This is a genomic window from Microbulbifer sp. VAAF005, assembly GCF_030012985.1.
GTDB lineage: Bacteria > Pseudomonadota > Gammaproteobacteria > Pseudomonadales > Cellvibrionaceae > Microbulbifer.
In genome coordinates, this window is record NZ_CP120233.1 from 173,015 (window position 1) to 230,685 (window position 57,671).

48 protein-coding genes (1 of these 48 cut by a window edge) are annotated in these 57,671 nt (G+C 46.7%); 34 read left to right on the top strand and 14 right to left on the bottom strand.

Translation table 11 applies throughout. From position 1 onward, the window contains the following. Positions 1–218: 218 nt before the first annotated feature. From P0078_RS00790 to P0078_RS00805, 3 genes are all read left to right on the top strand, one after another. Positions 219–1,139, top strand: a complete 921-nt coding sequence (locus P0078_RS00790) for a DUF4238 domain-containing protein (protein WP_282932580.1) — start codon at positions 219–221, stop codon at positions 1,137–1,139. A 573-nt stretch (positions 1,140–1,712) separates the two neighbouring features. After that, a protein-coding gene (locus tag P0078_RS00800) for an IS3 family transposase (protein ID WP_282932581.1) occupies positions 1,713–2,875 on the top strand; the annotation gives its coding sequence in 2 pieces (ribosomal slippage) (positions 1,713–1,968 and positions 1,968–2,875; 1,164 coding nt in all). Continuing rightward, positions 2,872–3,294, top strand: coding sequence for a gamma-glutamylcyclotransferase (locus tag P0078_RS00805; protein ID WP_282932582.1), 423 nt, complete (start codon positions 2,872–2,874; stop codon positions 3,292–3,294). Before P0078_RS00800 ends, P0078_RS00805 begins: the two co-directional genes overlap by 4 nt. Positions 3,295–3,471: 177 nt before the next feature. Here P0078_RS00805 and csrA (P0078_RS00810) read toward each other — a convergent pair whose 3' ends face one another. Continuing rightward, entirely contained in the window at positions 3,472–3,648 is a 177-nt protein-coding gene (csrA, locus tag P0078_RS00810) for a carbon storage regulator CsrA (RefSeq protein ID WP_282932583.1), read from the bottom strand. A gap of 384 nt (positions 3,649–4,032) precedes the next feature. On the opposite strand from csrA (P0078_RS00810), the gene P0078_RS00815 reads away from it, so the two are divergent. Next, positions 4,033–4,410: a Tse2 family ADP-ribosyltransferase toxin gene (locus P0078_RS00815; protein ID WP_282932584.1), complete on the top strand. Its 378-nt coding sequence runs from the start codon at positions 4,033–4,035 to the stop codon at positions 4,408–4,410. After that, positions 4,407–4,649, top strand: a complete 243-nt coding sequence (locus P0078_RS00820; RefSeq protein ID WP_282932585.1) for a hypothetical protein — start codon at positions 4,407–4,409, stop codon at positions 4,647–4,649. Before P0078_RS00815 ends, P0078_RS00820 begins: the two co-directional genes overlap by 4 nt. A gap of 165 nt (positions 4,650–4,814) precedes the next feature. Here the strand turns inward: P0078_RS00820 and csrA (P0078_RS00825) are convergent, their stop codons facing one another. Further along, positions 4,815–5,003, bottom strand: a complete 189-nt coding sequence (gene csrA, locus P0078_RS00825; protein ID WP_282932586.1) for a carbon storage regulator CsrA — start codon at positions 5,001–5,003, stop codon at positions 4,815–4,817. A 254-nt stretch (positions 5,004–5,257) separates the two neighbouring features. On the opposite strand from csrA (P0078_RS00825), the gene P0078_RS00830 reads away from it, so the two are divergent. Genes P0078_RS00830 through P0078_RS00845 form a run of 4 tightly spaced genes read left to right on the top strand, consistent with a single transcriptional unit; the run spans position 5,258 to position 7,531 of the window. After that, positions 5,258–5,788: a hypothetical protein gene (locus P0078_RS00830; protein WP_282932587.1), complete on the top strand. Its 531-nt coding sequence runs from the start codon at positions 5,258–5,260 to the stop codon at positions 5,786–5,788. Next, a complete protein-coding gene (locus P0078_RS00835; protein WP_282932588.1) occupies positions 5,746–6,687 on the top strand; it encodes an IS1595 family transposase in 942 nt (313 codons plus the stop codon). The genes P0078_RS00830 and P0078_RS00835 overlap by 43 nt, the downstream gene beginning before the upstream one ends. Before the next feature lie 21 nt (positions 6,688–6,708). Next, positions 6,709–6,972, top strand: a complete 264-nt coding sequence (locus tag P0078_RS00840) for a hypothetical protein (protein WP_282932589.1) — start codon at positions 6,709–6,711, stop codon at positions 6,970–6,972. After that, entirely contained in the window at positions 6,962–7,531 is a 570-nt protein-coding gene (locus P0078_RS00845; protein ID WP_282932590.1) for a hypothetical protein, read from the top strand. The genes P0078_RS00840 and P0078_RS00845 overlap by 11 nt, the downstream gene beginning before the upstream one ends. 198 nt (positions 7,532–7,729) lie before the next feature. Here the strand turns inward: P0078_RS00845 and csrA (P0078_RS00850) are convergent, their stop codons facing one another. Continuing rightward, positions 7,730–7,891 (bottom strand): carbon storage regulator CsrA, encoded by a 162-nt coding sequence (gene csrA / locus P0078_RS00850; RefSeq protein ID WP_282932591.1) that lies wholly within the window; start codon positions 7,889–7,891, stop codon positions 7,730–7,732. A gap of 768 nt (positions 7,892–8,659) precedes the next feature. On the opposite strand from csrA (P0078_RS00850), the gene P0078_RS00855 reads away from it, so the two are divergent. From P0078_RS00855 to P0078_RS00865, 3 genes are read left to right on the top strand one after another with little or no spacing between them, the layout of a single operon-like run. After that, a complete protein-coding gene (locus tag P0078_RS00855; protein WP_282932592.1) occupies positions 8,660–9,862 on the top strand; it encodes an ABC-three component system protein in 1,203 nt (400 codons plus the stop codon). After that, the gene (locus P0078_RS00860) at positions 9,859–10,302 is read left to right on the top strand and encodes a three component ABC system middle component (protein ID WP_282932593.1); all 444 of its coding nucleotides are present in this window, start codon (positions 9,859–9,861) and stop codon (positions 10,300–10,302) included. Before P0078_RS00855 ends, P0078_RS00860 begins: the two co-directional genes overlap by 4 nt. After that, positions 10,299–12,119: a DUF3732 domain-containing protein gene (locus P0078_RS00865; RefSeq protein WP_282932594.1), complete on the top strand. Its 1,821-nt coding sequence runs from the start codon at positions 10,299–10,301 to the stop codon at positions 12,117–12,119. Before P0078_RS00860 ends, P0078_RS00865 begins: the two co-directional genes overlap by 4 nt. 337 nt (positions 12,120–12,456) lie before the next feature. Here P0078_RS00865 and P0078_RS00870 read toward each other — a convergent pair whose 3' ends face one another. From P0078_RS00870 to murI, 3 genes are all read right to left on the bottom strand, one after another. Further along, entirely contained in the window at positions 12,457–15,888 is a 3,432-nt protein-coding gene (locus P0078_RS00870; protein WP_282932595.1) for a UvrD-helicase domain-containing protein, read from the bottom strand. Next, positions 15,885–18,584: a PD-(D/E)XK nuclease family protein gene (locus P0078_RS00875; protein WP_282932596.1), complete on the bottom strand. Its 2,700-nt coding sequence runs from the start codon at positions 18,582–18,584 to the stop codon at positions 15,885–15,887. The genes P0078_RS00870 and P0078_RS00875 overlap by 4 nt, the downstream gene beginning before the upstream one ends. 98 nt (positions 18,585–18,682) lie before the next feature. Then, entirely contained in the window at positions 18,683–19,516 is an 834-nt protein-coding gene (gene murI, locus P0078_RS00880) for a glutamate racemase (RefSeq protein ID WP_282932597.1), read from the bottom strand. Between the two features lie 155 nt (positions 19,517–19,671). On the opposite strand from murI, the gene P0078_RS00885 reads away from it, so the two are divergent. The 7 genes from P0078_RS00885 (at position 19,672) to P0078_RS00915 (ending at position 24,814) form a co-directional block, all read left to right on the top strand. Next, the gene (locus P0078_RS00885) at positions 19,672–21,150 is read left to right on the top strand and encodes a DNA recombination protein RmuC (RefSeq protein ID WP_282932598.1); all 1,479 of its coding nucleotides are present in this window, start codon (positions 19,672–19,674) and stop codon (positions 21,148–21,150) included. Positions 21,151–21,156: 6 nt separating this feature from the next. Then, a complete protein-coding gene (locus P0078_RS00890; protein WP_282932599.1) occupies positions 21,157–22,086 on the top strand; it encodes an AEC family transporter in 930 nt (309 codons plus the stop codon). Further along, a complete protein-coding gene (locus P0078_RS00895) occupies positions 22,086–22,550 on the top strand; it encodes a DUF2489 domain-containing protein (protein WP_282932600.1) in 465 nt (154 codons plus the stop codon). Before P0078_RS00890 ends, P0078_RS00895 begins: the two co-directional genes overlap by 1 nt. 232 nt (positions 22,551–22,782) lie before the next feature. Continuing rightward, positions 22,783–22,980, top strand: coding sequence for a hypothetical protein (locus P0078_RS00900; RefSeq protein WP_282932601.1), 198 nt, complete (start codon positions 22,783–22,785; stop codon positions 22,978–22,980). A gap of 389 nt (positions 22,981–23,369) precedes the next feature. Continuing rightward, positions 23,370–23,819 carry a hypothetical protein gene (locus P0078_RS00905; protein ID WP_282932602.1) on the top strand — a complete coding sequence of 150 codons (450 nt, stop codon included), beginning with the start codon at positions 23,370–23,372 and terminating at the stop codon, positions 23,817–23,819. A 111-nt stretch (positions 23,820–23,930) separates the two neighbouring features. Further along, entirely contained in the window at positions 23,931–24,425 is a 495-nt protein-coding gene (locus P0078_RS00910) for a hypothetical protein (RefSeq protein WP_282932603.1), read from the top strand. Between the two features lie 68 nt (positions 24,426–24,493). Then, a complete protein-coding gene (locus P0078_RS00915) occupies positions 24,494–24,814 on the top strand; it encodes a hypothetical protein (protein WP_282932604.1) in 321 nt (106 codons plus the stop codon). Positions 24,815–25,120: 306 nt separating this feature from the next. Here the strand turns inward: P0078_RS00915 and P0078_RS00920 are convergent, their stop codons facing one another. After that, entirely contained in the window at positions 25,121–25,528 is a 408-nt protein-coding gene (locus P0078_RS00920; RefSeq protein ID WP_282932605.1) for a hypothetical protein, read from the bottom strand. A gap of 771 nt (positions 25,529–26,299) precedes the next feature. Here P0078_RS00920 and P0078_RS00925 point away from each other — a divergent pair. Beyond that, on the top strand, positions 26,300–27,103 hold the full coding sequence (locus P0078_RS00925; protein ID WP_282932606.1) for an amidohydrolase family protein: 804 nt from the start codon (positions 26,300–26,302) through the stop codon (positions 27,101–27,103). A gap of 68 nt (positions 27,104–27,171) precedes the next feature. On the opposite strand, the gene P0078_RS00930 is transcribed toward P0078_RS00925, so the two are convergent. From P0078_RS00930 to phhA, 3 genes are all read right to left on the bottom strand, one after another. Further along, the gene (locus P0078_RS00930; RefSeq protein ID WP_282932607.1) at positions 27,172–28,341 is read right to left on the bottom strand and encodes a cation:proton antiporter domain-containing protein; all 1,170 of its coding nucleotides are present in this window, start codon (positions 28,339–28,341) and stop codon (positions 27,172–27,174) included. A gap of 96 nt (positions 28,342–28,437) precedes the next feature. Beyond that, positions 28,438–28,908 (bottom strand): Lrp/AsnC family transcriptional regulator, encoded by a 471-nt coding sequence (locus P0078_RS00935; RefSeq protein WP_108733441.1) that lies wholly within the window; start codon positions 28,906–28,908, stop codon positions 28,438–28,440. Positions 28,909–29,125: 217 nt separating this feature from the next. Further along, positions 29,126–29,983, bottom strand: coding sequence for a phenylalanine 4-monooxygenase (gene phhA / locus P0078_RS00940; RefSeq protein WP_282932608.1), 858 nt, complete (start codon positions 29,981–29,983; stop codon positions 29,126–29,128). Between the two features lie 196 nt (positions 29,984–30,179). On the opposite strand from phhA, the gene P0078_RS00945 reads away from it, so the two are divergent. Next, entirely contained in the window at positions 30,180–31,607 is a 1,428-nt protein-coding gene (locus P0078_RS00945) for a TyrR/PhhR family helix-turn-helix DNA-binding protein (protein WP_282932609.1), read from the top strand. A 5-nt stretch (positions 31,608–31,612) separates the two neighbouring features. Here the strand turns inward: P0078_RS00945 and P0078_RS00950 are convergent, their stop codons facing one another. After that, positions 31,613–31,930, bottom strand: coding sequence for an Mpo1-like protein (locus P0078_RS00950; protein WP_282932610.1), 318 nt, complete (start codon positions 31,928–31,930; stop codon positions 31,613–31,615). Positions 31,931–32,206: 276 nt separating this feature from the next. On the opposite strand from P0078_RS00950, the gene P0078_RS00955 reads away from it, so the two are divergent. The 11 genes from P0078_RS00955 (at position 32,207) to P0078_RS01005 (ending at position 52,634) form a co-directional block, all read left to right on the top strand. Then, entirely contained in the window at positions 32,207–33,430 is a 1,224-nt protein-coding gene (locus P0078_RS00955) for a CaiB/BaiF CoA transferase family protein (protein WP_282932611.1), read from the top strand. A 65-nt stretch (positions 33,431–33,495) separates the two neighbouring features. Beyond that, a complete protein-coding gene (locus P0078_RS00960; RefSeq protein WP_282932612.1) occupies positions 33,496–33,861 on the top strand; it encodes a VOC family protein in 366 nt (121 codons plus the stop codon). Positions 33,862–34,302: 441 nt separating this feature from the next. Next, on the top strand, positions 34,303–41,571 hold the full coding sequence (locus tag P0078_RS00965; RefSeq protein WP_282932613.1) for an FG-GAP-like repeat-containing protein: 7,269 nt from the start codon (positions 34,303–34,305) through the stop codon (positions 41,569–41,571). Between the two features lie 126 nt (positions 41,572–41,697). Continuing rightward, on the top strand, positions 41,698–42,180 hold the full coding sequence (locus P0078_RS00970) for a hypothetical protein (RefSeq protein WP_282932614.1): 483 nt from the start codon (positions 41,698–41,700) through the stop codon (positions 42,178–42,180). A 1,520-nt stretch (positions 42,181–43,700) separates the two neighbouring features. Beyond that, positions 43,701–44,588, top strand: a complete 888-nt coding sequence (locus tag P0078_RS00975) for an AraC family transcriptional regulator (RefSeq protein WP_282932615.1) — start codon at positions 43,701–43,703, stop codon at positions 44,586–44,588. A gap of 659 nt (positions 44,589–45,247) precedes the next feature. Further along, a complete protein-coding gene (locus P0078_RS00980) occupies positions 45,248–45,631 on the top strand; it encodes a hypothetical protein (RefSeq protein WP_282932616.1) in 384 nt (127 codons plus the stop codon). A 387-nt stretch (positions 45,632–46,018) separates the two neighbouring features. Further along, positions 46,019–46,711 carry a TetR/AcrR family transcriptional regulator gene (locus P0078_RS00985; protein WP_282932617.1) on the top strand — a complete coding sequence of 231 codons (693 nt, stop codon included), beginning with the start codon at positions 46,019–46,021 and terminating at the stop codon, positions 46,709–46,711. Continuing rightward, the gene (locus tag P0078_RS00990; RefSeq protein WP_282932618.1) at positions 46,701–48,062 is read left to right on the top strand and encodes an efflux RND transporter periplasmic adaptor subunit; all 1,362 of its coding nucleotides are present in this window, start codon (positions 46,701–46,703) and stop codon (positions 48,060–48,062) included. The genes P0078_RS00985 and P0078_RS00990 overlap by 11 nt, the downstream gene beginning before the upstream one ends. Next, entirely contained in the window at positions 48,059–51,184 is a 3,126-nt protein-coding gene (locus P0078_RS00995; protein ID WP_282932619.1) for an efflux RND transporter permease subunit, read from the top strand. Before P0078_RS00990 ends, P0078_RS00995 begins: the two co-directional genes overlap by 4 nt. A 378-nt stretch (positions 51,185–51,562) precedes the next feature. Continuing rightward, on the top strand, positions 51,563–51,958 hold the full coding sequence (locus tag P0078_RS01000) for a DUF3224 domain-containing protein (protein ID WP_282932620.1): 396 nt from the start codon (positions 51,563–51,565) through the stop codon (positions 51,956–51,958). A gap of 190 nt (positions 51,959–52,148) precedes the next feature. Next, complete coding sequence (locus P0078_RS01005) at positions 52,149–52,634, top strand: GNAT family N-acetyltransferase (protein ID WP_282932621.1); 486 nt, start codon at positions 52,149–52,151, stop codon at positions 52,632–52,634. 126 nt (positions 52,635–52,760) lie between these two features. Here the strand turns inward: P0078_RS01005 and P0078_RS01010 are convergent, their stop codons facing one another. Continuing rightward, positions 52,761–53,030: a DUF1330 domain-containing protein gene (locus P0078_RS01010; RefSeq protein ID WP_282932622.1), complete on the bottom strand. Its 270-nt coding sequence runs from the start codon at positions 53,028–53,030 to the stop codon at positions 52,761–52,763. Positions 53,031–53,409: 379 nt separating this feature from the next. Here P0078_RS01010 and P0078_RS01015 point away from each other — a divergent pair, with 379 nt between their 5' ends. Continuing rightward, positions 53,410–54,093: a hypothetical protein gene (locus P0078_RS01015; protein ID WP_282932623.1), complete on the top strand. Its 684-nt coding sequence runs from the start codon at positions 53,410–53,412 to the stop codon at positions 54,091–54,093. A gap of 78 nt (positions 54,094–54,171) precedes the next feature. On the opposite strand, the gene P0078_RS01020 is transcribed toward P0078_RS01015, so the two are convergent. Continuing rightward, entirely contained in the window at positions 54,172–54,549 is a 378-nt protein-coding gene (locus tag P0078_RS01020; protein ID WP_282932624.1) for a hypothetical protein, read from the bottom strand. Positions 54,550–55,235: 686 nt separating this feature from the next. Between P0078_RS01020 and P0078_RS01025 the strand changes: the two genes are divergently transcribed. After that, on the top strand, positions 55,236–57,197 hold the full coding sequence (locus P0078_RS01025) for a GMC family oxidoreductase (protein ID WP_282932625.1): 1,962 nt from the start codon (positions 55,236–55,238) through the stop codon (positions 57,195–57,197). 46 nt (positions 57,198–57,243) lie between these two features. On the opposite strand, the gene asnS is transcribed toward P0078_RS01025, so the two are convergent. Beyond that, positions 57,244–57,671: the final stretch of an asparagine--tRNA ligase gene (gene asnS, locus P0078_RS01030; protein ID WP_282932626.1), read on the bottom strand. The gene runs 979 nt beyond the window's last position; 428 of the gene's 1,407 nt are visible here — the last part of the coding sequence; its start codon lies beyond the right edge, outside the window — the gene reads right to left on this strand; the stop codon is at positions 57,244–57,246.

Sequence of the window (57,671 nt, forward strand, 5' to 3'; positions counted from 1 at the left end):
AAGAAATAGCTTGAAAAAGACAGCACCTTGGGTTTACGGGAAAGCCTAATAGATCATAGTGAGGAGGAATAGTAGGTTAAAAAATAACTATATTCCTTCGGGAGTGTGTAGAATTGCTTTACACTCAGTTCCGGGTCATAATATTGACTACCTTCGGGTAGCCTACATCGTGTTCCGGCTATAGCTTATCAGGGTGTTTTGTAAGATAAAAGGATTTTATGACTAAATCTCTACCTAAAAATCACCATTTTGTACCCCAACATTTCCTGAAAGCATGGCAGTCTTCGGAGGGAAGAATATGTAGGTATCGATTCATTTCTAACGTGGGGAAATTTGAATCAAAAGAAGTCGGAATAAGGAAAACAGCTTCAATAAATAATTTATACAAAGTTCAATTTCCTGATGGCTCATTCGAGATTGAATCATCCGTGGTTTCACGAGAAATTGATGATGCTGGTCATAAAATTATAGAAAAGGCAAGATCTACCAGCTTATCCACATGGTCAGACAGTGAAAAGAGATCTCTAGCTAATTATTTAACTTGTCTAGAAGCACGACATCCCGAAGTTATTGAAGCAATGAACATTGGGCCTGAGCTTGAAGCCCTAAGAAAAAAATTAAAAAAAGACTGTTTCTCATCAGTAAAATCTATAGATGAAGTTTTTGATTATTTTCAAAGCTCACCCTCTATCGGAGTTATTGCCTTTGCCTGGTTTCTTCAAAATGAGAAGAGTGCATTAATTGCGAAGCCATTTTCCGATGGTCTACTGTCAGCAAATGTTCGTGAATATAATTTTAATGAAGATGTTTTGATTTGCTCAAGTTACCCAGTGTCAAGGTGGGGAGATTACCTAGATGAACTATTTTTTGCGATAGCAATAAGCCCAACTAAAGCCATTGTATACTCAACTAGTCCAGATATTGATGTGATAGGAGTATTTCCTGAGAAGATTAGATCAGATTTGATTAATCTTTATTCGTTATCTAAAGCAGATACTGCCTATTTTAAGGATAACTCAAAGTCCGAATTCATTGAGCGGCATATAGGTTGGGCGACCAAGCTGAAAAGTGTGAAGGCTCAGAAGGAATATATTGGTTGCTTTTTAAAATGTGAATTACTTAAAGCTGGTGCTAAATAATAGTTACATTCAGGTGGCGGCTGAGCAAGGTATTAGTGCAGTTATCAAAGACATTTTTACCGCTGTCTAAATAGGTTGGCTACGCAGCGTGCGTATATAGATCTCTTCTCCATGAACTTGGAGGGGGGATAGATACCTATTTTTACTTGATTCCCCTTCACTTCCAGCATTGTAATTGCGGCATTGATACCAATTCTTAGGTTTTTACCATAGGACCCACATGTTTATTTCTTGCTGATACTCAAGCCTTGGGTGGAGATCCTTGGTGAGTGACGTTTGTTGGGAGAATGGAGTGTAAAGCGGTATGGCTCAAAGCTGTTGACTTATTACGTCGTTGGGCTGACATGCTTTGGAGTTATAGAAAAGCGTGCTATATAAATGCAACGTTTAAATTCAATGATAACTGTATGGAGTCAGAATGAGGTACTTTGCTTATGGGTCAAATATGTCCCTTCCAAGACTGAAAGAAAGGGTTCCGAGTGCTGTGCGAATAGGAACGTTTACTTGTAGTGGTCTACTAAACCCGGACACCAATTTAGGTGGTAAAGTTGCCATCGAAAATAGAGGTGTTCAATGAGTAGACAACGTCGATCCTTTTCTCCTGAATTTAAATTAGATGCTGCCCGTTTGGTAGTAGATCAGAGCTATTCAATTGCTGAAGCAGCCCGGTCGCTGGATGTTGGCACAACGGCTATCCGCCGTTGGGTGAAGCAACTAGAGGCAGAGCGGGGTGGAGAGACGCCTGCAACTAAAGCGCTTACCACTGAGCAGCAAAAAATTCAGGAGCTTGAAGCCCGTATCAATCGCCTGGAAAGGGAGAAAGAGATACTAAAAAAGGCTACCGCTCTCTTGATGTCCGACGAGATGAATCGTACGCGCTGATAGACCTGTTGAGTGAGCAGGAGCCCGTGGAACTGGTCTGCAAAGCGTTAGAAATACCTCGATCATGCTACTACGAATACAGGAAAAAGAAGAACTCTGTTGATGTACCCAGAATGAAGCTCCGCTCCAAAGTCATTGAAGTCTTCGAGCGCAGCCGTAGCTCTGCAGGAAGTCGTACAGTCGTAGGTTTACTTTATGAACAAGGGATATCAATCGGACGCTTTAAAGTCCGAAGACTAATGTGTGAGGCCGGCTTAGTGTGTAAACAACCTGGTCCTCATAAGCGTAAGAAAGCAATAGTCGAGCACGTAGATATACCGAATGAACTTGATCGCCAGTTTAATGTTGAGAAGCCCAATCAAGTTTGGTGTGGTGACATTACCTATATCTGGGCTGGTTCAAGCTGGTGTTACCTGGCTACCGTTATAGATTTACACGCTCGCCGTATCGTTGGGTGGGCCCTCTCAGGGAAACCAGATGCCACACTAGCGATAAAGGCACTGGAAATGGCCTGGGAGCAGCGAGGAAAGCCTAATGGGGTTATGTTCCACTCAGACCAAGGCAGTCAGTATACCAGCCATCAGTTCCGCCAACGGCTATGGCGCTACCGAATGACCCAGAGCATGAGTCGACGTGGAAATTGCTGGGATAATGCACCAATGGAAAGACTGTTTCGGGGTCTGAAAAGTGAATGGATACCCTCTCTCGGTTACACCTCTATTACAGAAGCAAGCCGAGATATCAGCCATTACTTGATGACTTACTACAACTGGGAGCGTCCCCACCAACACAATGACGGATTGCCGCCTGCAAAAGCGGAAGAAAAACTTAACTTACTGTCCGGAAATAGTTGACCACTACAACTCTTACTGAACATTCTCTTCGTTTTCACAAAGTCAGCAAAAAAGACGGTTCCGGCAAGTGTGATGCACTGTTTACCCAAGACCCCAAAGATTATGTGATTGGTGCATTGTTCGAGATATCAGATAAAGAAAAAGGTGCTCTAGATAAGGTAGAGGGTTTAGGTTACGGCTATAAAGAAAAAAGGGTTCGGGTAACTGATACCATGGGAAATTCCCTCGAAGCAATTACATATTATGCAACGAATACTGATCCTTCTTTGCAGCCTTATTTTTGGTATCTATATCATGTGATATATGGGGCGAAAGAAACGGGGGTTCCTACGGACTATCTAAATAATTTGGAAGCAGTCAAAAGTATGGAAGACCCTGATAGAGAAAGGGATGCAAGAGAACGTGCAATATACAGTTGATAAACTAAGACACAGCAAAGGCTATTGCGTTATGACTTCTCTTTTTGCTAAGTGCTTTCACGTGCTACGTGCGATAGTGCGATAATCAAAGTTTAATGTAACTTGCCATCGAAAAAAGTTAAACCTTGGTAGAGAATGTAGGGGAGGGGTAGGTCTCCTTCCCTGGAGAGCCGATCCTCAACGCCTTCCATTGCCTAGTTTTCGGCGCACATAGATCTCTTCACGATGGACGGAGAGGGGTTTAGGGGCGCGGATGCCTATCTTTACTTGATTTCCTTTCACTTCCAACACTGTGATCGAGACATTCGTTCCAATTCTTAGGTTCTCGTCTGTTCGGCGCTTTAGGATCAACATGTTTTCTTCCTGCCGATACTCTAGCTGCGGGTGGGCATTCCTTGGTGGGGAAGCTTGGTAAGTGATGCCTGGAGGTAGAGTGGGTGGGGCGTGGGGGCGGTGGGCGCAGAATAGGAAAAGTCGGGTGCTAGGCTCCCAGAACTTGGGGAGTCGATCCAAGCTGATAAATGTACTTTATCTCCATAGTGTCTATGCCATTTTAAGTAGCTAACTCCTATTATTTTGTTTGACCCTCCTCTTCAGTCAATAGCTTTGGCGGTTTATACTTGCTATTTAGTGGGTGTCCAGAATTACCAGTAGCCGGATGCGTGATTTCTGTTGATCCATAGGGTATTTCAATAACGAGACGCCCTAGCAAGGTAAGCTATCGACAAGGAGAATGGAATGAATGTCGAAGATCTATTTATGGCCCCAGAGGATTTATTTAGACTGGGAAATTCCACTAGCCCAAGGTTAGATCATATCCGTCGACCGAAGGATGTTGATACAACCGAAATTAATGGGATCTTGATAGTGATTGCAAATGGGAAAGGCATATCACTATCAACAAAGAGCAGGATTGAATCAACACCGATGTCGGGCTGGGTATGGAAGATCTCTAAAGGGACACCAGTTCCACCGGGTCTAAAATTACTTAATGATAGGCCCGGGCACTATAGTATCGCTCCAACAGCAAATATGCCCCTCGATGAATTCAAGGGGCTACTTTCAAAACTGGCATTGAAATGTCAGAAGGTATTCAAAAAGCAGATTGCGTTATGACACATATAAAAGAAATGAACTCATCACTATGTGATTGGGAAGCCCGGATAATACTTGAAGCAATAACTCATGAAGCTGAGCGTTTAAAGTCTATTTGTGAAACATCTGAAGATGAGGATGAAGTGGCAGATGCTGGGAATGACTATTTAGAAGTTATTGGCCTCAAGGAACGTTTAGAAAATCAAGCAATAGAAGTTTTTGGTCAACAAATTACCAATTTCAGTAGGGAACCACTTTAGCTCTAACAAGTTATTGTGCTGATGTATTGCCCTCAATGTTGCTTGTCCGAGCAAGCATTAGCAAAACTCAGGCCCTAACTATTTGGTTGCGGCTCAGCAAAGAGCTAGATTTGTTAACTAAAGAAGGAGGATCGTCTGGAGCCTCCTTCCTTGGAGAACCTTTCCTCAACGCCTTCCGTTGCTTATTTTTCGTTCTCTCTCGATACGCACATAGATCTCTTCACGATGGACGGGGAGGGATTTAGGGGCGCGGATGCCTATCTTTACTTGATTTCCCTTCACTTCCAACACTGTGATCGAGACATTCGTTCCAATTCTCAGGTTCTCGCCTGTTCGGCGCTTTAGGATCAACATGTTTGTTTCCTAGCGATACTCAAGCTGTGGGTGGGCATTCCTTGGTGGGGAGGCTTGATAAGTGATCTGTGGAAGTAGAGTGAGTTGGTGCGTAAGATTGGTGGGCGCAGAATATGGTGGGCATTCAGAGTTTGTGGGATCGCTTAAAGCTGCGGGGCTCTATATGCTGACGGGCTTGGAAATTATAGAGATGTGTGGTATAGATTTTTCTTTTTAATTAACTGTTACGTTTTCTATTAAGAAAAGGGGTATACATGAAAGAAGAAATAGTGATGGACTTAGAAAAGGAGAGGTTTAAGAGAGAGTATTTTCTAGGTAGAAAACGCGATTTATTTGAACGACAAACACTGTTGGCAAATTTACTTCCGAAGCTAATTTTTCCAATGATATTTATGCTAATCGCGATGATGCTGTTAGAGCCCTCTAAGAATCTAATGTTACAATATGAACGAATATTGGCTGCTGAAGCCGATGGTATGGAAAGGATACCAGAACTTAGAAAGCAAATTACAATCCTTGAAAAGCAGTTAGCTAATCTTTCTAGTTCATCAGTAGAGCAACGTTTAGCAAATATTGAAAGATCAATTGAAGTCGGTGATGTTGATGTAGATGAGGTTAAAACATTTCAGCAGTTAAGATCTGATTTCGAAATTTTAAAAACTTACCTAATTACCACTCTTGCTAAGTCAATCTTAACTGTATATAAATACAGATATCTCGTTGATCTGCAAGGGAATACAGCATGGCTCGCAACAAGGTACAGTTTCAGAAGGGGATTAGTTTGATCCAATTCCTCAAAATGTACGGCAGCGAGGAACAGTGCTTCGATGCGCTGTCGCGATGGCGTTGGCCCAATGGCTTTAGTTGTCCTCACTGCGGACATGACAAGCATTGCGACCTCGCTTATCGCAAGCTTAAGCAATGTAACCGGTGTCGACGTCAGACATCGATTACCTCCCGTACGATTTTTGACTCTACGAAGCTCCCCCTTACCACCTGGGTTCTCGGTATCTTCCTGATTACACAGGATAAGAAGGGTATTTCCTGTATGGAGCTATCTCGACATCTGGGCATCTCTTACAACGCAGCATGGCGCATGAAGCAGAAACTCATGCAAGTGATGATGGAGCGAGACCAGCGATACAAACTATCCGGTTTTATTGAACTAGATGATGCCTATCTCGGTGGTGAGCGTACTGGATGCAAACCGGGGCGCGGAGCCAAGGGTAAAACTCCCTTTGTAGCTGCCGTTGAAACAACCAAGGAGGGACATCCAACCCGTATTAAGCTCTCAATTATCAAGGGCTTCAAAAGCAGTGAAATTTCAACCTGGAGTAAAAAATCCCTTTGTAGTGGCAGCACAGTCATCTCAGATGGTCTTCCATGCTTCAATGCCATTAAGGAGGCCGGTTGTGTGCATGACAAAATTGTTTGTGGTGGTGGCAGAGCTTCTGTTGAAGAGCCTGAGTTCTATTGGGTAAATACGGTACTTGGTAATTTAAAGAGTGCACTGCGTAGTACTTACCATTCTATTAGACCGAAATATGCACAGCGCTATTTGGCAGAATTTCAATATCGCTTTAATCGGAGGTTTGATTTATCGGCACTCATTCCAAGACTGGTTTACGTCTCTCTTCGGACGCCGCCGATGCCGGAAAGGTTACTAAAAATTGGCTTAGCATGAGTGGTAATTAGGAAAACTTATATGTTTTCAGATCCAGAGGATTTGGTTAAATTAAAAACTCTACAGCGTGATTATCAAGAAGTTTCTTCCAGCATCGAAAAATTTGTAGAAAAAGATGTCGTCGACCGAGAAATTAGCTTTCTCAACAATATGTTTTACACGGTGCTGGGTTTTTTAGGCATACTCATATCCATTGCTGGCGGTTCTTGGTGGGCAACATCCAAAAAACTTAAATCCATGAATACAGAAGAACTTAGTAAGGGTGGTCAACAGGATGCAGCATAGCTGCGTCTCTGGTGGAGGGTTAAAATACAGGCTTTTTATGGAAATTGACGTGTTTAATCTGTTTGAAGCTGATACGAAAAAAGAAGTTGATAAAATTTGTTCTGCTCTGACATTAAAAACTAGCGACCTGATATATTTGGTCAAGCTTTCAGAGGCAAAAATTATTGAATTCCCTTACTTGCATGCTTGCAAATATTTAGAAGAAACCCCAGAAAATATAAGATTCACGGATAAAAATATACAAGCTATCAAAGGGAATGGCGTTGGAAAACTCAGTCAAGATGCAAAGAAAGCAGTGAATAAGCTGTTTCAGTCTCCTCGATTTGTTAAGCGAACAACAGCGCACATGTTTTATCGTATCGATCAACGATATTGGCACATGTTTTTCTTTGATTTAAAAGATAGAGCAGTTAATGGTAATCATTGGGAATACGGTGAGCATATTCACTATGTAAGCTGGTTATGGCCCAACTTGAAGTGTGGAGAAGTCTGGTCAAAATTTTGCCAATTAGGGAAGAAATCTATTGGAGGAGCCAAGCATATTCGTTTTGAAAAGTAACCATAACAAAAGATTGTTGTCGCTGCGAAATACCCAGCTGACACGGTTAGCACTGCGCTCCAGCTGGAGCGCGGGTCCGATAATTATAGTTTGACGTAGTGTAGCTTTATGGGAGTTAATCGCGATTTAGGCTTAGACTTGTGAGGTCTCCTTCCTTGGAGATTTTACTCTCAGCGACTTCCATTGACTATTTTTTGTTCATTTTTTGATGCGCACATAGATCTCTTCCCGGTGGACGGGAAGAGCTTTAGGAGCGCGGATGCCTATCTTTACTTGATTTCCCTTCACTTCCAACACTGTGATCGAGACATTCGTTCCAATTCTTAGGTTCTCGCCTGTTCGGCGCTTTAAGATCAACATGTTTTCTTCCTACCGATACTCAAGCTGTGGGTGGGCATTCCTTGGTGGGGAAGCTTGGTAAGTGATACTTGGTGGAAGTGAGGGGAGGGGCGCGGGGGCGGTGGGCGCAGAATAGGAAAAGGCGGGCGCTAGGCTCCCAGAGCTTGGGGAGTCGCTCCAAGCTGCTGATTGTGCTCCACTTTATTGAAGACGAGTGGGTTTCTAGCGTAGTATGCATACAGCCATCTTGATATCGTGTTTATCAATTTGGTTAGCTGGCCCCTGGTGTTGCAGCACCTTGGGTCAGCGCCTTTTCACTATTCTTATTTCACGTTAACCTCTCCAGTTGGAGGTGATTTTTTTTAACTTCCTATGCTCCCTTAAGGGGCGATCTCTCAGAATGCAGTTAAAGTACGGTCTAAAATACTTATAGATATCTATCGATTCTACGCAGCTTTGACGCTAGATAAAACCTAAAAAATTCCAATAAGGCAATTTTAACGCCTATATTTCTCTAGGTGTTTGTCTTGAAGATTCTACTTCCCTCTCTGTCTATTTGACAGCTTCTTTCTCGGTCTATCTTCCTCTTTCGTTGATCATCCTGGCGGTTTATACTTTTTATTCGGTGATTGTGCGAGGTTGCTGTTAGAGGCTGGCAATTTTATATGTTCATTCATTTTTGAGTACACGTAAGATAAAGTTTTGAAAATCTGATTTGAAGGTCGTGTATTGAGGTTTCTCTATTGGATTTGTTTTCGTACAAATTCATGAAAAATATTTGGGATTAGAATGTCTAAGGATTATTTTGAGCAGGTCTCCTCTGATAAGAGTCAGTTAGGTTTTGATTATCAAGATCTTGTTTGCTTGGAGTATCTTCTCGACCTAAAGCCTGGTGAAAAAATTGGGCTGGAAGTGCTGGATGATGTGCATCATGAGCAAATTCGTGGTGCCACTTCGCTTATCCAGGTAAAGCACTCAGTAAGTGAAGGCAGTTCGCTCACTAATAGAGATATAGACCTTTGGAAAACGATTTATAATTGGAGTAAGGCTTTAGTTTGCCTGAATGGTGAGGATGTGGAGTTTGTTTTCTTTACCAATAAGAAAAAAACAAGTCAGAGTGGTATTGTACAGTTGATTGACTCTGAGCATCTGAACCTGACTGAGGTGATTGAGACTATTTCTGAAATAAAAGAAGATTTAGATCTTAAGGAAAGCGTTAAAAAGAGGGGGGAAAAGGAAAACCCCATAAAAAAATATGTCGATCATATCTATGATCTAAGCGATGAAAAAAAGAGGGACCTATTTGATAGGATTAGAATGGTGTTTTCGACAGATGATATCTTCAAGCGCCTGGCAGAGAAAGTTGAGTTTTTTTCAATTCGTCCATCAGATACGCATAACGTAATTTATATGCTCATTGGCGTATTTGGAGAGCAGAAATATAAGCTAATTAAGTCGAGCCAGAAGGTAGAGATTGATTATGAAATGTTCAGGAAAAATTTCCAGTTCAATCGAATTATTAATATGTCTGCAGATAGAAAAGTAGATTTCAGTCGTTACCACCAATTTAAAAACGTTAATACAATTGATCCGAAGGATGGTTTGTTTGCAAAGCAGCTTGTGGATATTGATATTTCACAAGAGGACATAACAGAGCATGCTATTGAATATGCTGCAACCAGTATGTATATACAAAAGCTAATCGTTGATGGGCAATTTAGTGAGACTGAGAATGAAGCAATTAATGAGGAAGTTTTTTATGCTTGGAAGGCTCTGCATAATCAGTTATACAATCAGGACGGGATAGATACGGACGAGAAGCATAAGCGTGTTGCGAGAGATTGTTTGTATAAGGTTGAAGATATACCCGTGCAAGTTTCGAATTCAGCATTAGCTAGACCAATGGTGACAGGGAAAGGGTTAGAGTTGTCCGATATGTGCCGGATTGGGTGGCGGAAAGATTGGAAAGAGCTGTATGGAGTGAAAAAATGATAGGAGCTATTAATAATGAAGCATTGGGTTTGGTCGCTATTCATATAGTTCTATCATTGAAGCAACGGCTCAATATCGCAAATTCATATTTAATTGCGCCTCTGATTTTTGATAAAAAAATAAGGGGCTACCTGAAGCGGAAAAATACAAATGTTCTTTCTGCGCAGGAATTTATTACAGTTAAAAGTGAATTCTTTGTGGGATTTTGTGATAAGTATACAGATTCTTTGGTGGCTACAACTAATGCGATTGCAATGGGTGTTGAACTCAAGCTATTTGATATTAAAGGCGGAGAGTTGATTATATTGGAACCATTTTCTTTTGGTCAGGAAAGGCTCGGTCGAAAAATTGATGAGGTTCGAAGTGCTTCTGGAAATATTGTTGTGATGCTATCTGAAGAACCTGAGTCTTTATATTCTTTGCTTAGGGTAAAAGTATGACAGTTCAGATAAAAAATATTTTAATTTGGCAGAAGAGCGAAGTTATTAGAAATCTTGAATTAAAGGCTAACGCTGTAAATGTCATAACTGGTGATCCAGGGAAAGGGAAGTCATCTATACTTCATATTATTGACTATTGTCTACTTTCATCCAAAGCCGACGGAATATCAAAAGCAAATATAGATGATAAGACTAGATGGTACGGAATAAGGCTGCATACCCATAGAGGTTTAATAACTATTGCTCGTCCAGCTCATCACGTTGGCAATAAAAGTGTTGCCTTTTTCTGCGATAACGGTGAAATCCCAGATTTGCCCAATCACAACATGAGTGTTTCAACATTAAAGAAAGTGTTGGATAAAGTGTTTGGTTTGGATAGTGAGTTGAAGGTTCCTTATGGTGGGAAAACTATAAAGGCGGGATCTAAAGTTTCCTTTCGAAATTTCTTGAGTTTCTGCTATCAAGATCAGAACGCTATAGTTTCCCCAGACTATCTTTATAACAAGCCAAATGATTTAAGAGTGGTTGAAAGGGTTGAGCGAACATTTAGGATGGCCTTGGGCATTGTTGATATTGAAGGGGCAATTGTTACTGAGCGGCTTGAAAAATTGAAAGCAGAGCGCTTAAGTGTTGAGCGACGATCAGAAATCCTTGGCCAGAAGCGTTTAGAGTTTCAAGAGGATGTGATTTCCCTAGAGAAGGAAGCCGTGTCTCTAGGGATTTTAGATAAGACAAGTGATGATGTTCAAGTATCCTTAAATAATTTAAAAGAGATTTCAACTTCACCTCTTGATAATTTTGGTGATATTAACGAGAAGCTTAAGTCACTTGAAGTTATTGAGCTAGAGCTTAATAGAAAAATTAGCAAATTTAAAAAATTTAATGAAGGGTATACTGAGTATCAGGCTCTTCTAAAAGAGGGTGATAATTCAGTAAGGCCAGTGGAGTATTTGATTGATAAGTATAAAGAAATTCTACCCGGAACCAAGACAGCCGAAATATTATTTTCTCTTGAGCGTGAGTTGTCTTCTATTAAGGATAGCTGGAAAAAACGTAATAACTCTTTGTTGTATGTTGATGTTATTGAGAAAGCTAAAGGTCTCGAAGCAGAACTGGCTGATGTAAGGGGTAGGGTAGAAAATCTTAAAGAGCTTTCTGAGCGCCTTTCTTCACCTAAGGATATATATCGTTACCAAGGTAAGCTAAGCGTTAAAGTCGACCTTTATTCGGATAGAGCTATACCTATAGATTATTCTGAAAAGCTCGCTGTTATTGATGCCAAAATTTCTCAGTTAGATGGGATTGTTACAGATATCGAATCCAAACGAGAGTTTGTGATGGGTAAGCTTAACAATAAGATAAATGAACACCTAGCAAGGTTGCGTCTTAAAGGTTATGAATCTAGTAAAGCAGTATTCATGGAGAGGGAAAAGGTAATAAATCTAATACTCGAAGAAGGTCGTGCAGTAGAGAAGATGGTAGACATCGGTAGCGCTTCTAATTATTTATACCTTCATTTGTCTTACTTTATGGCATTACATGAGGTGGCGAGAGATAACGGTGTTCCTTGGATGCCTTACTTTTTGGTATTTGATCAAGTTAGTACACCTTATTTAGGTGAAAATGACGATGATATATCTAGCCTAGACTTAGCACTAAGAGAATTAAATGATTTTGTTGAGCGTATGAAAGATAAAGGAGGTATTCAGATTGTACTTATGGAGCATATACCTGAGTCCCATTGGACTAAGCTAAAACTTGAGAATTTTAAATTAGTAGACAGAGAGCTAGTTGGCGGGTATGGGCTTATAAACTGATTTTATTAAGAAGTCAAATCTATAGGTACTGCTGTTTGCTGACAGTTTGGGCACTTATCTTGCTGAAAACTACCTATACTTGGGGTTCAGGTGTTGGTCAGTGCAATCTAGTTAATCCAAGTAAGATAGTCATGAGCAATACGTTATGATTTAGGGGTAAGCTAAAATTTGATAAGTTCATCAATGTTGATGCATTTGTAGTGAGAAAGTAGGCTAACTTTTAGCTAGCCTACAGGCTTTGATGCGCTAGGGCATACAGGCATACCCTTTGAAATTTCTAGAAAGTGAAAATATGCTCTTCGCCACGATGCCTAATCCAACTCCACCAACCTCTGCATCAATGGAAAATACAGCGCACACCGAATATTCCGCTCCCCCGCGCATAGAAAAGCTTTCGATAATTCTCCAACTGATTCCGATACTGCTCCAGCTGAGCCGCAATAAATTCCTCCTGGCTTTCCTCACCACTGGGCTCTGCAGTTTTGTAGTCGACAATCCAGCGGGTACCTTCGTTATCGATAAAGGTACGGTCTACAATGGAGCGCCGTAACTGCCGGCCGCCGCTGTGGAGTTCCAGTTCGCAGGCGGATTCCCTTAGTGAGCCATCCAATAGCCAACGGCCGGTGGGGCAGTTGAGGCTGTTGCGTACGGCGATCTCCACTTTCTCGGCGGCGCGATCCAGGCTGGTGGCGGATAGCCCCAATTGTTTCAGGCGCAGTTGCCATAGGGGGCGTTGGGCTTCCAGTTTGCTGGGTGTCCAGTCGTTGATATTGGTCTCGGCAATGGTGGCGAGGGTTTCGTGGGCTACGGTGCCGGCGTGTTTGAGCCAGCGCAGGGCAACCTGGCCCAGTTCGGGAATATTGTCTTCTTCCTCGGTTTTGGGTTGGTAGTCTGGCATGCGGTATTGGGCCAGCCATTCCTGCCGGGGCATAGCTTGGGGTTGCCATTGGTGGGGCAGGCGCAGTAGGTAGTCGTGATCTCTGCTGGTTTCTTCCTGGTTTAGCAGGGGTTCTTCCGCTTCGAGCCAGTGGCACCAGTCGCTTTCCTGGTGGTGCAAAACACTGGGCCAGATGCCGGCGAGTAGGGCGGCGCTGCTGGGGGCTTTTAGGTGGCCCTTTTTTTCATCCCGGTTGATGCAGGCCAAAAGATGCAGCGAGCGGATGGCGCGGGTGCAGCCTACATACAACAGGCGGGTGCCCTCCAGGCGCTCGCGCTCGCTGTTGTCGTGTTTCAGGTATTCAAATACCGGGTCGCGGCCGCCGCGCGCATTTTTAGGAGCGAGCAGGAAGCGGCTTTCGCCTTCGCGGCTGAGCCATTCGCTCCAGCGCAGCAGTTGATCGCTGCCGGGTTTGCCGCCTTGGTCCAGGCCTGGGATCAGTACGTGTTCGAACTCCAGCCCTTTGGATTTGTGAATGGTCATCACCTGCACTTTGGCATCCTGGGCGGGGCGGGCGTAGAGCTGTTCCAGGGCCAGGGTGAACTGTTGCCAGTCGGTAATGGCTCCGCCGATATCGAAGGCTTCTAATAATTGCAGAAAATCCTGCACATTATTCAGGTCAGATTTTTGCGCAACGGTAGCGGGGCCACCCAGTTCCAGCCAGAGGCCTTCAATCCAGGTGCGTAGGGGTTTGCGGCCGCGCTGCTGCCAGGCGTGCAGCAGTTTTGGGGCCACTTGGGCCAGGCGCGTGCGCCCTTCATCGCTGAGCAGGGCGATATCGTCTACTTCCTGCAAGGCCATTAATAATGGGCGCGCGCTGGTGTCTGTTACGGTGATATCCCCATTGCCCCAGTTGGCCAGGGTGTAAAGGTCTGGCAGTTGCAGTCCGCACCAGGGGGCGCGCAGTACTGCCAGCCAGCTGATTCGGTCGCTGGGGTCGAGCAGGGCGCGGGTGAGGCTGAGTAAATCCAACACCACCATTTTACTGGCGAGCGGCGCCAGTTCTGGGGCTTGGAAGGCGATATTGGCAGTACTTAGGGCCGGCAAAATCTTTTGCAGGTGTTTTTTCTTGCGCACCAGAATGGCGATACGGCTCTCTGGATCTTGCGCTTGTAATTGCTGCACCAGTCCAACCGATTGTGTGGCTTCGCGGTTGCGGTCTTCGTCATCGATGCAGCCGTAAAATTTGACCGAGGGCTCGGCCCATTTGCTGCCTTTAAAAGCTTCGGATTGTAGATAGCGCACGGCGCCGCGACCGATATTATCCGCTTGCGGAAAGGCACTTTGGAAAGTCTCGTTGACCCAGTTCACCACCGCGCTTTCGGAGCGGAAGTTTACTTGTAGGTCGAGGGCTTCCAGGGGGACTTCACCGATACCGCGTTTACGCGCATTCAGGAAAATACCCACGTTGGCATTGCGGAAGCCGTAACAGGATTGCATGCCGTCGCCGACAATAAATAGGGTGCGGCCGTCTCCCTGCTGCCAGCCGGCAGTGAGTTTTTCCAGCAGTTGTAGCTGGGTGTGGGAGGTGTCCTGGAACTCGTCCACCAGAATATGCTGGGTTTGCAGGTCCAGTTTCAGCGCCAGGTCTGTGGGGTTATCGCTATCGCCCAGGGCGATCAGTGCGGCCTGGGCCACTTCGGTATAGTCGGTGGCGCCCAGCTGCTGGAATACCAGCTTTAATTCTGCGACTAACTTGGGCAGTACCTGGGCGAGCCCTTGCAGCAGTTGCCATTGGCTCTGTTGCAGTCCGCTGGGGAGTTTGCCCACTTCCCGCAGGGCAGAGAGCAGCGGTTCGCTGCCGGCCAGTTCCGCCAGCAGGTCTTTCATGCGCTGTTTGTATTCTTCGGCGATGGGGCGCTCGGGATCTTTTTTATCTGGCAAGCCAAAGCCGAGTTTTTTATTGATGCCGCCGCCTTTGCGCAGATCACCGGTGGTGGTGAGGAGCAGGCTGCCGAGGGCGAGCCAGGCGGGCAGACCGCTGCTGTCTGTGCTGGGGAAGTCGTCCAGTTCGGCGAAGAGGCACAGGCCGTGGCTGGGGTTTTCCTTTTGTAAATTGCCGCCGGCATAACTGGCCAGCTCCAGCAGTTCCCCGGCGACACTGCCGAGGGCTGTGGTGAGGTCTTGCAGCTTTTCTGCCACCAGTTCGTCGATAACAAAATGGAAATAGTCCTGGGCGCCGTCGAAGTTGACGCTCAAAAGTGGGCCGAGCCATTGCTCGCGCTTATCCAGCAAAATACGCAGCAGCTTATTGAGTTGGCCCAGGTCGTTATCCAGGTGGAGCAGCAGTTGCTGTAGGTCTGCGTCTGGGGTTTCGCCATCGAGGTGTTTGAGCAGATTCACCACCGCCAGTTCGAAGGCGATTTGAGTGCGCTCCAGGGGTTCACCCGGTGCGCCCAGGCCGCTTTCGATCGGCAGTTGGCTGGCGAGGCTGCGGCAGAGGCCGTCGATGGTTTGAATACGCAGGCGCTGGGGTGTTTGCAGCAGTTCCCATTCCAGTTCGCGATCCCGTTCCAGCAGCGCGCGGGCTAAATCCCAGGTAATGGCATCGTGGGGGTTATCTGGCCGGGCTTGGTCGCGGGCACTGTGCAGGGCGTCGATCAGGCGCTCGCGCATTTCACCGGCGGCTTTGCGGGTGAAGGTAATGGCCAACACTTCTTCCGGTTGCTGGCAGGCGGCGAGCAACTTTAATACGCGCTGGGTGAGCAGGCCGGTTTTACCGGAGCCCGCCGGGGCAGATACGGCAAAGCTGCGGCTGATATCCAGGGCTTGGCTGCGGGCGTCGGCATCGATGGGGCGGCGCAGGGCGGGAGTGGTCACGACTTCGTTCATTCGGTTATTTGCTCCCTTTCCGGCCAGCGGTTTAGGGGCCAGAGTTCACTGTTGTTATCGGTGGGGCGATCAAAGGCGAGGGTGGCTACACCACTGCGATATTCTGTGGCGAGGGATTCCAGGCTGTAGTGCCAGTGCTCCACCAGATTGCTCCAGGTGCCGTAGGGGGATTCCTTTTCGGTATCGCCCACGGCTTTAATGCCGGTGATGGGGTGCTCCAGGTCTCCGCAGCCATTCCATTTGCAGTCGCCGTTGCGCACCTGGCCGAAGGCGATGGCGTGGGCGTCCGGTTGGAAGAGGGCGTAGAGCGGCAGCTGGGGTTCGCGGATGCGCTGGGTAAGCCAGTCGCGAATACTGGGAATACCGGTTTTGTAATCAATTACCAGTTGCTCGCCGCTGGCGAGTTGATCCAGCCGGTCCAGGCGCAGGTTAAAGTGCAGTCCTCCGATTTCCACGGCTTGTTCCCATTCGACTTTTTCTACGGAGAAATTGGGCCTGTCCAGTTCGACGGACAGCCATTGTTGCAGCAGGCGCTCCAGGCGCTGCTTTTCCATAGCCCAAAATCCGATCGGCAGGTGATTGTATTTTTTGCGCACACTGCCGAGGGAGCGCTCCACAGCGCGTTCGATTTGCGCTTGGCGTTGCTCGTCGTCCATGGCTTGCAGTTGTGTGAGGGTGCCGCACTGTTGCCAGAATTCCGCCAGTACCTGGTGCACCACATTACCGCGCTCGGCGGGGCCAAGGCCGATATCCGGTTGGGTAAAACTGCTGGCGCCAAGGCGGAAGCGCAACTGCGCATTTAACGGGGACAGGGCTTGGGCCTTGAGTACCGAGGCACCGCCGCGCACCCGTTCGCATTCGGCGGGGGTGAGAGGCGGTAGCTTTTTGTCTTCGATTTTTTCCAACTGACAGGCTTGCGCCAGTTGGCTGTAGTGATTGTGCAGGGCGCCTTCGGCAAAGTGCTGGGCTTGTTGTGGGCTGTCAAACAAGCTGCTCAGTCCCTGCTGCACACCGTCTTCTTCACAGGTGTAACTCACGACGATATCGCCGCTGGCATTGAGCAGGTCGGCGGTGAGTTCGCGGGCCAGTTCCAATTCCCGCTCGGCGCTGGCGCGGGGCATCTTCCAGTGTTTTTGCCATTGTATTGGCAGCAGCGGATTGGGTGCCGGTGCCGGCGGCCATTGCTGTTGGCCGAAGCCGACCAGGCGCAGGTAATCGAAGGCAAGGCCACCGGCTTCCAGTACCCCGAGAATTTGCAGGGGGCCATCGCGGGTTTCCGCCTGGAAGGGGGTGTGGCTGGCAATTTGACGCAGCAATTGCAGGGCCTGGGTGAGAGTAAGGTTGCCACCGCAGGCACTGAGTGCGGCGAACTCCTCCAGGATGGATTCCCACTGCATCAGCTGCTGGTATTCCTGGCTGTCCGGGTTGCGGTTGCCGGGCCAATTTAATGCTGTCAGTGTTTCGGAAAAACGCGCGGCCCAAATTTCAGCGGGCGCTCGCTGCCAGCGCCGGGCGCGTTCGGCCATTTGTTCCAGCTGGCGGGGCAGTTGCGGTGATTCCAAGTGGAGGACTTCTGCGCTGCGCTCGGCCCAGTAGCGCAGGGTTGCGCCGTCGATGCGTCGCAGTTCCAGTTTTTGTAAGCGGCGGAACAGGGCACTGCGTAGCCAGGTTTCACTGTCGTCACCCCAGAAGGGGCTGAACAGGATATTTTGCAATTGGGGGTAATCCCATTCGTCTTGCAGTAGCGATAGCAATTGTAGGGCGGCGCTGCCGACCGGTGTCTGTGCCAGGGGCGTACCGGCGGAGAAGTTAAACGGCAGTGTGTAGCGCGGTTGCTGCGGGTCCAGGTATTGGGGTTCGAGCACGCGGGAAAATACCGCTTCCACCTGAGCGCGGCACTGGCCCAGATTATTCACCACGATGCCAACGCTGTGGCCGGGGTTTTCGGCGAGCTTTTGTCCGGCCCAAAGAGCTGCTTGGTAGAGCTCTTCATCCAAATCGGCGCAGGCGGATACGGATAGTTCACTCTGCTGGGTGAGTCCCGGCCTTTCATTTACAGCTGCGGCACCTGCGTGAATCAGGGCATTGGCGAGGGGCGAAATCTGGGCAAAGCCGGCGGTATCAATTTGCGCGACGGGTTCCAGAATGCCTTCTTGGAATGCACGCAGGATCAATTGATCGCGCTGGTCTGGCGTGATGGCGCTGTGGGCCTGAAGTTCAGTGGCAAAGGCCTTGATCATGGCGCACAGCGGCAGCTCGTCGCTGCGCATAGAGAGTGCGAACTGCTCCAAAAGCGGAGTCAGCGCTTCATCTATTTGCGAGAGATCGGAAATCAGCTGCCATTGGAGCAGCTGCGCCAGGGCGCTATCGGCATCCCGGCACAGTTGCTGGCTGTTGAGCAGTTGCCGATCCAGGGATTCGTCCAGGGCGCGCTGCCAGAGTAATTGCCGTTGCTCGCGATTCAATACCTGTTGCAAGGCGGGCTGCCAGTTGCGTTGTTGCAGCTGGAACCAGAGCTTGTCCAGCCAGCTGCGCAGGGACTCCACCGGCGGCGGCATCCAGCAGGCTCCGGGCGACTGCTGCGCGGCAAACACCTGTTGGCAGCGGTTGCGCAAACGGTTGTTGGGGGTGAGCAGCAGTCCGCCGGGGGGCAGCTGCGCAAATATTTCGAGAGCGGGAAATGCCGGCTTCAGCATGAATTCGGGTACCGGTTAGGGCTTGTTATTCGGGGAACGGTCGCGGTTTGTGACGGAGCTGTCAACTCTGTTGCGCGGTTCTCATCATTTTGGCGATCTTAGGTGTTGGGTTCGAGGGGTTCGGCAACAGGGGCGAACTCGCTGAAGGCCTGTTCTATATTGCCGGTTAGGTCAACCGTGCTGGTGATCAGGCGGCCAGTGTTTGGCGCATCCGGCAGCATCAGCTCGAGTTCTTCCAGCCACCAGCGCACTCGCCGGGCGATGGCTTCACCGGAATCCAGCCACTGGATTGAGCGAGGGGCGAACTGGTCCAGTTCTTCCCGCAGCAGGGGAAAGTGAGTGCAGGCCAATACGGCAATATCCACTTGGTCGCCACCGGCGGTGTGGAATACGCGGTGTAATACCGGCTCCAAATCCTCTGCGGTGATGGCTTCGCCGCGCAGTTTGCTTTCCGCCAGATGCACCAACTCCGGTGCGGGCACATTAATTACCCGGTTGCCGTTGGCAAATTGCTCGATCAGCTCGCGGGTATAGCGGCGATTGACGGTGCCTTCGGTGGCAATCAGGGCAATAGTGCGGGAACGGCTGGCGGCAGCGGCGGGTTTCACCGCGGGCACAACGCCCACTACGGGTTTCTGTAGGGATTCGCGCAGCTGGGGTAGGGCCAGGGTGCTGGCGGTATTGCAGCCCACCACCAAAATATCGGCCCCGCAGTGCTCCATCATGGCTTGGGCCTGCTGGACGATGCGGGGGCGCAGTTCCTCTTCGCTTTTGTTGCCGTAGGGGTAAAAGCCGTTGTCCACACCCAGGTGCAAGGTCAGGCCCGGCACCAGGCGGCGGATCTCCCGCGCAATGCTGATGGCGCCCACGCCGGAATCAAAGATCAGGGCGCTGGGGGCAGGGCTATCTGGGTGGGCGCTGTGTTTGTGCATGCGTTCTGGAGTACCAACATCGAAACCAATCCTCCAAGAATACCTAAAACCCCGTAAAAATTCCCGCTGGGTCTTATCGGGCGCAAACCTATCCCTTGATACTGAGGTTATCGGCCGGGCTGGCGCGGGGTACTTTCCAGGGGCAAACTGGTAGAATGGCGCCTTCGCCTGGGCTATTTCCCGGGCAGGCCAGTGGGCGAGGCCCCTGGCAAAATCCTGATTTATCCATCTCTTTCCAGGTCTGGGAGTACCACTCTATGCCAGCGTTCCCGCTGCAATTGAATGCCGATCATGCGGTGATGGCGGCTGTTGCCATCTTGTTTCTGTTGGGCTTGGTGTTTTGGTTGGCGCGAGCCAGTAGCCGCCGCGCTTTACTGCAGAGCGAAGCCGCTTTGCAGGTGGCTCAGGCGCGTATCGAAAGCAGCCGCGAGCGGGAGTCCCAACTTGGGGTTGAGGTGGAATCCCTGCGAACCGAGTTGGCGGACAAGTTGCAGCAGCTCACGCGAAGCCAGGTGCTGGTAGAAAAAGGGGAGGTGGCCCTGGCGGAGCAGCGCAAGCTGATGGAGCAAATGCGTATTGCCATGGGTGAGCAGTTCGAGAATCTGGCCAACCGGATTTTTGAAGAGAAGCAGCAAAGCTTCGTGCGCCGCAGTGAAGACAGCCTGCGCAAAAGTCTCGATCCGCTGGAGCGCCAGCTGGGGGATTTCCGTAAGCGAGTAGAGCATGTCTACGATCGCGAAAATGCTGAGCGCAACAGCCTGCTGGGGCAGATTAAAGCGTTGCGCGAGCAAACCCAGCGAATCAGCGATGAGGCCCTGAATCTGACTTCGGCCCTGAAGGGAGATCGTAAGATTCAGGGTAACTGGGGTGAAGTGGTGCTGGAGCGCTTGCTGGAGGAATCCGGCTTGCAGAAGGGCCGCGAGTACGAAACGCAAGTAACGCTGACGAGTGATGGCCGCAGGCGCCAGCCGGATGTGATTGTGCGCCTGCCGGAAAACAAAGACCTGATTATCGATTCCAAGGTCTCCCTGGTTGATTACGAGCGCTACAGCTCGGCGGAAACCGATGAGGAGCGGACGCAGGCCCTGAAACAGCATGTGAATTCCCTGCGCGCCCATATCACCGGCCTTAACAAGAAAGCCTACGAGCAGCTGGAGGGTGTGCGCACCCTGGATTTCGTCTTTATTTTCGTGCCTATTGAGGCTGCGTATATGTTGGCGATGCAGGCGGACCCGGACCTGTTCCGTTTCGCTTATGAGAAGCAAATTGTCCTGGTGAGTCCCACCAGCCTGATGGCGACCCTGCGCACCGTCGAGAATATCTGGCGCTACGAGAAACAAAACAAGAACGCGGAAAAAATCGCCGACGAAGCCGGCAAGCTGCACGATCAGTTTGCTATGGTGCTGGAGTCACTGGATGTTCTTGGTGACCGCCTGCGCCAAGCGGATGACGCTTACCAGCAGACCTACAAGCGACTGGCGACAGGGCGTGGTAATGCGGTGAAGCGTATCGACAGCTTGCGTAAGCTGGGTGCTAAAACCCGTAAACAGATTTCTGCGGACTTAAGGGAGCGAGCGGATCAGCCTGAGGTAAAGGGATTGCCACAGGCTGAGGAAACTGCAGCGGAAGAATAACTTTTTATGGAAAATCTTGTATTCGCGCTATCAGTCACAGGGCCGATTTTCCTGATGATTATTGGCGGATACCTGCTCAAATATAAAGGGATAGTTCGGGACAGCTTTATTGATGATGCTTCAAGGCTTGTTTTCCACGTAGCCTTGCCGGCACTGCTTTTTATTAATATCTATTCCTCAGATACCAGCCCCGCGCAAGAAATAGACTTACTGGTAGCAGGGGTTCTCGGCACTTTTGTAATGCTCCCTTTGGCATGGTTGCTGGCGCGGCCGGTAGCGCCAATGGATCGCAGTGCATTTATCCAGGGGGCCTTTCGTGGAAATGTGGCGATTGTCGGCCTTGCCTGGATCGAAAAAGCCTACGGAAGTGAGGGTGTTTCCAATTCCGCAGGGTTGGTCGCGGCACTTACGATTCAGTTTAATGTTATCGCCGTCGCTCTTTTCGTGCTTTACAATAAGGACAGAAAATTTGGTTGGCGGGTGATGCTGTGGGAGCTGGTCAAGAACCCTCTTATCCTCGGTGTAATCGCAGCCATTGTGTGCCGTTTGTTGGCTGTAAGGTTGCCGGAGGTGCTGCATGATACCATTCAGTATCTTGCATCTGTGGGCTTGCCATTGGGGCTTATTTGTATTGGTGCCAGCATGAAAATGCGAACACTGATGCGCAGTTCCCCTACGGCGCTGGCGGCCTCATTACTTAAACTGGTTGTTGCCCCGATTGTCTGCCTGTTGATTGGTTTGGCATTGGGCATGAGCCCTGAGTACTTGGGATATTTGATCCTGATGACGGGCGCTCCCTGTGCGATCTCGGCCTTTGTAATGGCCCATGCGATGGGCGGGAACAGCCAGCTTACGGCGAATATTGTGGGGCTCAGCACATTGCTTTCTGTTGTTACTGCCAGTATCGGGCTGGCATTGCTTAAGGTGTACTTTTAATGACCGTTTTCCCAACCTGGTTGCTTATTCTTGCAGCAGTAATCATTTTTGCTCTCGCTATTGTGGCTGGCTACTATCTGCGCAAACTATCAGTAGCGCAAAAGAAACAGGCCGAACAACTGGCGGAGCTAGAGCAAGCTGCTGAAGATCAGCGCGAAAGAGTAAACGACAGCATCCAGATTATTGCCCGCACCTTGTTGGATGATGGGGTAGGGCTTACCGAAGCTTCGATTCGTATTCGCGTTCTTTTGGATGCACTTCAGGTGGAAGATAAAGTGCGTGAAGAGTTTGTGGCCTTTTACACCATTGCAGAGAAAACCAGTCATATCCCAATTCTCAAAGACTGGAAAGAACTGCCGCGTAAAGAACAGTTCAAATATGAGTTGGAGATGGCGCAAGTAGAGGCGGATTATAAGGATTTTGCGATGGATGCTGCCAAGCGTATTTTGGGGCGTTCTTTTTAGAACTGAGTCATTTCCTGCTTGGGGGTGGCTTTTTGGATCAGCGGGTAGGGGGCTGCCTGCTGATTGAAGAGTATCGTATCGCCAGCCTTCCTCCAGGCCCCTTCATATCACGTCTCCCTCGCCTCCTCACCTTTAGAATGTTATAAGTATCGACTTATAGTATTGTTTTTGTCGAGCTAGCTACCTGCCTAACCATTACCCCTTCAGCTAGCTTCGAATAGAAGCCTGACTTATGACGGAAGAAGTTGGATCGAGAGAGGATCGGTACTGGAAGTATATTTATTCCAGCAAGCTGAGAATTAAGCGACGAGTGCTGCGAATGGAGCGGCTGGCAGCGAGAAGACTTAGTTTTCTGCTGGTTAAGGAAAGATCACTTGATGATTGGTGCTTTGCGACCAGTCTTGTCGTTTCAGCGGCTCAGCATGGATAGGTCCTGAGGGAGCCGATAATATTTTTCAGGTGCCTTTGGAGGCTCATATCGAGTTAAAACCAAGCGGTGAAAAATTCAAGGCTTATCATTTTAGGGTTAACTTTGGTGGGTGTTATTTTGACCTGAAAAGATCCTAATCGATATCGTCACTGAAGTGACAATTATAAATAGATATGGCAGGTGCGACGTGGTTTAAGTGAGCATGCGCAGGCACCAGATAGCCAATAACTGCATAGGTATGAGAGTGGATAAATCAACTATATCGGGCAGGCATTATTGAATGGGAGTTTTCTGTGGTTAAGTGGGGCGCCACCGTTCGTTGAGCGGTGGCGCAATCCGCACTGAAAGGCAATGTTTAGGGTTAAATACGCGTAGAGTTGTATGCAAATATGAAGAAGATATCAGGATCTACATTCTATTTTAAGAGAATTTTTCCAGGTGTGTGGTTTGGTTTTTTGGTGTTTTTTATGGCTTCCTCCATATCTGGAGGCGCGGTTAAAGATTCGTTTATGCTTTTAGTTATGCCGATTTTCATGGCTGTATTTGGCTTTGTCTTTTTTAAGAAGCTGCTGTGGAGTTTGGCTGATGAAGTATACGATGAGGGGGAATCATTGCTCTTTCAAAAAGGGAGGAAGCGGCAAAGAGTTCAACTTAAAGATGTTATTAATATCAACTATGCCCAAATGAACGCGCCGGAGAGAATTGTTTTGCAAGTGCGCACGGAGGGGGATATTGGAAAGGAGTTGGCTTTTATCCCCCCTATGAGACTTAATTTTTTCTCTAAAAGCCCTGTTGTTGAAGATTTAATCGATAGGGTGGATCGTGCCAGGGAGGTCTAGCACAGGTTCTGCTAATTGCTTAACAAGGCTGGGTTAGTTGGTCGGGAAGCTTCGAATGATCGCCGTGCCTTTTGTAAGTAGTGTCGTTGGTTCTTAGGAGAGGGAGCTTCCATGTATAGAAAGAGGGTGTTAGTTGCTTTAGTGATATCTCTGCTTCTGGGTGGTATTGGTTTCAGTTTTAAGCCACTAATAGAATCGTGGAGTATGCCTGCCAATGCTGGTGAGCATTTGATAAGGTTCGACATGGGCGAGCTGAAAGAAAAGCGCTTTGTAATTATAGATAGTGGCTTTGATGGCTATTGGGGGCACTCGTATTTGATTTTAAAAGATAGGGGTGAGGTAAGAGTGTTTCTCTTACTTACACGAGAAAATAGTTATCTGATGCCGTCAAAACATCACTTATGGAGTGCTTCCGGTTATTGCCAAAAGCTTCAGATCAAAGATCAAGTGATTTCTTGTGAAGATGAAGATCTTTATGATTGGCAGAAAGAAGGCTGGAAGTGGAACCTGGAAGGTGAAAACTTATCGAAGCAATTTAGTTCACTTGAGGTTGTCGATTTTGTCAGTGAGGGGCACTTCATTGCTATAGGGAAAAGCAGTGACTAACTATTGGCGGGGTATCGTTTTTATTTTTGTATTGGTGTATATCATTTAAACAAGTGTTGGATTCAAAGATGAAAAAAGAATATGAGATAGGGGTCTTGCAGGAGCTTTTGAAAAGGGAAGAGGATCTTGAGGGGCGACTGAAAATCTATAAGTCAGGTGAGGTTCTTCTTAAAGTTACTGCACTTTTTCTTTGTGTAGTCTCGGTGGTTGCTGTCAGATTTTTTGGGCTGGGTGAGATCTGGGTGTCGGTTTTTACGGTTCCGGCTGGGATAATGATAGGTGTAGGAATTATGCTTGGTAAAGACTGTGAACGACAAAAGCTGATTTCGAGTTACACTGCAGTAGATTCTGCGGCGGTGAAAGATCGGCTCAATACTATAAGTCAATAAATTGACATGAGAAAGTGAGTTTTGCCATGAGCGTCTATAGGCTTTAGCGTGGATGGTTTTAGATAATAATGGATATGTTTTTGTCCTTTATATGGTGAATGATCTTGGGCGCTCTGGGGTTGAAGGGAGCATAAGAAAAAACTGTGTCCGCCTATTGATGCTCAATAGGTTGATGAATAACCTGGCTATAAGCAACAACTATAATCCCTTTATACTTTGGATCATAAAAATGCAGCTAAAGTTAACAGCTTAATACTTAGCTACATTTTTAGAGGAAATGAATTTATTGGTGTCTAAATGGTATTGTTAGTTGTTCATGTGCCATAGAAGCCATTCATCATTTTGAAATTGACAGTTAAATGTGGCATCACCCGTATCGTCGTCAATCAGGTCAATTTCTACTTCATAACCGTCTATGTGTTTTTTTGTTGTTACTTTTGCAACTATGTCCCTATTGCAAACATATCGTTCAATTTGATTTGGGTTGTTACCAATAGGGCGCTCATGCTGAGCGCAATATTCGCCGCGGACTATTTGATCAAAAGTTGACTGTCTTATAAAAAGTGTGGTGTTCTTGTCTGTTGAATCTGGTCTTTCTTTATGTTGTGTAATTGCAATACTTCTACGTAAACCTGAATCGCTTAAAACGCCAGCAATCATGTTGTTATTTGCTGGGATGGCGTAAAAGTGCTTTATCGCTGTTTCTTGTTTCATTCTTACTAGTGGCATAATATTACTCGATTGATTTCCTGTTGAAGATTAATTGTTGCAGCAGAGGTGGATGCTTGCCTCTAATCGCAATCTATTGTTTGTATCGGTTGTTTTTAATTGGGAATATTTTCACTATTGAATCAGTACTTTATGCCGGTAAAATTCTTAAGGTTTTTCTTTGTTTAGTGCTTCTGTATGCTTGTTGCTAGTGGTGGCTGTTATGGTGCTATTACAATTTCCAAAATTTGATGGGAATGTATTGATGGTTTATGTCGACGTTCTTATTAAGGATGTTGTAGAGCTTAGGGAGGTGCGTTTCAGTGAAATTCAGAAGATCTCAAAGGGAGGGGGTTAAATATTCGAGAGAGATTCCAGAGGAGTTTACGATTAAATAATTAAAGTGTTCTATTGGTCAATTTTTTGATTTTATTGTCGAATTTTTTATGTGGATATTGGGCCTGAATAAATCCGTCTATTTTTTGGTGGTGTGAATACATGATGTTTGGGGAGAGTTAGGCATAAATAATATTGATGATTGTAGGAGCTTTTAATTCCCCTCTATATCGAAGTGACTTCAGGGTTAGCTAATTTGTTAGGCTTTTTGAAAGATAATGTTTAAGAAGAGTGGGGGCACCTTGATAGTGTTAGCTTAATGGATAGGTCGTGGCGGGTACTGCATTCCACTTAGAGGCAGTCCCAAGGTTACAAGCGAATGGCTTTCATTTTGTCTTAACTCTAACTTGAAGTGCACTTTAAGAGCAGGGAGTTGCTAACATGACGGTGATTGATGTTTGGGCCCAGCATCCTACAGAGCGTTTTCTTGCTGAACCTTTCTTTGATACTTTAAAACGTTGGATGGGGCAGGATTTTAAAGAAGTTCCCCTTGAGTGGACCCTGTCAGCTATGGATATGGCAGGCGTATCCAAGGCATTGATCTCTGCTTGGCATGGACCGAGCGGGGCCTTGATTAGCAATGATGAAGTACTGGATCTTACTTTAACTCATCCTGACAGGTTTTGCGGTCTGGCATCAGTGGACTTGCAAAAGCCAGTAGAGGCTGTGCAAACCCTGCGCAAGTACGTTTTGGAACATGACTTTAAAGGGCTGCGTATTGTGCAGTGGCTCTGGGAGTTGCCTTGTACTCACCCTTTGTATTATCCGCTATATGCGGCATGTGTTGAGCTGGATGTGCCAGTTTGTTTGCAAGTGGGTCTTACCGGGCCGTTGCGCAGCTCTGATTCTGGCCGTCCTGCTCATATTGAGCGGATTGCTCTCGATTTTCCGGATCTAAAGATTGTCTGCGGCCATATTGGGTACCCTTGGCACAATGAAATGATCGCTTTTGCGACCAAGTTTCCCAATGTCTACATAGATACTTCTGCTTATAAGCCAAAACGATACCCCCGTGAGTTGGTTTCATTTATCAAGTCTCATGGTAAGAATAAGGTGATGTTCGGGACCAATTATCCGATGCTCACACCGGAGATGTGTTTAAAGGAGTTGCACCTTCTGGAGTTGGAGGATGAGGTTGCCGAACTCTTCTTATATAAGAATGCTGAGAAGGTGTTTAAGCTTTAGTGAGTTGCCACCATTGTTAGTTGATGGCTGCGCTCTGCTAAACCCCTCTGCCGGAAGAGGCTAAGGGGTTAGTCTCTTCTCAGTTCATCCTTGATCGCAATGGGATTGGGGAAGTTCATCACCACAATGTAAGACGACACCAGGAATGTAAGGATCGCGGTTGCCTGGATTAAATGTGAAGCTTCGCTGCCAATCAGGTTTTGTGTATAAGCGAGTAAGGCAATTAATAGTGAAAATTCGCTAATCTGCCCGAGCCGAAACCCAATATCCCACGAGAGCACTTTGTGTTCACTACGATTCCCAAGTAGGAAGTGAAATACAACAGGCTTTATCACCAGTACGGCAGCGGCCGTAACCAGTGCCGGAACTAGGATTTCCGGGAGCATGGCAAGTTCGAATTGCGCTCCCAGACTGAAAAAGAAAAGGATTAAGAAGAAGTCTCGCAATGGTTTAAGACTGAGGGCGATGTACTGTGAAATCCGGCTGGCGGCCAGCGTGATACCACCAATAAATGCACCGATTTCCCTCGAAAGGCCGACAACTTCTGCCAGCTCTGCCATTCCCATGCACCATCCAAGTGCCATTAAGAATACGTATTCGTGGAAGCGATCAAAGCGGGTAAATAGTGGCAATAAAATATATTTTACGATAAGCCAGGCGAAAAGGAGTAGCAGAGGCAGCGATCCAAAGGAGAGAGCCAATTGCCAGATCTGTTCATCACCGGTGTTATCACTCAGCAGTACCATTAGGCAGACTATTGCTACAAAGTCCTGAAAGAGAAGAAGCCCCACCATAAGCTCACCCAGGTGCTTGTGGTGAAGTACCGTCGTGGGAAGGAGCTTGATACCGATAATGGTGCTAGAGAACATCAGCGCCATGCCGATCACCCAGGACTCAACGGTAGTGAACCCAAATAGCAAGCCTATGGCAAAACCGAGGCCGAGGAAGATTGCACAACTAACAACCCCCACAAAAGTAGCTTTGCGCAATACAGATACCAGTGCCTGTGGTTGCATATCCAGCCCCAATAGGAAGAGCAGGAAGATAATTCCAACACTGGACATGTCGGATAGCAGCCGCAGGTTATCGATTACCGCGAATCCTGAAGGGCCGAGTAGAACACCGAGAGCGATGTAGGCGACCAGAAGTGGTTGCCGCCCAAAAAGAGCCAGTGAGGCGACGATTGCTGCGCCACTAAAGATCAAGAAGAATGATTGGAAAAGGGAGCTGTCCGCCACAGGCCATCCTTATGTGTGAGCGAGATTTAACCATTATCCATAGATGTGCGAACAGCTGAAAGAGCTATGTGCCTACCAAGTGCTTCTGTTGAGACCTTATTCACCAGACGGAATCGGTAACTCGGTAGTACTTTTGATCTGTTCCAGGGCAAAGTTGGAGACAATATCGCTGATACCAACGTGCCGGATTAACTCTTTGTAAAAGCGGTCGTAGGCTGTGATATCGCTGACTACCACTCGCAACAGGTAATCGTAGTCGCCTGCCATGCGGTAGCAAGCCACTACCTCGGGCAGTTGAGCCATATGCTCGGCAAAGTTGTCTGCCCACTCCGGTGTGTGCTGGTCAGTTTTGACCTGGGCAAACACTGAGACCGGGAGGCCTAGAATCTCTGCATTGAGCAGGGCGACTTTGCGCCGAATGATGCCGCTCTTTTCCAGTTTCTGCACCCTGCGCCAGCATGGGGTTTTTGTCAGGCCCACACGCTCCGCCAGCTCCTCGATTGAAAGGCTGACGTCAGATTGCAGAATCGCAAGAAGTTTTCTATCAATCGCGTCAAGTGAGGACATAGTGCTATCCGCTCCCTATAAGGTAGGGGTTCTGTGTCCTTGCTCTGATTTTGTTGCCTCCTTGGCAACCCCTGACGGTATTTGGGCGAGTGGGTGAGAGGGCCGTTCGATGAGTTGTCATCAACTCCCATCACACCTACTGCAGATACGATAGGCTCCGGGCGAGAGTGCTGGTAGTGGAATTTCCCTAAATATGCAACGCTTCTGGGGGAGCTTTTTAGTTGGGTAGTTGAGATTGGGCGGATGTTGGCTGCCCAATCTCGTGCCGTAAGTTAGGCTGCGTCTTTAGGGGGAAGCGGGGCTCAAATAAGCCTAGTTCAATGGCTTCGCGCACCTTGGCCATCAGGTCAATTTCGGTAAGGTCTTGCAGCTGCTGTAAGCTATTCAGTACGTAGTAAATGGGCTGAACGATATCGATACGATATGGGGTACGGAGTGCAGTAACTGCGTCAAAATCATAGCGTTCTGGCTGGTGGCTCAATGCATAGAGAGTCTCTTTCGGTGAGGACAGGATGCCGCCGCCGTAAATACGTAGCCCATCGTCTGTGTTCAGCAGGCCAAACTCCACTGTAAACCAGTACAGGCGGGCTAAATAGGCACGCTCCTTGGGGGAGGCTTTAAGGCCTAGTTGCCCGTATTTATGGGTGAAATTTGCAAATGCTGGGTTGGTAAGCATGGCGCAATGGCCAAAAATCTCGTGGAAGATATCCGGCTCTTGCAGGTAGTCAAATTCTTCTGGGGTGCGAATAAAGGTTGCAACCGGGAATTTTCGGTCTGCCAACAGACCGAAAAAAGTCTCAAAACCGATCAGTGCGGGAACCCGGGCGACTTCCCAGCCCGTTTCTTTGCGTAGCACACTGGAGATTTCCTCAAGCTGGGGGATGCGGTCTTTCGGTAGGTCCAGCAACTCCAGGCCGTGCATATATTCGTCGCAGGCGCGACCGGGTAAGACATCCAGCTGACGTTCAATCAGACGCTGCCAAGTTTGGTGTTCAAGGTCGGTATACTCGATAAAGCCGTCTTCATTGGGCTCACGGGCAACGTACTTACTTGCCTTCTTTGCTTCTTTCTTCATGAATGTCTCTCCTGCGGCTCGGTAGCTCTCGCTGATTCCCAGTGCCCAGCACCTGCCGCTGAACCTGTTGTTGTTATGTTTCGACCTCTATTTTTAGCCAGGCGTGTCCTTAGTGGGGAGAGGTAGCGGCGAGCTATTGCGCCTTCCGGGGAGTTCAAATTACACTTTCTGTAAACATTTCTTTACAGGTGAAGCTGTGCGGGTAGAGATTACTTGTGCAAATCGTGTCGGCATTTTGCACGAAATAATGCAAATTTTCGGAAAATATCGAATAAATGTGACCTCTGGTGAGCTCGGGGGTGACAGTGGAGATAAGGTCTATCTGATAGCGCCCGGGATGCTTGCCACTCAATACCAGACTATCGAGAAGTCCCTGCACCAGGTTCCTGGAGTTAAGCGGGTGCGGAGGATCTCTCTATTGCCTCTGGAGCGACGTCATTTCGAGTTGGACACTTTGCTGAGTCATGTGACTGACCCGGTTCTTAGTGTGGATCGCGAGGGCAGAGTGGTCGCTGCGAATCTGGCAGCGGCAAGGGCTTTCGGTGTGAGCCTGGACAAGGTGCCAGGTCTACAGCTGCAGAGATTCCTGCCGCTTATGCAGGTCGCAGAATTACTGCGGGATTTTGCAGTACCTCGCTACGGACTGCCTCTGGTGGTAAGGGGGCAGAGTTTTCGTGTGGACTGGTCCCCGATCACTCTGGAGGGAAATCCTGGAGCGGTTGACTCATTGGCTGGGGCGGTACTGCGTTTACAGCCTTGGGATAGCAGCGAGTTTGTCACTGAGCTGCCAAGACCGATGGTGTTGTGGGATTTTGATTTGCGTCGAAGGAGTTGCCTCCAGTTGCAGGACTTATCTGAACTCAGCGCACCTCTGTTGATACTGGGTGAGCGGGGCACAGGAAAGACAACGTTTGCCTGTGCGGTGCATTACCTCTCCCCGTCGGCCTCAAGGGCTGATTGCTATCGAATTATCCCCATTGATGGGACTATGCAGCTGCCTTCACATCTTCGTCGAACGGGTACTTTGATTCTTGAGGATATACATACTCTCAAAACAGAAGCTCAAGTTGATTTATTGAGAAAACTCCGCAATTTGCCGGCATCGCTGAGATTGGTGGCCACCGCTCTTGATAGGGAATCTATTGCGCCGCCACTTGCGCAGCTCTTTTCGTCATTAGCGATGTCCTTGCCCCCGTTGCGAAATATGCGAACGGCTCTGCCGCGCTATGCCAGTACTTTAATGCGCCAGGAGTCCCCAGAGGCTAGTGAGCTCAATTTTGATAGCGAGGTGATGGAGTTAATCAAACTCCACGACTGGCCGGATAACTTCAACGGCCTCAGGGACTATTTAATGGCCGCATCCAGTCAATGCTTGATTAGAGGGGCGGCGTCGATCAGTTGTGCGGACGTGCCGGATTTAATGGTTAAGGCGGAACTTCCCTGGCGGGACTGGGGCCGTGGACTTACCTATAAGGAAATGATGGAGCAGTTGGAGAGGGCGTTGTTGGCGGACATTATCAAAGGTCACTCCTCAACCAGGGAGCTGGCTAAGGAGCTGGGTATTTCTCATACCGCTGTGGCCAACAAATTGCGGAAATACGGCTTGTCGGCCAATAAAAAATAGTTTGCTTAGCGGTCGATTCGTCCGATCAGCATATCTTTAAACATAACAAAGTCACCGATAAAGCTATAGAACGGATACTTAAAGGTTGCCGGGCGATTGTTTTCAAAGAAAAAGTGCCCGATCCATGCAAACCCGTAGCCTGCGACAGGAGTAACTGCCAGCCACAACATATTGGAAGTTACTACGGCCGCAATTATTGTCGCGAACACCAGGCTGGTACCAAAGAAGTGCAGCCGACGACAGGTAAGGTTGCTGTGTTCCTGTAAGTAGAATGGATAAAACTCGCGAAAAGATTCAAATTTTTGCGCTTCTATTGCGGCCATGCTGTGCCTCCTTATTTTTATTGCACAATCAGGGGAACCGCTGAACAAATCCGTAATATCTCTGCATTGCGAATTCTTGAAAGGTCCAGGCATTGCTACGAGGCCGCGCCTTAACTTTGAATCGCTCCGTAAGCTAGCTGTATCGCGGTTTTGTTCAGAGGCTCCTAAGTTTAAGACGAATAGCTACGGCCGCCAATCAGGGCGCGGGCACAAATTATCTGTTAGGCTGCCGCAAAAATATGCGGTTAACCCGCAAGTAAGCGATATGAGGAAGTTATGGCAGGTCCACTCGCACACTTAAAGGTACTCGATTTAAGTCGTATTCTCGCCGGACCCTGGGCTGGGCAGGTATTTGCTGACTTTGGGGCTGAGGTTATTAAAGTAGAGCGCCCGGAACGAGGAGATGACACTCGCCACTGGGGCCCTCCCTACCTAAAGGATGAGAAGGGAAATGACACTGCTGATGCCGCTTACTACCTAAGTGCCAATCGCGGAAAAAAATCAGTAACCGTAGATATCACTACTGAAGACGGCCAGGCCCTAATCAAGGAGATGGCAGCCCGATGCGATATCCTTCTTGAAAACTACAAAGTAGATGGGCTGAAAAAGTACGGCCTGGATTATGAATCCATCAAGGCGATCAATCCTGGTGTTATCTACTGCTCGATTACAGGTTTTGGGCAAACTGGCCCGTACAAAAAACGAGCAGGCTATGATGCGATGATCCAGGGGATGGGTGGCCTGATGAGTATTACCGGTGTGCCGGAAGGGCAACCGGGCGCGGGCCCGCAAAAGGTGGGGGTGGCCGTAGCCGACCTGATGACAGGGATGTACGCGGTATCTTCTGTATTGGCAGCTGTTGTTCACCGGCAGCATACGGGTGTTGGCCAGCATATCGACCTCGCCTTATTGGATACCCAGGTTTCATGGTTGGCTAACCAAGCCCAAAATTACCTTACTTCTGGTAAAAGCCCTGAGCGACAGGGTACCGGCCATCCTAATATTGTCCCCTACCAGGCAGTCCCCTCAAAAGATGGCTATTTTATGTTGGCAGTGGGTAATGATGACCAGTTTAAACGCTTCTGTGGAATCGCGGGTGTAGAAGAACTGGCAGAAAATCCTGCCTACGGGACTAACTCAGCGCGGGTAATGGCGCGTGAAGAATTGGTGCCGCAGATTGAAGCGGCGACTCGTAAGCACGATTCCGCTTGGTGGCTCCAGCATCTTAGTGATGCTCATGTTCCCTGTGGGCCTATTAATACATTGGAGGAGGTTTTTGCTGATCCTCAAGTACAGGCCCGGGGTATGGTGGTTGAGCAGGATCATCCGGAAGCTGGAAAGGTGAAGACCGTGCGCAACCCTGTAATCTTCTCCGAGTCCGCACTTGACTACACCCAGGCGCCGCCAGTATTGGGTGAGCACACTGAAGAAGTATTGCGAGATTTGCTTGGCAAAAGTGACGAGCAAGTAGAAGAGTTGCGAAACAAGAGTATTGTGTAAGTTATAGATAGATAACTTACTGCTAATCAGGCACAAGGATGTGCCTTGTAACTTAGGGAAAACAGATGGAACTCGACCACGTCAATATTACTGCTCCAATGGAAACCTTAAAGCGGGTACGGGACTTCTATGTCCAGGTTCTCGGTCTGACAGAGGGTGAGAGGCCTAACTTTAAGCGAGATGGTTTTTGGCTCTATGGCAATGGTAGGGCTATTTTGCATTTAATAGATGGTGAGGTGAGCGGTGACCAGCCTGAGAAGCCCTACCTGGATCATATTGCGTTTCGTACAGAAGCTTTGGAGCCTATAAAACAACGTTTGGATGCGCTAGGTGTTGCTAGCCATCAAATGGATGTTCCGGGTCGCAATCTTCGGCAATTGGTATTCTTTGATCCGGTGGGAACTAAAATTGAAGTTAATGCGCTAATTTAAAAATGGAGCTTGGAGGGAAAATAGATCAATACTATTTAGGTTGGTAATTGTCGAGGCCTGTAAGTACGAATTATTTGAAGTTCACTCCTATGAACAATCTAGCCATTTTTTTGATTGAGTTATCTAAGTTAACTATAAGAACTGAAAGAGCTCTTGGGTTGGTTTTAGATTTAAATATTATGCATATTACTAGTGTTAGCTGCGCATAGTTTATACGTCAGTATCATTTAGCTTTCCCTATACCTGAAAATAATATGCACGGTTGAAATGATTCGTGAGAGTTAGTCAGTTTTTTCAGTATTAGGCTGGTCTTTTTCGAAAAGTTTATTTATCGCTGCTTGTAAGCTCGCTGAAATGCCTGTAGCTTTGCGCGTGGCATCGATTTTTAGCAGTGGTAGCCATAACTAAAACTATATCTTGCTGCTTTTCGGGGCTCTCCTCATGCGCATTATTTCTATCTGCTTGCTTATTTTTGTTAGCGGGTTTTTATCGGCTAATACTTATGCTTTTACTGGTATTTGGGATAATGGGTACCATATTTATAGTGGGGACATAAATGGAGATGGTAAGGATGATCTCTATTTTGAATACCATCGTCCCATTATCATGCTTCATGGTGACGTAACCTTGCCTGTAGCTATGGCAGAGCTTCCCAGTTTTGTTATGTTTGGGGCCCTTATTGGATATGATCTAGCTTATACACCTCCCGTTGAGTCTACTTTGACAGATTCTGAGATTAATACTTTAGAGCTTCTTGATAAAAATATATCTCTGACCGGTGACTTCAATGGGGATGGAGCATCAGATTTATTGGTGTTATCTAGTATTCCCCTTATCCTACACGCGGATGGCAACGGCCTGCCAGATTTAGCACAAAGTTTTCCGATTGGAAGTAATACGACGGAAGTGGCTGTTATCTTATCGGGAGCAAATCCAGATCTGGTAATTATTGAAGATATCGATGGCGATGGGCGTGATGACATTTTGGTAGAAGGGGTGATTGATGCATCTTTAATAGCGAATGCTTATGGGACATTCGATAGTTATGATGCTCCTATTGTTACAGGCAACCCAAATATGGCTGGAATGACAGCTGGCCAATTTAGGGTAAATGAATCTGGTGCGGCTACATATTCTGTTCCTATTGTAACAGCGCCGGGTACTGCGGGCGTGACTCCCGGGATGTCCCTGAGCTATACAGGAAATGGTGGAAATGGTCTGCTTGGCCGTGGATGGTCAATTGGCGGCCTCTCCGGGATTTCACGTTGCCGCCAAACATTAGCTAGTGATGAAAATTTAGCTCCTATAAGTTGGTCTGAGTCAGATAGATTTTGCTTGGATGGCCAACGGTTAGTAGTTTCTGGTGGAGATCCGTATGGTGCTGTTGGGGCCACTTATAAGACCGAATTGGATTCTTTTGCCAAAATCACTTCTGTGGGGGGTAGTCTTGGTGCGCCAGGATATTTCACGGTCGAGCGCAAAGATGGCTCAATTAGTTACTACGGAAATAGTGACGATGCAAAGCTTTTAGCCGGTGGCAACACGCTGGCATGGGCACAGAATCGTTTCGAAGATAGTGTTGGCAACCACATTGAATTTCACTACGAAGGGGATGAGACTACCGGACATCGAATACAGGAAGTGCGATATGCCTATGGTTCTGGGAGTTATGAGGCTGAAATAGAATTTAAGTACGGCGCTCGGCCAGAGTATTTACGTAGTTATATCGGTGGCTATGAGCTTAAAACCACAAAGCGGTTAGAGAAAGTGGTTTCTAAGTCTGATGGTGACACTATTCGGGAATATAGTTTGGGATATAAGCCCGTACTAGAGTTTGGTTCGGCTCAAAGTTACTCTGATAGAACTTCTCTGCTTTCAACTATTCAAGAGTGTGTAGGTTCTAGCTGTTTACCTGCTGTCACTTTCGACTGGTTACAACCACCTATGTACCATGATGGTACTACCTACGAAGCTATTGACTTTTCTCCTGCGTCATCGCGCTTTCTAGTCGATTACAAGTATGCGGACGTTAATGGTGACGGAAAGCAGGATATTATATGGATTGAAGGGGATGCGGATGATGATGATACTGATACACGGGTCAAATATGCTATTTCCAATGGGACAAAGTTTGTAAGGGAATATTTCTCGGGGTCAAATTTTGATTTGGCTTATTTTACAGGTACTAATGTAGGTAAAGACTTTGCTATTCGTATATTGGACTATAACGGAGATGGAAGGCAGGATCTGGCAATCTATAACTCACGTAGCGCATATGGTCTTTCAGCAGAAAAATGGCATGTTTTTCTAAGCCGCTATAGTGGAAGCAAATGGCAGCTGAGTTCAAATCCCATAAGTACTGGGTTAGGTGATAAAGATGCAATTTTTGCTGATTTTAATGGCGATGGGCTGTCGGATTATATCTCTGCTGCTAGCAGTGGGAAGATAACAGTTCGAATCTTGGAGTCTTATGGTGCAGCAATCACTTCAGACAACTACTACAAGTTCAGTAATTCGCCGGATTATTATACTTTAAATGTGGATGGAACTATCTCTGGTAGTCCAGATAAAAGAGTGCCCAATAGCTTAGGAGATTTTAATGGCGACGGGGCGATAGATTTATTAATTGCTACGTATGATGACCGTTGGGGTTGTGTTCGAAATGATGGTGGTATTGAGCCTATTGTGGCTGAGATAGGAGAAGATCAGCCACTCTCATTAGAAAATTTTGACGATACTTCACAGCAAATCTCTACATGTAGTTCAGGCTACACTTGGACCTATCTAGGCGCCACTTATGAGGGGCATCATGTGGTGACCCTGAATCATAGTGACCAAACCTTTAACTCTATGGGTTTACTGTCATACAGTAGTCACAGCAAAGACCCTATAGCTGTGGATATTAATGGCGATGGACTCACAGACATAGCATATATATACGGCTTGTCAGATGATTCAGACTCGCTAGTAGTGAAACTAAGCACAGGAACAGAGTTCGTAAGTTTAGGATCGTTTACCGTTGGTGATAAGGCAAATTTTGCGGATCTTAATAACGATGGATATCCAGATTTAGTTTGGCCAGATTTTGATACTGGATATGTAAAAGTTAGATACTTTGATCAGAATACAAATAATTTTGTTAATACGACCAAAAACTGGAAGTATATAGGTACTGACGATAGGGACTTCTCTTGGTTTGTCGATACAAATGGCGATAGCCAGATCGATTATCATAAATATGATCATTCGAGTGGAAAGGTATATACGCAGCTGGCCAATGACCTATACCCAGAATACAAGAATACCCCCAGAAATGTAATTCAAAAAATTGATAACGGCATAGGTAACGTTACTGAAATTACCTATGCCAATATGTTGGGGGGAGATGTTTATTCCCGGCTTGAGATGTCTACTAGTACAAGCGAGGAATGTGTAACTTATATTGATGATTTATATATATCAAAGTACTCTAGTATAAGTAGGGAAACTATCTGTTTTCCCGTAACTACCAGCGATCCCGCTTCTCTCTACTCTGCATTGAATGGGGATTGGATACTTCCCTCGGATAGTCATACTCTTGGCAGAGACAAGCCAGTGCTTGATATTGCTGCTCCAATGTTCTTAATCTCCAAAGTGGACAGTACTGCACCTGCCGCAGGTATTAATCCTGGGTCAGTCAGTCAGTCGGCCACTAGCTCAATTTCATATCACTATCACCAGATGAAGCTGCAGGCCGCTGGTCGTGGTATGCTGGGATTTCAAAAGATCAGAACAACGGATGACCAGACAGGAGTAGTTACAGAAACTACCTATCGGCAGGACTTCCCATTTACCGGGATGCCTCTGCTAACAGAGACTCGCACTGCCAGCGGAGAGATTCTTAAGAGTGCGTCCAATAACTGGCGTTTACAAGGGTGGACTGGGAGTGGTACCCCTGCAGTTCCTTACAAGCCATACATTTATAATGCCGTAGAAGATACTTACGACCTGAAAAATAATGGCACTGCTCCCGGGGATCTTTTACGTACTGTAAGTACTACTAGCAGCTATGACGAATATGGCAATGCGCTGACAATTGATGTGGTTACTACTGATGCCGTGACAAATGACCGGTTTATAAAAGAAACAGTCAATATTTACGGCAGTAGTTCTTGGGATAAAGAAATGGGCCGGCTCAGCAATACGACGGTCACCAATTCCCGACCGGGTATGTCCAGCCATGTGCGAGAGTCGTCCTTCACTTATTACTCCTCGGGAATATACAAAGGGTTGCTAAAAACTGAAGTAATTGAACCAGGGAAATCTGAATTTACCCTAACGACATCATATGAATATGATGACTTTGGCAATATCAAGAAGAAGACTGTTAGTGCAGCCGGTGAAGTAAGCCGCAGTGCCAGTTCTGTTTATGATCCCTCTGGCCGCTACTTATTGGAAAGCTATAACGCGCTTGGTCACTTGGAGCAAAAAGTAGTTTCAAGAAATCACTTTGGTGCTCCGCTTATTGTGGAAAGTGCCAATGGATTGATTAGCTATTTCTCATATGATGCTTTCGGGCGTGAAGGGTATAGCTGGAACAATGCGGGAGCAGATAAAAAAACTCAGTATGAACGCTGCGTAAGTAGCTGTGCGAATGGTGCAAAATATAAAGTCACGACCAGTAGTAATACGGGTAGCTGGAGTAGGGAATATTTCGATTCTCTTGGGAGATCGGTTCGTGCAGAGGTGAAAGGATTACACAACTCAATTTATACTGACAAAGAATATGACAGTCTCGGGAGAGTTAAATTTTTCAGTGAGCCCTATTTTTCTGGCGATACACGTATGTGGACTGAGACCGAGTATGATTTGTTAGGGCGCCCTATACTGATATCAGCTCCAGATGACTCTACTTCTGTCGTTGAATATTTGGGGCTGACTACAGTTACTACGAATGATGCAGGCCAGCAGAAAACAGAAATCAAAAATATTGCCGGTGAGTTGATAGAAGTAGTTGATGCAGCGGATGGTCGTCTGACGTACGAGTATGATAGTCAAGGCAATCTTCACAAGGCTAAATCTTGGGGTAAGACAAATGCTTCAGGTGGCCATATTGATGAGGGCGATGGCCTCAATTACCCCATTACCGTTACGATAAATTATGACGATCTTGGCCGAAAAGAAAGTATGGATGATCCAGATAAGGGAAGCTGGACTTATAAATACACTGGCTTTGGGGAGCTTAAAAAACAGACAAACGCCAATGGCCATACGGTGGAATTTACATATGATGCGCTTGGCCGAAAACTGACTCGAGTAGAAAAAGAAAATGATACTAATCTAACCAGTGACGTCAGTTGGCTCTATGACACTGCCCAAAATGGTCTTGGTCTGGTTGAATCGATTACGGATAGTGTAACTAGCTACCAGGCGGTATATCAGTATGACCATCTTGGTCGCAATAATACACAAGCGGTCGACTTTGATGGAAATGGCTCTGAGCCAGTCTACGTAACAACAACACTATTTGATGATTATGGTCGGGTTGAATATAGCTACGATGCGCTGGACAGTTTACTTAGCTCCGGGCAATCGGGGGTTCGGAATTACTACAATAGCAATGGTTATTTGTATAAAGTGACTGATCTCAGTAGTGGGGACTTGATTCAGGAAGTTGTAGATCAAACTGCTCGAGGACAATTAAAGGAGCAATTATTAGGCAATGGCGCAACTACTAGTTATACCTATGAGGGTTCTACCGGTCGCCTGTTGAATCAGAGCTCTACAGTCTTAGGCACTTTTGGTATCCAAGATATTACATATCAATGGGATACCCTTGGTAACCTCACCAGTCGCCACAACCAGAGTGGCAGCAAAAACCTGCGCGAGAGCTTCTGCTACGATAATCTCAATCGCCTGATTAAGACCCATATAGGAAGTAATAACTATAACTGTAGTGGCCTTAGTAGCTCTGACCAGGATATTCGCTACAACACCATTGGGAATATTACTTATAAAAGCGATGTTGGTTCGTATACCTACGGAGAGAATGGATTCGGACCACATGCGGTAACTACAGCCGGTGGAGTAAGCTATAGCTACGATGCTAACGGTAATATGACCTCAGACAGTTTTGATGGTGGGCGATCTATCACTTATACCACCTTCGATAAGGCTTCACTCATTGTTAAGGGCAATCACTCAACTGAATTTCTATACGCCCCTAACCACAGCCGCTATTACCGAAAAGATACTAACCAGGATAGCGGGGAGGTAACTGAAACTTGGTATATCGGTGGTGTTGAACGTATTCATAAATCTTCTGCGCCTAATGAGATTGAATGGAAGCGGCACTTGGGGGGAGTAGCGGTATACACAACAAAGACGGACTCAGCCTTTGTGGTACAGACAACCGATAAAGTCTTCCTCTATAAGGATCACCTGGGGTCAATGGACTTGCTAACCGATGATACCGGGAGCGTGGTGCAAGAAATGTCCTTCGATGCATGGGGACAACGTAGAAATACGGCCAATTGGAGTGCGCTGTCTCTAACCGCTCTGACTACCTTTGATCATAGTCGTACTACTCGGGGATATACTGGCCACGAGATGCTGGATGAAGTCGGCTTGATCCATATGAATGGGCGGATCTACGATCCTCGCTTGGGGCGTTTTTTACAGGCAGATCCATTTGTCCAGGCAGCTGCAGATACACAGATGTATAACCGCTATAGTTATGTACGTAATAACGCACTGAATGCGACTGACCCTAGTGGGTACTTCCTGCACTCACTAGCAAAGAAAATTGGCCGGAGTATTATCAGGGCAGCTGTGAAGGTTCTAGGCCCAGAGATAGTTAATATGGTTGGTAATATAATTGCCACTTATTACGGGGGGCCAATAGGATCAGCAATTTGGGCCTATGAATTTGGTCGGGCTATGGGAGTTTCCACAGGCGACGCGTTAAAGTCTGCCGGGCTTTCTTATATAGCATCTTATGCTTTCGGCGAAATCGGTTCAGGTTACGAGGGTGGCGCGATAACGTTTGGAGAAGCAGTTTTTTATTCTGGTATGGTTGGTGGGACCATGAGCGTGCTGCAAGGAGGGAAATTTGGTCATGGATTTGTGTCTGCTGCCGTGAGCACTGCAGCGTCTCCTGTTATTGGCAGTATCGATGGTGATTTTGGTAAGGTAGCGGCGAGTGCAGTTGTTGGTGGTACTGTTTCGAACATGACTGGCGGTAAATTTGCAAATGGAGCGGTGACGGCTGCGTTTAAATCAATAATTACTACAGAAGTGGATTCTGGTGGTGACTTTTCAGATGATGAACTTGTCGGAAAAATGGTGCCAGAGGTCCAATGGGATCAGCTTGATGATTTTAAGGCATATCAGGCTGCAGCTGAAGGTTTAGCGGTGATGGAAAACGATTTAAGTGTTGATCAGGGGGCCCTGAAGGTTGCTCAATATAGTCTAGGAGCACGCTGGACGCAGCTGAGGCTTTCTACATTAACAATAACCAGTCGTGATATAACCAATGGCCTTATGCGTCAGGCCTATCTATCTGCAAGCCAAGATGTCCATAATTTTGGTTTTGTTGTTCTGGGAGGTACTGGTTTAGTTAACGGGGGGTTAGAGCCGCTCACTGGGTTAACGGCTGGCCGAGAGCTAGAAAGCTATTTATTGCTGAGGCTCTTCGTCGTTCGCTGGGTGCTGGAGTTGAGGAGGCGTTAAATGTTGAGCTTCCGAGCACGAGTGGACTTATTTCTAGGGGAAGAATACCTTCGGTACCGAAGCGCCCCTCATCTGAATATACTCAGCCATTCTAAATTAAACTCTATGAATAATCGGTGTTTTTGGATGTGGAGGCTTATTTTAGCAATTGTTTTTTCTTTCGTTTTGTTCTTGATTTTTAAGGTTAGTGGTTCCTGGGGGGTAACTGTCGCCTCAGGTGCATTCCTTTTTTGTGTGTGGATATTAATTGCTAACTTTATGGAGATTGTTAGAGGAAAGTCCCTTAAGATGTTTCTTAAAACAATAGCTAGGGATGTTGAAGTTTCTGAGGATGGGGATTTGTTGAAGGGTAATTTAATTTTTCAAGGCAATATATTTACTGTGGTATTAAATGTTACGGGGGAGGGCGTTTTTATATATTGTCTTGGGGTTTGCTCTTGTGTTATTCCTTGGGATGAGATTTCGTTTGTTAATGCTTATGGTTCAAAGGGGTTGAGGAAGGCGCAACTAAAATTTAAAAAAGGATTAGATTCTCAGATGAGAATTTCATGGTTAAATGAGTTTCAGGCATGTGTGCCTAGTCATGTCGCTTATTTCTCTCAAAAATAGTTGTGGATTCTGGTTGTGATGAAGAGATGCTTGATCAAGGGTGAATACAATATCGCTAAGATATAGAAATTGCGGTTATATGAAAATTTGTGCTGCCTAGTTGAATGTCATATCCATTTATCTTGTACACCTGAATAGAAGGTCTGAAGTGCGAGTGCTTCACGAAGGAACCGATCCTATGCAGAGATAATTAGCCTTTAAAGGAGGAGGGAACTTGATTTTTTAATGTCTAACTGCTAATTAGTCCAACCTGTTAGATCTAGGTAATCGATCATATAAAAGATATTCCGATCGATATATCTAGTTGCTTGTGACCATATATTATGAATATACAGTTGGATCTATGGGAGATCATGAACCTGAAATTTCGGTGAGCATATACTTGAAATCTATATGAGCAATAAATACAGCAGAGTTTCTAGTGTCTTTAGTGGCCGCTTTGGAGTTCATTGCTAATATCTAATTAGGGAATAAATTGTTCTTTGGATGGAAAGAAAAGGTATTGTTGGAAGGCAACTTGTAATGTTTTCCTTTCTAATAGTGCCAAATAATAGGAGGGTACTCCCTTCGGTATATCCAGGTCCTAGCCACTCACAAGCGGTGGTGAGTTTTAGATTTTCCTGTATGAGCTTGCAGTGAAAATACGCATGCTGAATGAAAGTGCGTCCAAAACCAACCAGAGTTTTTATTATGCTAGACCTGGGAGTTGAAACTACCCTCCCACTAAAAAATTGCATTTGACGCTGATGTATTGAACGATACTTTTTTGGTTGTGTCTGAAATGGTGGTTACTCATTATGTTTTCGTGTAATAGGCTATTCAGCTTTCTTAGTTTTCCTTTTGCTATGAATAGGCGGGATGTCTTAGATGAAATATTGGTTATTTTTGAATGGCTTTTGCTGACGAAGAGTAGTCTAGGCGCCTAGTCAGTTATCTCCTGTTACTTTCAACTATTTGCCAGGCTAGGGATCTCGATTAATGTTCGAATCGAAGATTTATCGAGAAGTTTTAAATTTTGCTTTGCCTTTGGAGTACAAGCATATCAGAATTTCAGCTCAGCGATAACTTGTTCTTAGTCATTCTCACAGGCCTATATAAGACTCCGGATGTTTCAAGTTTTACAACGTTCCTGTTCATTCAATTGTAGGTTTCCCATTTAATCGTGTGTTTTAATTCTTTACTATCAGACTGTGTGGTCTTACTTCATGGTTGTCTTTGAGGTTTTCTATTTGATTAATCGGCTGATTGCTTAAGTGCGGCCCAGTGTAACCAAGAGACTTGGGGTGTGAACCATAGATGGTGAGTCGATAATGGAATCAGCTTACACACATACAGTTTTCAAGGCCTGTAGAGCTATTGCGAAATTATTCAGAGTCTCTTAATCTCTTATTCTCAAAAAGTTCTTGGAAGGGAAGGTTGTTTTTAGTCACTTGTTTTAACTTGATCTCTTGGAGGAAAAACGTTAGATATTGCCTCCAGGTGATTGGAAGTAACTCCCCCGTTGATAAAGATAATAATTTATGCCAGATAGCGAAGAATCAGTCGTATTTAAAATACAAGGAAAAATGGTGCTTGGTCAGCGAAAATTCAGAGCGCCATTAAGTTATCAAGACCGTTTGATTGATGAGGCAAGGCTGGTTTACGTTATCAGTGGCCGTTCAACCCTGGTTTGTGGTGATGAAACTCTCACCTTGAGTCCAGGCGCTACTGTGCTAATGAAGACGGATAATTTTATTAATCAATGGCACGAAGATGGAGTAAATAATGAAGTTAATTTCATCGGTTTTCGGCTAACGTCAGAGCTATTACGGCGACTCTACCCAAATGATATGCCTGATGTCTTTAATAATAATGGTGAAAGCAGGAGTGCTGTCAAGGATGGTAATAATCCCCTTAAACAGCATTCCTCGGCTGAGCGCCTGCAGGAATCTGCACTGCTCTCCAATTATATGCGTAGCATAATTGACTATATCCAACAGCCAGAAGTATTCAGTGAGCCACTAGTGGTATTAAAGATTCGAGAATTAGTAGAGCTTGTCCCCAGGCTTGATAGTAGTGGAAGAGTTGCCAAGATGTTGGGGCAGCTGTTCATCAGGCAGCAACCTAAACTACAAGAAGTGGTGCAAGCTCACTTGTACACTTCGCTGAAACTGGCGGATCTAGCTTTTCTTTGCCACATGAGTGAGTCAACATTTACTCGTAAATTCAAGCAAGTCTATGGCTGCAGTGCCACGAAATATATTGCTTCGAAACGAATGGAGAAAGCACAGAGGTTGATTCTAAATAGCGATCTTAGCCTGACAGAGATTGCTTTGGAGTGCGGTTTTGACGAGCTTAGTTACTTCTCCCGGGTGTTTAAACAGCACTACCAAGTAGCCCCTTCCCAAATGCGTAAAAAGGCGATTTGACGGATTTGTACAAATCCTTGACTGGATGTTTCAAGTGAATTGTTGACTTACCGCTTAACCTAGTCCTTGTTTTAACAGCGTACGTCTTCACCGATATGTCCTTATATTTAAACCCTCTTGTTACTGAGGGGCTAAAGAATGAATATATTCTCACTGCTGAAGCAAATTGTGATATTGATTCTATTTTTTGCCCGAAGCGCATTAGTTATCACCCTAGAGGTCTGATTGGTGCCTTCCTAGCGCGAGCTACAACTGATACCTGCGTTGCATATAAATCGTTCACTTTTCTCTACTTGTTGGTGCCTGTTGAAAAGGACAATACACACGATTATTCGTGGATTCTAATGATCCTGAATAGCAACACTGAAAGTGGGGCCAAAAGTCCAATTGGGCTGCAAGTTACTACTTATATCATTTAAGTAATGGGCAGTAGGGCAACGGTTCTTTGCTGGAAGCTCTAGCGCAAATCACTCTTGCCCCTATGTAATCAATGAATAGTGAAGCTTGATTCGGTCGATTAGGAACATCGCTTTGGCCTATTTCCGGCAGCTATCCAAGTTAAGGAGCCCCTGAAAGCCTAGTAGAGATAATAAGGAAATTTTCAGAAGGTATTCAAATGCTCAATCTTTTCGCTTTACCAACCAAATGGAATATTTAATATGATTCGTTTCTCACAATTTCTTTCCGGTATATTTGTACTTGTGCTGGGTTCAGCAGGATTAGTGACTATGCTTTTCCCTGAGATCATTAATGGCCCCGCTGGATTTGATGCTACAACTAATTATGGTTTCACCAATCTGCGTACCCTTGGTGCTCCGACACTTAGCCTTGCTATCATTACGGCAATAGGAGCGTTTCGCAAAGAGTGGCTATTAATACTTCCTGCCTCGATGTACTTCCTATTTAACGGTTCTTCACGAGTAATTTCTGTATTGGTTGAGGGCTATGAACCCGTAATGCTGACAGGATTGATAGTGACATTTACACTATTTATTCTGTCTCAGGTGGCTGTATACAACTTCCGTCGAGGAGCCTTTTCGTAGATTCGGTAGATATAGAGCGCTGGCGGTGTTTACCGTAAATTTTACACCGCCCGTCTTTAAAGCTCCTCACAGAAGAAAATGTTGTCACGTTATGACGGACCAACTTTTTGGCGCTTTCAGTCTAAGCCGGGCTGTATGTAACGATAGGGGGACCTGCCTATTTGCTACGGATAGATGTCGCAGATCATTGGATCACCAAGTCCCATTAGAAAAATAAAGAAAGCCTGATTCCTGTTTTAGAGGGGTAGGTTGCCAGATTGAATCGACTACTCCTCGCTACCTAACGGTAGTCACTCTATTTCCTGACCGTTAAGTCACAAAATGGGCTTGTACTTATATGGCTTCTGTCATTTAATTAATCATCTGATTAATTAAGGTCGTATACCTGTGACTGATAAGCCATCCACCCGAGGGCGCGGGCGCCCGAAAGATCCGGAGCGTGAATCCCTGGTACGTGAGGCGCTTATGCAGTCAGCGTATGCACTGCTTCGCGACAAAGCATTTCGTGATATTTCAATTCGGGAAATTGCCCTGGGAGCAGGGGTGAATTCCGCAATGATCAGTTACCACTTTGGTGGCAAGGAGGGGCTGATTATTGAGGTGGTGCGGAACCAAATTATGCGGTATGGCCCAGCTTCAATCAGTGCGGAGCTAGATGGAATGGAGCCCTCTCTGGAATTGCTGAAAGAGGCAATGAGTAGAATGATACGCCTATACATCAAGGAGCCCTGGATTCCTCGCCTGATTGTTGATGAAGTGGCTTCCAAATCTGGCCGCATGCGCGAACTCTTTGCCGATAGGTTGGCTTCGCAACTGGTGCCCAAGTTACGCGGGCTATTGGGATTCCTCCAATCCAGCGGCCAGTTACGAGAGGATCTGGATATTAACCTGATGCCCATCTCTTTTGTCAGTTTGGTGGCCTTTCCCTTTATTGCTGGTGACCCTTTGAAGGAAGGGTTTGGCTTTGCTCTGGGGGAGGAGAATCGGGAGAAATGGATCAATCACACCGTTCAACTTTTACTCCGTGGCGTTTCCAATAAATCTATGACCGAAGGCGAGGATGTCGGCAATGGAAATTAAGACTCATATGAAAGCACTGATGAATCGCCGGCTGGCATTACCGGCCCTGATTGTGGCAGGGCTAGTTGTATCTATGGCCCTGGTCGCCACAAAAGGTGAGCCTAAGCACGGTGCTCTAGAGGCTCCTATTACGATGGTAGATGCAATAAAAGTGCAGGAGTTACCGTTGCGAGCTCAAGCCATTGCATATGGGGAGGTGAAACCCAGTACTTTCCTCGAAGCTAATGCAGAAGTCAGTGGTAGGGTGGTGTATACAGCTCCGGAATTGGAACGGGGAAATATTATCTCTGCCGGTACATTGGTTTTGAGAATCGATGATACCAGCTACCAGCTTGCCCTGGCGCAGGCTGAAAGTGACTTGGCTGCAAATCGCGCTAACTTGCAAGAGCTGGACGTGGAAGAGGCCAATAGTAAACGCTCTTTGGACATCGCCGAGCGCACCCTCAAATTGGGTGAGAAAGAACTCGCTCGCAAACAAAAGTTAGTTGCTAAGGGAACCGTCTCCCGTTCGACCGTAGATACTGAAGAGCAAAATATGCTGCGCTTGCGCCAGGAAGTGCAGAACCAGAGCAGCCAGCTCTCCCTTTTCCCGACCCGTCGCAAAGTGATTGAAGCCCAGATAGCTCGCTCAGAAGCTCAGGTACGAGATAGTAAATACAATCTGGAGCGCACCCAGGTGATCCTGCCATTTAATGCGCGTATTGGCGAAGTTCATGTAGAAGAAAACCAATATGTTGCTGGTAATGCCCGTTTATTTGATGCAAGCGGCCTTGCCCAAGTAGAAATTGCAGCAGAGCTTCCCATAGTTCATGTGGCTCCACTGTTGCGAAATTTAAGGCCTGGCATCGATTCTAATCCAACTCCTGATGATCTCCCTAAGATGCTGTTAGGGCTGGAAGCTCGGATCACCCTGGTGGGTGGCCCGGGGAACAGCGAGTGGCAGGGAAGGGTAGTGCGCTTGGGTGGAACCCTGGATAGCACCAGTCGAACACTCTCCGTTGTTGTAGCCGTGGATGACCCCTATGGCAAAGCGGTAACCGGTGAAAAACCACCGCTATTCCGCGGTATGTATGCCCGCGTAGAGTTGTTGGCTCCCGCTGCACCAGCACTCGCCATACCTCGCCGCGCTCTCCATGAAGGCAAAGTTTATCTGGTAGAAAATGGGCAGCTAAGAGTGCGCCCTGTGCAGATTGACTATCACCAAGGCGATACCACTGTGATCCGCGAGGGGTTGAATCCCGGTGAGCAGGTTATTGTGACTGATGTAATCCCTGCGATTAATGGAATGGCAGTTTCCGTCATCAGTGATGAACAATCCGTTGCGGCGAGTGCTGGAGGTACCCAGCAGTGATTCGTTATTTTGCCGGTCACCCAACGGCGGCCAATTTATTGATGGTTGCGCTGATGCTAAGCGGGCTTTTTGTTCTGCCTGGTATGAAGCGTGAAACGATGCCGGAAATCGATAAGTTTGAGGTTCAGGTTTCGGTCCCTTATGCCGGCGCTGCGGCAGCCGAAGTGGAAGATAGTATTTGCCTTCCCTTGGAGGAGGCAACCGATGGAATCAGCTTTATTGATGAGCGATTGTGTGAGGCAAAAGATAATCTGGGCCTGATGACCCTCAAGATGCAAGAAGCGGGTGATATGGACCAGTTTGTTGCTGATGTGGAGTCCGCAGTAGACAGTATCGATTCGCTTCCTGCAGAAAGCGAGCGCCCGGTGATTGAAGAGCTGGGCCGCACTCAGGGGGTGGTTAGTATTGCTATCAGTGCTGACCTTCCTTTGCCCCAATTAAACCAGCTGGCAGAGCATTATCGCCGAGAATTACTTCGCGACCCCGCTATTCCTATTGTGCGCATTTCCGGTTTTTCTGACCACCAGCTTCAGATTGAAGTTTCAGATTTTAACTTGCGCCAGTACGGCCTCAGTGTGATGGATCTGGCCAATATTATTGACCAGCAAGCGATTGATATGCCCGCCGGCAAGGTATCCACGCCAGATCGAGAATACCAGGTGCGTTTTACCGAAGAGCGCCGCACGGTTGCAGAGTTGGAAAACCTTGTGGTGATTAAAGGTGGTGATGGGGCGGAAGTCCGACTTGGGGATATTGCAAAAATTTACGATGACTTTGAGCTGGCTGAAGACAAAATTACTTTTGACGGTCATCGTGCAGCGCTTCTCAATGTTGAGAAGAATAGTGTGGATGATAGCTTGCGTGTGCTTGAAGCCGTACGCGACTTTGTCGATCGTGAAAATGAAAATCTGCCTGAGGGTATGAAGCTCACGCTAACCCAAGACAGCGCCTCTATTGTTGCGGATCGCTTGCAGATGATTATGGCTAACGCATGGCAGGGGCTGATTTTGGTAGCGCTGGCTCTCTATCTATTTTTCAGTGGCCGCTATGTCTTTTGGGTGGTCATGGGCTTGCCGGTTTCATTCCTGGGCTCGTTTGCACTGATCACGGCCATGGGCGTGTCCATTAACATGATCAGCCTGGTGGGACTGCTAATTGCCATTGGCATCCTGATGGATGACGCCATTGTGTTATCGGAGAGTATTGCCAGTGAACATCGTGAGGGAAAGTCGCCGTTGGAAGCGGTTATCAATGGCACCAAGCGGGTGGCTCGTGGAGTGCTATCTTCATTCGCAACTACGGTAATGGTGTTTGGAGGACTGATCTTTATTAAGGGGGATATGGGGCAGGTTCTCAAGGTACTCCCCATTGTATTGATTTCTGTATTGCTCATTAGTCTGATCGAGGCTTTCCTGATTTTGCCGGCGCACTTGCGTCATGCCCTTGAGCATAAAAGTCGCACCCCCGCCTGGAAGCAGGCTTTTGCCAAACGTTTTGATGGTTGGCGAGAAAATATGGGGCGCGCAGCGGATTGGGCTGTTAAATATCGCTATGCCTTTGTCGGGGGTGTATTTGGCTTGTTCCTGGTCACTATTAGTTTGATGACATCGGGAATCGTCAAATTTCAGGGTTTCCCCACCTTGGAGGGAGATTTATTGCAAGCCCGGATTTTAATGCCCCAGGGGACTTCTTTGGTTGATATGGAGAAATTGGTTGATAAGCAGTTGAAGGCGCTGGATCAAGTTGCTTCAGAGCTTTCTGAAAGTGAAAGAGCGCCTTTGGTGAACCATACGAGTGTCACTTTTGGGGTTAATGGAGATGCCTTTGAATCAGGGCCTCATGTGGCCACTATTAATGTCGATCTGCTCGCCGCTGAAGGTCGCAATACCAGCATGGATGAGTTGCGCCATGCTTGGCGTGAGGCTGCCGGCGACACGCCAGGGGCAATCGCTATTCTTTATAAGGAGCCCGCCTTAGGCCCTGCCGGCCGTGCTATCCATTTGCGCCTTGCCGGTTTGGAGCTGGATCAACTAAAGGCAGCGTCCATTCGCTTGCAGAATTGGTTGCGTGGATACGACGGCGTAGTGAATGTGGTGGATGACTTGCGTCCCGGCAAGCCGCAACTCACCGTCAAAATGCGTGAAGGCGCCTATGCCTCCGGCCTGGATGCCAGCAATGTCGCCAATCAGTTGCGAGCTGCTTACCAGGGGATGGAGATAGATGAAATTCAATATCGGGGGGAGACCTACGAGATACAGGTTCGTATGGATGCAGATTCCCGCGGAGCGCTGAGCCGTTTCGATGAATTGGTCATTATCCATCCATCTACCAAGCAACGGGTTCCGCTGATTGCCGTTGCCGATATAGAAATGAATCGGGAGTATGCGCGAATTCAACGTATTGACGGCGAGCGGGTAGTGAGTGTGTTTGCTGATGTTTTCACAGAGAAAGCGAATGCTGGACAGGTACTTGGTGATACCCAGGAGAAGTTCCTGTCTGAGCTTACCCGTGAGTTCCCAGGATTGCGCGTTGATATGCAAGGGGAAATGAAAAATAGTGAGGTTACCGGTAAGTCCATTGGCCGGGCCCTGTTAATAGGTGCCATTGGTATCTACCTTCTCCTATCCATGCAATTCCGTAGCTACGTGGAGCCTCTGATTGTATTGGTGGCTATTCCCCTGGCACTGATTGGTGTTATTTGGGGGCATCTGATCATGGGGCAGAATATGTCTATGCCCAGTATGATGGGTTTTGTCTCTCTCGCCGGAATTGTGGTCAATGACTCAATTTTGCTGGTGGAGTTTGTGAAGCGGCGAGTGCGTGAGGGAATGGATGTACATAGCGCGGCAAGTCAGGCCAGTCGCGATCGTTTCCGGGCAATCTTCCTTACCTCACTGACTACAATTGTCGGTCTGTTGCCACTGCTATTTGAAACCAGCTTGCAGGCACAAGTGTTGGTACCTCTGGTCACCAGTATTGTGTTTGGTATTAGCAGCTCTACTATTCTGATCCTTCTGGTGCTACCGGCGCTCTACGGAATATTGGAGGACTTTGGGTTTACCGAGCCCCGGGAGGATGAAGAGCCCGGGATTCCGCAGGATGGTGCGGTTGCAGCGGGATAGTTCGAAAGGGAGTTTAAGCTTCTTGACCGTTGTCAATTGAAAGAAAGCCGTACGAGAAATCGTACGGCTTTCTTGATTGTGATTTTTGCTGGCGAGTTTGCGGGAAGTTGCAATCGTAAGTTCTTTATACTCCAGAGGCTACCCAAATACAAAGTAGGCTAAAAAGTAGACTTTTTGGGTGGTGATTGAACTGGTGATGCTTTCTTCCCCAACGAATCTTTACCATTCTCTCTATTTTTGCCCGGACACTGTTTTTATATACAGTAAAATCGATTAGATTATTGAAAACAGATGCGCGACCCATGGTATCTCTATTATCGGTGCTAAGATGGGGTCGTAAAATTGTCGATGTCTTAACCATACTCACACGGAGCCAGTATGAAAATCTCAGGAAAGTTTGATGTCACTGTAAAGCCTATGGACCCTTATGCTAAGGGGATTGAGGGTTCAAATTTGGGGCGCATGTCTATCAATAAAATTTTCCATGGCGACCTTTCAGCTGAAAGTAAAGGTGAGATGCTCAGTGTTGTTACACCAGTCAAAGGCTCTGCGGGCTATGTAGCAATAGAGCAAGTGGTCGGCGCCTTGGGAGGTAAAAGGGGAACTTTTGTGCTGCAGCACTTTGGCACTATGAAAGAGGGTAAGGATCGACTTGTTTTAGAGGTTGTCCCTGATTCTGGCACAGGTGAACTTACCGGATTATCTGGAGAAATGAGCATTAAAGTTGAAGATGGGCAGCATTTATTTGACTTTGACTACGCCTTCAACAGGTAGCTTTCTCTGCGTTGCACCTTATTGGTTGTATAGAAAGGTGAGGGCTCGAGTTTTCGAGCCTGCAGGCCCTTCAAATCATTATGTTCAGCCCATTGAGAAGGGTCAAAGAGCTTCCGATTGAGTTGCTTTTACCCAATATTTACCTGCTTCCAGGTTGCCTCCTGTGGATTCCTCAAAAAGGGAAAATAATATGGTTAAACTTCGAGATTTGACTAAGCGCGATGAACCATTACTGGTTGAGTACTTAAATAATACATTAGTTTTGGAATATCTGTCCTCCAGAATACCCTACCCCTATACAGCAGAAGATGCTGCCTGGTGGGTAGAAGTTGGTAGTAAAGAGGTGGGAATTGTAAAAGCTATAGAGTGTGATGGTGTTTTGTGTGGAGTAATCAGCATGTATAAACAGGAATTTGAGCATTCACACTCTGGGGAAATAGGTTATTGGATTGCAAAAGAGTATTGGGGTAAGGGAATTGCAACGGAAGCTCTGATGAGGTTCTCAAGTGATATTTTTTCTTCTGGAAAAGTTGTCAGGCTTTTTGCCTCGGTTTTTTCTGGAAATGATGGTTCGGTGCGAGTTCTACAGAAAGCTGGTTTTGACTTGGAAGGCGTTTTGAATTGCTCCGTTCGGAAGGGGGTAAGTACTTTGATGAGCATATTTTTGCCAAGGTGAACCTTTAAGTGATTGATTTTATGATTGTGATATTAGTAGAGATAAGAGTAACCCGGATTGATTAAGTAAGACATATAACTATTGACATCCATTTTTCTTTGTTCAATCCGGGCATTCATAAATCAGTTAGAGCTTTTCTGTATACCAAATCTTTGGGGTTACGAGAACGCCAGCCTTTTTCCTTGCCTCCTGTAGCTCGTCGCTATTAACAAAATTAATAGCCTCTTCTTTTGAGGGGAATTCATGGATTACGGTTACATTGTGGTGATTATCAATTTCACGATATACGGATGTTGCAGTAGCTCCCATCTTCTCTAAGGTAGGCATAAACTCTTCCAGTACTCTGTGCCATTCATTGTAATCCTTGACATTTGCGTGCATAAATAGATGTATCATATGGATACCAGCTGGTCAGTGTATGGCGCGGATTTTGTATTCTCGTGAGTAGGTATAGTCCTTAGCCGTTTCAGGTCAAGTTCCAGGAGCTGTTTGTGATAAGTGGTTATGCCTAAAAAGCCTAATTTAGACTAGATAAATAAAGATTAGAAATAAAAGCCGATTTTTTGATGTTATATCTGATAAAGAAGCTTCTAAAGGCGCTAATTGAATCATTGCTTGGCTTGTTCGATGTTATTGGTGATTTTTAAGTGCTTTTATTTGGTTGGTCCATTTTTGTATTTAAATTTATGTGAGGTCCAGTAAAAATAATGGAGTATTGCAACTTCTATACCCCTTGCTTACGAGAAATAGAGGTTTGAATGATTGGGAGAATATAATGGATTTAATAATTTCAATTCTAGGTCATGCATTAACTGCAATTGCAGCACTTATAGCTATCTATGGAAAGACATGGGATGAAAGTCGAGTTGGGATAAAAAGAATAACTCGGGTAGGGGGAGTGGCGGCAGGGGTGGCCGTTGTTGGTCTGGCACTTTCTGTTTTTCAAACAGTTGATAAGTATCAGGAAAAGGCGGCTTATAAAAATCATGCCCTGTCTAAGATAGAGAAAGGTTGGAGTAATCTATTTGTTCCATTTGAGGCTCTTCATTATCAGGTGACGGGTATGAAGCCGAAGAGGGGTGAGCATTTGGAGTTTGCAGAATTGGTGTTGAAGAAAAATTTGTTAACTAGCTTCGATAGAGTGGATTTTAAAGAGGTTCATCGTTTTCCCAAGTTTGGGACAGTTGGGAATATGGTTTGCTCGCAAACACTGTCGGGGATGGGGGTGGTTACCAAATATGTGGATGAATATTCAGATCATTTGGACTTGAAAATTAAAGCAGCTGTAGAGGAGCTGCAGTTAATGCCTGCGTTTTCTACACTAATACGATTTGGTGGATGTCCTGGTATTCGGGGGCGATCAATTAATGACCCTGATCGGTATCAGGGGCAATTTGATACTCCACAGATGAGAGCCTACATCAGGAAATTGATTGATTTTCAAAAATTAATAACCTGAAAGAAGTGTTCGCGTATCGTAGCAAAGCGGCAATTGTGTAGAATGCCGCTTTGCCAGAGACCGTAATCCGTATCACGATTAGACTGCTCGACCTTGTTTTTTGAAAATCGTGATGGCACTGATCGTGAGTTCCTTGACTAAAGCTTCAAATTTCTGCAGGGGCATATTTCTGGCAGGAGCGATATTAAATATGTGCTCGCTGATTTGAATGAATTTTAATCCTTTGGGTGGGTGAATGTGCGCAGGGAATCTGCATACCCAACCTGTTAGCGGTAGCTCATTAATGGCTTCTCTGTCGAGGGCCTGAATTCCCTTGCCATTTGCAATGATTACTTCGATATCATCTAAGTGGGTGATGTCAATGTTCTGTGGTTTTTTTGGGGGTGAATTGGGTTTTCTAAAGTTTTCGAGTTTTAAAAGTTCTTCGTAGGTGATATAGAGCTCTTTTCCAGACATTCTGATCTCCTTCTCACAGTCATCAGCTAAAACTTATGACCGATACTTCTAAGCGTTCTTGACTGAATCGGGTCGCTTTTTTTTGGTGTCTATTAATCTAGTTGTTATTCCAGAAATCGCAATTAATTTTAGTAGTTGAATCATATAGATAGATTGATACTTTGGGCAATGTTTTAAGTTCTCAATAAGGGTGATAAGAATATTTTTGCGACTTGTTGTGTAGAAAATTCACGAAAGCTGCGGATGTAAGTTGAGTTTGTTACTTGCTGTGCGGAGTAATTTATCGGTGGGTAGACTTACTTCAATGCATAAAATCTCAAACTTCCCAATCATTGTTCAAATTTTTTCCATTTTTTTGTTCTATGGTGGTGTGGGGTGTTTTGTTTGATTTTTTTTCTCTATGAGATGCGTCCTTGAGTTTGTTTGTTTCCCTTCGCAATGGTTTGTCATTTTTGGATGCCTTTCGGGTGGTTGTTCTTTGGGTTCTCAAGGTGGAATGAGAGGGCTTTATTTGATTTGTATTTAAGAAGTTATATATCGATACGCTTATAGGCATGTGATGCATCCTTGTGTTGGTAATTAGGTTCAGCTTTAGCCTGAAGTAACCTTCGCAAGACACAATTACAAAAAGCCGGCATGCATAATGCTTCTCTCGGGTAGAACTTTATAAGAATGGATAAGGCACTATGGAAGAGAAGGATTCGATTGATAAGAGAGTTTCTAATAAAAAGATTAGCCGTAGAAATTTCACTAAAGGGGCGGTTCAATTAGGTATCGCTGCCAGCGCAGCTTCGACAGGGTTGGTTTCCGCTCTCTCAATGTTGAATCGGAATTTCTATGATCAATATGATTACGTGATTGTTGGGTCGGGTGCGGGTGGAGGGCCATTAGCGGTAAATTTAGCAAAGGCGGGATTTTCTGTTTTGGTGTTGGAAGCTGGTGCTGACGACCCCAGTGATGACACCCATAATATTCCAGCATGGCACCCCTTCGCGTCTGAAGACCCCAAATTGAGCTGGGACTTTTTTGTTAAGCATTATGCAGATATCAATCAGCAGCAACTGGACGAAAAATATGTTTCCGGGAAGGGAATCCTCTACCCACGGGCGAGTACTATCGGTGGTTGTACCACGCACCACGCACTGATTACAGTCTATCCACATAACAATGACTTTGACCGGATAGCTCGGGATACAGGAGATATTTCCTGGGATAGTGCAAATATGCGGCGATATTTTGAGCGATTAGAGCGTTGTGAATATGTGCCCCGCCCAATTTTCTCCAATCCATCTCGCCACGGTTTTGATGGTTGGCTGCCCACGAATCGCGGCAACCCCGCGTTATTGCTGGAAGACCCGGCGATCTTGAAAGTTGCGCAGGCTGCGCTGGCCAAGTATGGGCTCGAAGGGGCCCTGGAAAAAATTATCAGCGGCAATCTTCGCCTGGATATCAATCATTGGGACGTGGCCAGTGGCCAAGAAGGGCCTTTTATCGCCCCTATGGCAGCAGATAGTCGAAACCGCCGTACCAGTGTGCGCGAATACCTCTTAGATACTCAATCAATTTACCCAAACTTGCTTCATATTCGTACAGATTCACTGGCAACTCGTGTGTTGTTTGAGGGGAATACTGCTGTTGGGGTGGAGTTTTTAGAGGGGGCGAGCCTGTATAAGGCAGATCCTTACCACGACGAAAGTGGTAGTGCCGGAGTCTTAAGGCAAGTGCGGGCAAATCGCGAGGTCATCTTGTCTGGAGGGGCCTTCAATAGCCCGCAACTTCTCAAGTTGTCGGGAATTGGTCCTGCCCATGAGCTCCGAGATCACGGCATAGAGCCCTTGGTAGATCTGCCTGGGGTAGGAGAGAACCTCCAGGATCGCTACGAGGTCGGAATCGTTAGTGAGATGAGTGAGGATCTTGCCCTTCTTAAAGATTGCACTTGGGGAGAGGGGAATGATCCCTGCTTAAATCGCTATCGCTACGGCTGGTTCAATCAGGGGCCCTACAGTGGAAATGGTCCGGTATTGTCTCTGGTTAAACGTTCCAAACCGGAGTTGGAAGATCCCGACTTGTTTATTTTCGGAGTGCCCTCCGACTTCCACGGATACTTTCCTGGGTATTCCCAGGCGTTGCGGGACTACAAAGACCGTTTCTCCTGGATTGTACTGAAAGGCCATACGAACAATACTGCCGGGCGTGTGACCCTGCAATCTGCTGATCCCAGAGATACACCGGAAATCAATTTCCACTATTTTGGTGAGGGTAATGATGCTCTGGGAGAAGACCTTCAGGCAGTTGTCGAGGGGGTAAAAATCTCCAGGGATATTATGTCGGGCCCTATTGTGAGCAAGCAGGTCTCCAGGGAATTATTACCCGGTAATGAGGTTCAGTCAGATCAGCAAATTGGCGATTTTGTTAAGAACCAAGCTTGGGGGCATCACGCTTCCTGTTCCAATAAAATGGGACCTGCCAGTGATCCTATGGCAGTTGTCGACAGTAAATTCCGGGTTCACGGCACCAATAATTTAAGGGTGGTGGACGCTTCGGTGTTCCCCCGAATCCCCGGTTTTTTCATTGTAGTGCCGGTTTATATGATCAGTGAAAAAGCGAGCGATGACATCATTGCTACAGCAACTGGGTTGAGCGCTTGAAGATTTGTGTGTGAAATAAAAAGCCCCGCGTTGCGGGGCTTTTTATTTAGAACGAGATGTTCTTCGGTGTGCGCGGGAAGGGGATTACATCGCGGATGTTGCCCATGCCGGTCACGTAGGACACGATGCGATCAAAGCCCAGGCCAAAGCCCGCATGAGGCACGGTGCCGTAGCGGCGCAGGTCGCGGTACCAGTCCAGGTGTTCCTTGGGTACATTCATTTCATCCATACGCTCATCGAGCTTCTCCAAACGCTCTTCACGTTGGGCGCCGCCGATAATTTCGCCGATTCCCGGTGCCAGAACGTCCATTGCGGCAACGGTTTTACCATCGTCGTTCATGCGCATGTAGAAGGCTTTAATATCCTTCGGATAGTTCATCACGATAACTGGCTTTTTGAAGTGCTTCTCTGCCAGGTAACGCTCATGCTCAGAGGCCAGATCAATACCCCAGGATACGGGGAACTCGAACTTCT

Coding starts and splice junctions, on each gene's coding strand:
- P0078_RS00790 (WP_282932580.1), top strand. CDS start 219: ATGACTAAATCTCTACCTAAAAATCACCATTTTGTACCCCAACATTTC.
- csrA (WP_282932583.1), bottom strand. CDS start 3,648: ATGTTGATCCTAAAGCGCCGAACAGACGAGAACCTAAGAATTGGAACG.
- P0078_RS00815 (WP_282932584.1), top strand. CDS start 4,033: ATGAATGTCGAAGATCTATTTATGGCCCCAGAGGATTTATTTAGACTG.
- P0078_RS00820 (WP_282932585.1), top strand. CDS start 4,407: ATGACACATATAAAAGAAATGAACTCATCACTATGTGATTGGGAAGCC.
- csrA (WP_282932586.1), bottom strand. CDS start 5,003: ATGTTGATCCTAAAGCGCCGAACAGGCGAGAACCTGAGAATTGGAACG.
- P0078_RS00830 (WP_282932587.1), top strand. CDS start 5,258: ATGAAAGAAGAAATAGTGATGGACTTAGAAAAGGAGAGGTTTAAGAGA.
- P0078_RS00835 (WP_282932588.1), top strand. CDS start 5,746: ATGGCTCGCAACAAGGTACAGTTTCAGAAGGGGATTAGTTTGATCCAA.
- P0078_RS00840 (WP_282932589.1), top strand. CDS start 6,709: ATGTTTTCAGATCCAGAGGATTTGGTTAAATTAAAAACTCTACAGCGT.
- P0078_RS00845 (WP_282932590.1), top strand. CDS start 6,962: ATGCAGCATAGCTGCGTCTCTGGTGGAGGGTTAAAATACAGGCTTTTT.
- csrA (WP_282932591.1), bottom strand. CDS start 7,891: ATGTTGATCTTAAAGCGCCGAACAGGCGAGAACCTAAGAATTGGAACG.
- P0078_RS00855 (WP_282932592.1), top strand. CDS start 8,660: ATGTCTAAGGATTATTTTGAGCAGGTCTCCTCTGATAAGAGTCAGTTA.
- P0078_RS00860 (WP_282932593.1), top strand. CDS start 9,859: ATGATAGGAGCTATTAATAATGAAGCATTGGGTTTGGTCGCTATTCAT.
- P0078_RS00865 (WP_282932594.1), top strand. CDS start 10,299: ATGACAGTTCAGATAAAAAATATTTTAATTTGGCAGAAGAGCGAAGTT.
- P0078_RS00870 (WP_282932595.1), bottom strand. CDS start 15,888: ATGAACGAAGTCGTGACCACTCCCGCCCTGCGCCGCCCCATCGATGCC.
- P0078_RS00875 (WP_282932596.1), bottom strand. CDS start 18,584: ATGCTGAAGCCGGCATTTCCCGCTCTCGAAATATTTGCGCAGCTGCCC.
- murI (WP_282932597.1), bottom strand. CDS start 19,516: ATGCACAAACACAGCGCCCACCCAGATAGCCCTGCCCCCAGCGCCCTG.
- P0078_RS00885 (WP_282932598.1), top strand. CDS start 19,672: ATGGCGCCTTCGCCTGGGCTATTTCCCGGGCAGGCCAGTGGGCGAGGC.
- P0078_RS00890 (WP_282932599.1), top strand. CDS start 21,157: ATGGAAAATCTTGTATTCGCGCTATCAGTCACAGGGCCGATTTTCCTG.
- P0078_RS00895 (WP_282932600.1), top strand. CDS start 22,086: ATGACCGTTTTCCCAACCTGGTTGCTTATTCTTGCAGCAGTAATCATT.
- P0078_RS00900 (WP_282932601.1), top strand. CDS start 22,783: ATGACGGAAGAAGTTGGATCGAGAGAGGATCGGTACTGGAAGTATATT.
- P0078_RS00905 (WP_282932602.1), top strand. CDS start 23,370: ATGAAGAAGATATCAGGATCTACATTCTATTTTAAGAGAATTTTTCCA.
- P0078_RS00910 (WP_282932603.1), top strand. CDS start 23,931: ATGTATAGAAAGAGGGTGTTAGTTGCTTTAGTGATATCTCTGCTTCTG.
- P0078_RS00915 (WP_282932604.1), top strand. CDS start 24,494: ATGAAAAAAGAATATGAGATAGGGGTCTTGCAGGAGCTTTTGAAAAGG.
- P0078_RS00920 (WP_282932605.1), bottom strand. CDS start 25,528: ATGAAACAAGAAACAGCGATAAAGCACTTTTACGCCATCCCAGCAAAT.
- P0078_RS00925 (WP_282932606.1), top strand. CDS start 26,300: ATGACGGTGATTGATGTTTGGGCCCAGCATCCTACAGAGCGTTTTCTT.
- P0078_RS00935 (WP_108733441.1), bottom strand. CDS start 28,908: ATGTCCTCACTTGACGCGATTGATAGAAAACTTCTTGCGATTCTGCAA.
- phhA (WP_282932608.1), bottom strand. CDS start 29,983: ATGAAGAAAGAAGCAAAGAAGGCAAGTAAGTACGTTGCCCGTGAGCCC.
- P0078_RS00950 (WP_282932610.1), bottom strand. CDS start 31,930: ATGGCCGCAATAGAAGCGCAAAAATTTGAATCTTTTCGCGAGTTTTAT.
- P0078_RS00955 (WP_282932611.1), top strand. CDS start 32,207: ATGGCAGGTCCACTCGCACACTTAAAGGTACTCGATTTAAGTCGTATT.
- P0078_RS00960 (WP_282932612.1), top strand. CDS start 33,496: ATGGAACTCGACCACGTCAATATTACTGCTCCAATGGAAACCTTAAAG.
- P0078_RS00965 (WP_282932613.1), top strand. CDS start 34,303: ATGCGCATTATTTCTATCTGCTTGCTTATTTTTGTTAGCGGGTTTTTA.
- P0078_RS00970 (WP_282932614.1), top strand. CDS start 41,698: ATGTGGAGGCTTATTTTAGCAATTGTTTTTTCTTTCGTTTTGTTCTTG.
- P0078_RS00975 (WP_282932615.1), top strand. CDS start 43,701: ATGCCAGATAGCGAAGAATCAGTCGTATTTAAAATACAAGGAAAAATG.
- P0078_RS00980 (WP_282932616.1), top strand. CDS start 45,248: ATGATTCGTTTCTCACAATTTCTTTCCGGTATATTTGTACTTGTGCTG.
- P0078_RS00990 (WP_282932618.1), top strand. CDS start 46,701: ATGGAAATTAAGACTCATATGAAAGCACTGATGAATCGCCGGCTGGCA.
- P0078_RS01000 (WP_282932620.1), top strand. CDS start 51,563: ATGAAAATCTCAGGAAAGTTTGATGTCACTGTAAAGCCTATGGACCCT.
- P0078_RS01005 (WP_282932621.1), top strand. CDS start 52,149: ATGGTTAAACTTCGAGATTTGACTAAGCGCGATGAACCATTACTGGTT.
- P0078_RS01010 (WP_282932622.1), bottom strand. CDS start 53,030: ATGATACATCTATTTATGCACGCAAATGTCAAGGATTACAATGAATGG.
- P0078_RS01015 (WP_282932623.1), top strand. CDS start 53,410: ATGGATTTAATAATTTCAATTCTAGGTCATGCATTAACTGCAATTGCA.
- P0078_RS01020 (WP_282932624.1), bottom strand. CDS start 54,549: ATGTCTGGAAAAGAGCTCTATATCACCTACGAAGAACTTTTAAAACTC.
- P0078_RS01025 (WP_282932625.1), top strand. CDS start 55,236: ATGGAAGAGAAGGATTCGATTGATAAGAGAGTTTCTAATAAAAAGATT.